The 53,278-nt window shown below is 59.8% G+C and carries 62 protein-coding genes and 1 pseudogene (2 of these 63 cut by a window edge); 42 read left to right on the top strand and 21 right to left on the bottom strand.

Annotated elements, in window-relative coordinates; genetic code table 11:
- Positions 1-1,002: the 5' portion of a magnesium transporter CorA family protein gene (locus HHJ17_RS14875; RefSeq protein ID WP_296496990.1), read on the bottom strand. The gene continues 120 nt to the left of window position 1, outside the view; the window shows 1,002 of its 1,122 coding nt (coding positions 1-1,002); the start codon lies at positions 1,000-1,002; its stop codon lies off the left edge, out of view.
- Between the two features lie 70 nt (positions 1,003-1,072).
- Entirely contained in the window at positions 1,073-2,086 is a 1,014-nt protein-coding gene (hemB, locus tag HHJ17_RS14880) for a porphobilinogen synthase (RefSeq protein ID WP_296496991.1), read from the bottom strand.
- Positions 2,087-2,296: 210 nt separating this feature from the next.
- On the opposite strand from hemB, the gene HHJ17_RS14885 reads away from it, so the two are divergent.
- The 20 genes from HHJ17_RS14885 to HHJ17_RS14980 all read left to right on the top strand — a co-directional run bounded on the left by HHJ17_RS14885 (position 2,297) and on the right by HHJ17_RS14980 (position 16,302).
- Positions 2,297-2,725, top strand: a complete 429-nt coding sequence (locus HHJ17_RS14885; RefSeq protein ID WP_296496994.1) for a CopD family protein — start codon at positions 2,297-2,299, stop codon at positions 2,723-2,725.
- A gap of 13 nt (positions 2,726-2,738) precedes the next feature.
- Positions 2,739-3,833, top strand: coding sequence for a VanZ family protein (locus HHJ17_RS14890; RefSeq protein ID WP_296496996.1), 1,095 nt, complete (start codon positions 2,739-2,741; stop codon positions 3,831-3,833).
- A 10-nt stretch (positions 3,834-3,843) separates the two neighbouring features.
- The gene (locus HHJ17_RS14895; protein WP_296496997.1) at positions 3,844-4,227 is read left to right on the top strand and encodes a (2Fe-2S) ferredoxin domain-containing protein; all 384 of its coding nucleotides are present in this window, start codon (positions 3,844-3,846) and stop codon (positions 4,225-4,227) included.
- Positions 4,228-4,335: 108 nt separating this feature from the next.
- The gene (locus HHJ17_RS14900; protein WP_296496998.1) at positions 4,336-5,520 is read left to right on the top strand and encodes a D-alanyl-D-alanine carboxypeptidase family protein; all 1,185 of its coding nucleotides are present in this window, start codon (positions 4,336-4,338) and stop codon (positions 5,518-5,520) included.
- Between the two features lie 175 nt (positions 5,521-5,695).
- Positions 5,696-6,073, top strand: a complete 378-nt coding sequence (rpsL, locus tag HHJ17_RS14905) for a 30S ribosomal protein S12 (RefSeq protein ID WP_011466063.1) — start codon at positions 5,696-5,698, stop codon at positions 6,071-6,073.
- A gap of 151 nt (positions 6,074-6,224) precedes the next feature.
- Positions 6,225-6,698, top strand: a complete 474-nt coding sequence (gene rpsG / locus HHJ17_RS14910) for a 30S ribosomal protein S7 (RefSeq protein WP_114968651.1) — start codon at positions 6,225-6,227, stop codon at positions 6,696-6,698.
- Between the two features lie 162 nt (positions 6,699-6,860).
- Entirely contained in the window at positions 6,861-8,963 is a 2,103-nt protein-coding gene (gene fusA / locus HHJ17_RS14915) for an elongation factor G (RefSeq protein ID WP_296496999.1), read from the top strand.
- Positions 8,964-9,073: 110 nt separating this feature from the next.
- On the top strand, positions 9,074-10,264 hold the full coding sequence (gene tuf / locus HHJ17_RS14920) for an elongation factor Tu (RefSeq protein WP_296497000.1): 1,191 nt from the start codon (positions 9,074-9,076) through the stop codon (positions 10,262-10,264).
- Positions 10,265-10,273: 9 nt separating this feature from the next.
- The gene (gene rpsJ / locus HHJ17_RS14925) at positions 10,274-10,588 is read left to right on the top strand and encodes a 30S ribosomal protein S10 (protein WP_028250951.1); all 315 of its coding nucleotides are present in this window, start codon (positions 10,274-10,276) and stop codon (positions 10,586-10,588) included.
- Positions 10,589-10,786: 198 nt separating this feature from the next.
- Entirely contained in the window at positions 10,787-11,473 is a 687-nt protein-coding gene (gene rplC, locus HHJ17_RS14930) for a 50S ribosomal protein L3 (protein WP_296497001.1), read from the top strand.
- Positions 11,473-12,093 carry a 50S ribosomal protein L4 gene (gene rplD, locus HHJ17_RS14935; RefSeq protein ID WP_296497002.1) on the top strand — a complete coding sequence of 207 codons (621 nt, stop codon included), beginning with the start codon at positions 11,473-11,475 and terminating at the stop codon, positions 12,091-12,093. Before rplC ends, rplD begins: the two co-directional genes overlap by 1 nt.
- Positions 12,090-12,416, top strand: coding sequence for a 50S ribosomal protein L23 (gene rplW / locus HHJ17_RS14940; protein ID WP_114968165.1), 327 nt, complete (start codon positions 12,090-12,092; stop codon positions 12,414-12,416). The genes rplD and rplW overlap by 4 nt, the downstream gene beginning before the upstream one ends.
- A 2-nt stretch (positions 12,417-12,418) precedes the next feature.
- Positions 12,419-13,243, top strand: coding sequence for a 50S ribosomal protein L2 (rplB, locus tag HHJ17_RS14945; protein ID WP_296497004.1), 825 nt, complete (start codon positions 12,419-12,421; stop codon positions 13,241-13,243).
- A gap of 11 nt (positions 13,244-13,254) precedes the next feature.
- On the top strand, positions 13,255-13,533 hold the full coding sequence (gene rpsS / locus HHJ17_RS14950; RefSeq protein WP_296497005.1) for a 30S ribosomal protein S19: 279 nt from the start codon (positions 13,255-13,257) through the stop codon (positions 13,531-13,533).
- A 10-nt stretch (positions 13,534-13,543) separates the two neighbouring features.
- A complete protein-coding gene (rplV, locus tag HHJ17_RS14955; protein WP_114968162.1) occupies positions 13,544-13,873 on the top strand; it encodes a 50S ribosomal protein L22 in 330 nt (109 codons plus the stop codon).
- 16 nt (positions 13,874-13,889) lie between these two features.
- Positions 13,890-14,777 (top strand): 30S ribosomal protein S3, encoded by an 888-nt coding sequence (rpsC, locus tag HHJ17_RS14960; protein ID WP_296497007.1) that lies wholly within the window; start codon positions 13,890-13,892, stop codon positions 14,775-14,777.
- 2 nt (positions 14,778-14,779) lie between these two features.
- The gene (gene rplP / locus HHJ17_RS14965) at positions 14,780-15,196 is read left to right on the top strand and encodes a 50S ribosomal protein L16 (protein WP_296497009.1); all 417 of its coding nucleotides are present in this window, start codon (positions 14,780-14,782) and stop codon (positions 15,194-15,196) included.
- A gap of 15 nt (positions 15,197-15,211) precedes the next feature.
- Complete coding sequence (rpmC, locus tag HHJ17_RS14970) at positions 15,212-15,418, top strand: 50S ribosomal protein L29 (protein ID WP_296497011.1); 207 nt, start codon at positions 15,212-15,214, stop codon at positions 15,416-15,418.
- A 10-nt stretch (positions 15,419-15,428) separates the two neighbouring features.
- The gene (rpsQ, locus tag HHJ17_RS14975; RefSeq protein WP_296497012.1) at positions 15,429-15,698 is read left to right on the top strand and encodes a 30S ribosomal protein S17; all 270 of its coding nucleotides are present in this window, start codon (positions 15,429-15,431) and stop codon (positions 15,696-15,698) included.
- Positions 15,699-15,795: 97 nt separating this feature from the next.
- A complete protein-coding gene (locus HHJ17_RS14980) occupies positions 15,796-16,302 on the top strand; it encodes a peroxiredoxin (RefSeq protein ID WP_296497013.1) in 507 nt (168 codons plus the stop codon).
- A gap of 144 nt (positions 16,303-16,446) precedes the next feature.
- Here the strand turns inward: HHJ17_RS14980 and HHJ17_RS14985 are convergent, their stop codons facing one another.
- A complete protein-coding gene (locus HHJ17_RS14985) occupies positions 16,447-17,115 on the bottom strand; it encodes a cytochrome b/b6 domain-containing protein (protein ID WP_366557547.1) in 669 nt (222 codons plus the stop codon).
- Between the two features lie 189 nt (positions 17,116-17,304).
- On the opposite strand from HHJ17_RS14985, the gene HHJ17_RS14990 reads away from it, so the two are divergent.
- Positions 17,305-17,757 carry a cytochrome c gene (locus HHJ17_RS14990; protein ID WP_296497014.1) on the top strand — a complete coding sequence of 151 codons (453 nt, stop codon included), beginning with the start codon at positions 17,305-17,307 and terminating at the stop codon, positions 17,755-17,757.
- A 26-nt stretch (positions 17,758-17,783) separates the two neighbouring features.
- On the opposite strand, the gene HHJ17_RS14995 is transcribed toward HHJ17_RS14990, so the two are convergent.
- Positions 17,784-18,281, bottom strand: coding sequence for a TlpA disulfide reductase family protein (locus HHJ17_RS14995; protein ID WP_296497015.1), 498 nt, complete (start codon positions 18,279-18,281; stop codon positions 17,784-17,786).
- A 15-nt stretch (positions 18,282-18,296) separates the two neighbouring features.
- Between HHJ17_RS14995 and HHJ17_RS15000 the strand changes: the two genes are divergently transcribed.
- The 6 genes from HHJ17_RS15000 (at position 18,297) to ptsP (ending at position 23,337) form a co-directional block, all read left to right on the top strand.
- Complete coding sequence (locus tag HHJ17_RS15000) at positions 18,297-19,001, top strand: DUF4197 domain-containing protein (RefSeq protein WP_296506329.1); 705 nt, start codon at positions 18,297-18,299, stop codon at positions 18,999-19,001.
- Positions 19,002-19,061: 60 nt separating this feature from the next.
- The gene (locus HHJ17_RS15005) at positions 19,062-19,583 is read left to right on the top strand and encodes a hypothetical protein (RefSeq protein ID WP_296497018.1); all 522 of its coding nucleotides are present in this window, start codon (positions 19,062-19,064) and stop codon (positions 19,581-19,583) included.
- Positions 19,580-20,815, top strand: a complete 1,236-nt coding sequence (locus tag HHJ17_RS15010) for an MFS transporter (RefSeq protein ID WP_296506333.1) — start codon at positions 19,580-19,582, stop codon at positions 20,813-20,815. Before HHJ17_RS15005 ends, HHJ17_RS15010 begins: the two co-directional genes overlap by 4 nt.
- Positions 20,816-20,880: 65 nt before the next feature.
- Positions 20,881-21,327, top strand: coding sequence for a PTS fructose transporter subunit IIA (locus HHJ17_RS15015; protein ID WP_296506335.1), 447 nt, complete (start codon positions 20,881-20,883; stop codon positions 21,325-21,327).
- A complete protein-coding gene (locus HHJ17_RS15020; protein ID WP_296506336.1) occupies positions 21,296-21,565 on the top strand; it encodes an HPr family phosphocarrier protein in 270 nt (89 codons plus the stop codon). Before HHJ17_RS15015 ends, HHJ17_RS15020 begins: the two co-directional genes overlap by 32 nt.
- Positions 21,562-23,337 (top strand): phosphoenolpyruvate--protein phosphotransferase, encoded by a 1,776-nt coding sequence (gene ptsP / locus HHJ17_RS15025; protein WP_296506338.1) that lies wholly within the window; start codon positions 21,562-21,564, stop codon positions 23,335-23,337. The genes HHJ17_RS15020 and ptsP overlap by 4 nt, the downstream gene beginning before the upstream one ends.
- Here ptsP and HHJ17_RS15030 read toward each other — a convergent pair.
- From HHJ17_RS15030 to HHJ17_RS15045, 4 genes are all read right to left on the bottom strand, one after another.
- Positions 23,334-24,065, bottom strand: coding sequence for an LrgB family protein (locus tag HHJ17_RS15030; RefSeq protein WP_296497026.1), 732 nt, complete (start codon positions 24,063-24,065; stop codon positions 23,334-23,336). The two genes, ptsP and HHJ17_RS15030, sit on opposite strands and share 4 nt — an antisense overlap.
- Complete coding sequence (locus HHJ17_RS15035) at positions 24,058-24,405, bottom strand: CidA/LrgA family protein (protein WP_296497027.1); 348 nt, start codon at positions 24,403-24,405, stop codon at positions 24,058-24,060. The genes HHJ17_RS15030 and HHJ17_RS15035 overlap by 8 nt, the downstream gene beginning before the upstream one ends.
- Positions 24,406-24,418: 13 nt before the next feature.
- On the bottom strand, positions 24,419-25,921 hold the full coding sequence (locus HHJ17_RS15040) for an FAD-linked oxidase C-terminal domain-containing protein (RefSeq protein WP_296506340.1): 1,503 nt from the start codon (positions 25,919-25,921) through the stop codon (positions 24,419-24,421).
- Positions 25,922-26,087: 166 nt separating this feature from the next.
- Positions 26,088-26,960, bottom strand: a complete 873-nt coding sequence (locus HHJ17_RS15045; protein WP_296497030.1) for a LysR substrate-binding domain-containing protein — start codon at positions 26,958-26,960, stop codon at positions 26,088-26,090.
- Positions 26,961-27,047: 87 nt separating this feature from the next.
- Between HHJ17_RS15045 and asd the strand changes: the two genes are divergently transcribed.
- Positions 27,048-27,896 (top strand): archaetidylserine decarboxylase, encoded by an 849-nt coding sequence (gene asd, locus HHJ17_RS15050; RefSeq protein WP_296497031.1) that lies wholly within the window; start codon positions 27,048-27,050, stop codon positions 27,894-27,896.
- Positions 27,897-27,923: 27 nt separating this feature from the next.
- Positions 27,924-28,709 (top strand): enoyl-CoA hydratase-related protein, encoded by a 786-nt coding sequence (locus HHJ17_RS15055; RefSeq protein WP_296497032.1) that lies wholly within the window; start codon positions 27,924-27,926, stop codon positions 28,707-28,709.
- Here the strand turns inward: HHJ17_RS15055 and purU are convergent.
- From purU to HHJ17_RS15075, 4 genes are all read right to left on the bottom strand, one after another.
- Positions 28,702-29,550 (bottom strand): formyltetrahydrofolate deformylase, encoded by an 849-nt coding sequence (gene purU / locus HHJ17_RS15060; RefSeq protein WP_296497033.1) that lies wholly within the window; start codon positions 29,548-29,550, stop codon positions 28,702-28,704. The two genes, HHJ17_RS15055 and purU, sit on opposite strands and share 8 nt — an antisense overlap.
- 280 nt (positions 29,551-29,830) lie before the next feature.
- On the bottom strand, positions 29,831-30,511 hold the full coding sequence (locus HHJ17_RS15065; protein ID WP_296497034.1) for a ChaN family lipoprotein: 681 nt from the start codon (positions 30,509-30,511) through the stop codon (positions 29,831-29,833).
- A 54-nt stretch (positions 30,512-30,565) separates the two neighbouring features.
- Complete coding sequence (locus HHJ17_RS15070; protein ID WP_296497035.1) at positions 30,566-30,865, bottom strand: DUF3567 domain-containing protein; 300 nt, start codon at positions 30,863-30,865, stop codon at positions 30,566-30,568.
- Positions 30,866-30,964: 99 nt separating this feature from the next.
- The gene (locus HHJ17_RS15075) at positions 30,965-32,026 is read right to left on the bottom strand and encodes a DUF3108 domain-containing protein (RefSeq protein WP_296497036.1); all 1,062 of its coding nucleotides are present in this window, start codon (positions 32,024-32,026) and stop codon (positions 30,965-30,967) included.
- Between the two features lie 83 nt (positions 32,027-32,109).
- On the opposite strand from HHJ17_RS15075, the gene HHJ17_RS15080 reads away from it, so the two are divergent.
- Positions 32,110-33,144 carry a fumarylacetoacetate hydrolase family protein gene (locus HHJ17_RS15080; protein ID WP_296506342.1) on the top strand — a complete coding sequence of 345 codons (1,035 nt, stop codon included), beginning with the start codon at positions 32,110-32,112 and terminating at the stop codon, positions 33,142-33,144.
- A gap of 86 nt (positions 33,145-33,230) precedes the next feature.
- Here the strand turns inward: HHJ17_RS15080 and HHJ17_RS15085 are convergent, their stop codons facing one another.
- Positions 33,231-33,584 carry a TraR/DksA family transcriptional regulator gene (locus HHJ17_RS15085; RefSeq protein WP_296506344.1) on the bottom strand — a complete coding sequence of 118 codons (354 nt, stop codon included), beginning with the start codon at positions 33,582-33,584 and terminating at the stop codon, positions 33,231-33,233.
- Positions 33,585-33,748: 164 nt separating this feature from the next.
- Here HHJ17_RS15085 and HHJ17_RS15090 point away from each other — a divergent pair, with 164 nt between their 5' ends.
- From HHJ17_RS15090 to HHJ17_RS15135, 10 genes are all read left to right on the top strand, one after another.
- Positions 33,749-34,111, top strand: coding sequence for a DUF2946 family protein (locus HHJ17_RS15090; protein WP_296506346.1), 363 nt, complete (start codon positions 33,749-33,751; stop codon positions 34,109-34,111).
- A 267-nt stretch (positions 34,112-34,378) separates the two neighbouring features.
- The gene (locus HHJ17_RS15095; RefSeq protein WP_296497040.1) at positions 34,379-34,885 is read left to right on the top strand and encodes a copper chaperone PCu(A)C; all 507 of its coding nucleotides are present in this window, start codon (positions 34,379-34,381) and stop codon (positions 34,883-34,885) included.
- 53 nt (positions 34,886-34,938) lie between these two features.
- Positions 34,939-35,400 carry a DUF2946 family protein gene (locus HHJ17_RS15100; RefSeq protein ID WP_296497041.1) on the top strand — a complete coding sequence of 154 codons (462 nt, stop codon included), beginning with the start codon at positions 34,939-34,941 and terminating at the stop codon, positions 35,398-35,400.
- A gap of 143 nt (positions 35,401-35,543) precedes the next feature.
- Positions 35,544-37,721: a TonB-dependent receptor gene (locus HHJ17_RS15105; RefSeq protein WP_296497042.1), complete on the top strand. Its 2,178-nt coding sequence runs from the start codon at positions 35,544-35,546 to the stop codon at positions 37,719-37,721.
- 13 nt (positions 37,722-37,734) lie between these two features.
- A complete protein-coding gene (locus HHJ17_RS15110) occupies positions 37,735-39,267 on the top strand; it encodes a PepSY domain-containing protein (RefSeq protein ID WP_296506348.1) in 1,533 nt (510 codons plus the stop codon).
- 13 nt (positions 39,268-39,280) lie between these two features.
- Positions 39,281-39,949 carry an energy transducer TonB gene (locus HHJ17_RS15115; protein ID WP_296497045.1) on the top strand — a complete coding sequence of 223 codons (669 nt, stop codon included), beginning with the start codon at positions 39,281-39,283 and terminating at the stop codon, positions 39,947-39,949.
- Positions 39,950-39,955: 6 nt separating this feature from the next.
- A complete protein-coding gene (locus HHJ17_RS15120; protein WP_296497047.1) occupies positions 39,956-40,687 on the top strand; it encodes a MotA/TolQ/ExbB proton channel family protein in 732 nt (243 codons plus the stop codon).
- Between the two features lie 5 nt (positions 40,688-40,692).
- Positions 40,693-41,100, top strand: coding sequence for a biopolymer transporter ExbD (locus HHJ17_RS15125; RefSeq protein WP_296497049.1), 408 nt, complete (start codon positions 40,693-40,695; stop codon positions 41,098-41,100).
- Positions 41,101-41,189: 89 nt separating this feature from the next.
- Entirely contained in the window at positions 41,190-41,957 is a 768-nt protein-coding gene (locus HHJ17_RS15130; protein WP_296497050.1) for a PhaM family polyhydroxyalkanoate granule multifunctional regulatory protein, read from the top strand.
- A gap of 22 nt (positions 41,958-41,979) precedes the next feature.
- Positions 41,980-43,257 (top strand): FIST N-terminal domain-containing protein, encoded by a 1,278-nt coding sequence (locus HHJ17_RS15135; RefSeq protein ID WP_296497053.1) that lies wholly within the window; start codon positions 41,980-41,982, stop codon positions 43,255-43,257.
- A gap of 76 nt (positions 43,258-43,333) precedes the next feature.
- Here HHJ17_RS15135 and tgt read toward each other — a convergent pair whose 3' ends face one another.
- The 6 genes and pseudogenes from tgt to HHJ17_RS15165 form a co-directional block, all read right to left on the bottom strand.
- Entirely contained in the window at positions 43,334-44,533 is a 1,200-nt protein-coding gene (gene tgt, locus HHJ17_RS15140; RefSeq protein WP_296497054.1) for a tRNA guanosine(34) transglycosylase Tgt, read from the bottom strand.
- A gap of 34 nt (positions 44,534-44,567) precedes the next feature.
- Positions 44,568-45,830, bottom strand: coding sequence for an HD domain-containing phosphohydrolase (locus HHJ17_RS15145; protein ID WP_296497055.1), 1,263 nt, complete (start codon positions 45,828-45,830; stop codon positions 44,568-44,570).
- Positions 45,831-45,862: 32 nt separating this feature from the next.
- Entirely contained in the window at positions 45,863-46,945 is a 1,083-nt protein-coding gene (gene queA / locus HHJ17_RS15150) for a tRNA preQ1(34) S-adenosylmethionine ribosyltransferase-isomerase QueA (RefSeq protein WP_296497057.1), read from the bottom strand.
- 122 nt (positions 46,946-47,067) lie between these two features.
- Positions 47,068-47,507: pseudogene (locus HHJ17_RS15155) on the bottom strand (6-carboxytetrahydropterin synthase); the annotation flags it as partial.
- A 95-nt stretch (positions 47,508-47,602) separates the two neighbouring features.
- Positions 47,603-47,842: a DUF2442 domain-containing protein gene (locus tag HHJ17_RS15160; RefSeq protein WP_296498045.1), complete on the bottom strand. Its 240-nt coding sequence runs from the start codon at positions 47,840-47,842 to the stop codon at positions 47,603-47,605.
- 201 nt (positions 47,843-48,043) lie between these two features.
- Entirely contained in the window at positions 48,044-49,723 is a 1,680-nt protein-coding gene (locus tag HHJ17_RS15165) for a diguanylate cyclase (protein ID WP_296498042.1), read from the bottom strand.
- A gap of 389 nt (positions 49,724-50,112) precedes the next feature.
- Here HHJ17_RS15165 and HHJ17_RS15170 point away from each other — a divergent pair, with 389 nt between their 5' ends.
- Entirely contained in the window at positions 50,113-50,538 is a 426-nt protein-coding gene (locus HHJ17_RS15170) for a hypothetical protein (protein WP_296498038.1), read from the top strand.
- Between the two features lie 210 nt (positions 50,539-50,748).
- Here HHJ17_RS15170 and HHJ17_RS18800 read toward each other — a convergent pair whose 3' ends face one another.
- Positions 50,749-50,904 carry a HepT-like ribonuclease domain-containing protein gene (locus HHJ17_RS18800; protein WP_366557548.1) on the bottom strand — a complete coding sequence of 52 codons (156 nt, stop codon included), beginning with the start codon at positions 50,902-50,904 and terminating at the stop codon, positions 50,749-50,751.
- Positions 50,905-50,977: 73 nt separating this feature from the next.
- Positions 50,978-51,391, bottom strand: a complete 414-nt coding sequence (locus HHJ17_RS15175) for a nucleotidyltransferase domain-containing protein (protein WP_296498035.1) — start codon at positions 51,389-51,391, stop codon at positions 50,978-50,980.
- Positions 51,392-51,394: 3 nt separating this feature from the next.
- On the opposite strand from HHJ17_RS15175, the gene recG reads away from it, so the two are divergent.
- On the top strand, positions 51,395-53,278 hold the 5' portion of the coding sequence (gene recG / locus HHJ17_RS15180) for an ATP-dependent DNA helicase RecG (RefSeq protein WP_296498032.1). The gene runs 366 nt beyond the window's last position; 1,884 of the gene's 2,250 nt are visible here — the first part of the coding sequence; its start codon is at positions 51,395-51,397; its stop codon lies beyond the right edge, outside the window.

Genomic DNA, 53,278 nt, shown 5'->3' on the forward strand with positions numbered 1-53,278 from the left:
GAATTCAAAGTTCATGCCGAAGATGCCGGCGATCAGGTTCAGCGGCAGAAAGATGGCGGTCAGCACCGTCAGCGTTCGCATGATCTCGTTGGTGCGGTGGCTTTGGGCGTTGAAGTGCATCTGGACCGCGGTTTCGGCGCTTTGCTCCAGCCGCCGCACATGGTGCACCACCCGCTCAATGTGCTCCAGCACATCGCGGCTGCGTATGTGCAGCAGCTCGCGCTCGCGCTGACCACCGGGGGTCTCGGCATCGGGCCAGGTCTTCAGGGCTTCGGTCCAGTCCTGGATCGCCGAGCGCTGGTCTTCGCAGATTTCGTCCAGATGGTGCAGCGCCAGCCGGGCATCCAGCAGGGCGGCCCAATTGTTGAAGCGGGTCTTGGGGTTGACCAATTCAGCCTGCCAGTGGTCGAGCTGGTGGGTGAGCTCGCGCCGCAGTTCCAGGTAGCCGTCCACCATGTGATTGACGATGCGCAGCATCAGGTCGGCCGGGCTGCTGGGCAGGCGCGCGCCGGCCGCATGGGATTCGGCCGACGCCGCGTTCAATAACTTGGCGGCATAGGCATCGCGCACCGCGCAGTCGGTCGGGTGCACCGTGAGCAGGATGTGGTCAAACACGGCAAAGCCGACCGGACTGGTATCGATGCGCCGCAGAATCGGCGGGCCGCCGCGCGCCGGCAAACGGTGCAGCGGCAGGCCGGGTTGCGCCAGGTCGGTCTCGCTGTTGCCGGCGGCCAGACGGCGGAACACCAGAATGTCGTACTGCGAGGTGTAGTCGTAATGCGAGGGCAACTGGTTGCTCAGCAGGTCGGAAATATGCAAATCAACCAGTTGCATGCCGCACAGGGCTTGCAGCGTCGCCTGGATTTGCCCCTGCATCACCTCAAACTCGCGGCGCCCGCAGGCGATCCACAGGTAGCCGTTTGCTGGCCGTCGCAGATCGGCCAGCGGGGTCAGGGCATCGGTCTCAATGACACTGGTGCCGGTGATGGAGAAAATTCGCATGGACAGGCCCTTGATGCCAGTTATATAAGAAATAGCACGCTAGCCCCCGTCGGTGTTGCGCAGACAGCTATTATTTTCGTAGCAATCGGGCCGCATCCAGCGCAAAGTAGGTGAGCACACCATCGGCCCCGGCGCGTTTGAAGGCGAGCAGGCTTTCCATCATGACGGCATCGTGGTCGAGCCAGCCGTTGAGGGCGGCGGCCTTGAGCATGGCGTATTCGCCGCTGACCTGGTAGGCAAAGGTCGGGACCTTGAACTCGTCCTTGACGCGGCGCACCACGTCCAGGTACGGCATGCCGGGCTTGACCATCACCATGTCGGCGCCTTCGGCAATGTCCAGCGCCACTTCGCGCAGCGCCTCGTCGGAGTTGCCGGGGTCCATCTGGTACTGGTTTTTATTGCTTTTGCCCAAGTTGGCGGCGGAGCCGACCGCATCTCGGAACGGGCCATAAAACGCGCTGGCGTATTTGGCGCTGTAGGCCATGATGCGGGTGTGGATGAAGTGATTCGCCTCCAGCGCCTGGCGAATGGCGCCGATGCGGCCGTCCATCATGTCGCTGGGGGCCACGATGTCGACGCCCGCGCCGGCCTGGGTCAAGGCCTGCTTGACCAGCATTTCAATCGTGGCTTCATTCATGATGTAGCCGTTCTCAGTCGGGTTCGGGTCGGGCAGACCGTCCTGGCCGTGGCTGGTGTAAGGGTCCAGCGCCACATCGGTCATGAGACCCAGGCCGGGGAATTCTCTTTTTAACGCCTGCACCACGCGCGGCACCAGGCCTTCCGGGTTCAGGGCTTCGCGTCCGTCATACGTTTTCAGCGCCGGATCGATCACCGGGAACAAGGCCATGACGGGAATGCCGAGCTTGACGCACTCTTCGGCGACCGGCAACAGCAGGTCCAGGCTCAAACGTTCCACGCCTGGCATGGAGCCAATCGCCTGACGCTGTTGTTTTCCGTCAACAACAAAAACCGGGTAGATCAGGTCGTACGGGGTCAGCGCGTTTTCACGGACCAGATTGCGGGTGAACGTGTCACGCCGTAAGCGGCGCGGGCGACCAATGGGGAAAGGGGCATGCGTTGTCATGGCGAAAAGTGTACTAGGTGAATGATTTTTACAACTTGTCATAAATAGTTCATACAAATGCTTGTAGGCGCGCGCCTATTTTGATAAATTACCGGTGGGCAGTTCGCTGCCTCCCGCTTTTCCTCCCTGAGCGGGGCCTTGATGTGTGACAGCAAATAGGCTTACCACCCCAGCCCTCGTGCTGGGGTTTTTTTTGGCCTAAACTGCCTCATGCTCTGGATTAAATCGCTTCACATTGTTTTCGTCGCCAGCTGGTTTGCTGGTTTGTTCTACCTGCCGCGGATCTTTGTCAACTTGGCCATGGTGCCGCAGGAGTCGGTGGCCGAGCGGGAGCGGTTGTTGTTGATGGCGCGCAAATTGCTGCGTTTCACCACCGTTATTGCGGTTCCGGCGCTGGCCTTGGGCGTCTGGCTTTGGGCTGGCTATGGCATTGGCTGGGGCCCCGGTAATGGCTGGATGCATGCCAAACTGGCCGTGGTGCTGCTGGTGCTGGGCTACCACCACAGTTGTGGTGTCGTGCTGCGCAAGTTTGTGGCTCATCGCAATACCCGCAGTCATGTCTGGTACCGCTGGTTCAACGAGGCCCCGGTACTGATGTTGCTGGTGGCGGTGATCTTGGTGGTGGTCAAGCCGTTCTAACGGATTGGCGCAAATGCATAAGACTTCGGCATGGCCCCTGGCGTTGATCTACGTCGGGCTTATCTTCTATGCCAGTCTGTATCCTTTTTCTGATTGGCGTGACCAGGGCATCGTGCCGTGGGCCTTTTTAACCAGTCCGTTACCCAAATACTGGACTGGTTTTGATGTGGCGATCAATGTCCTGGGCTACATGCCACTCGGGTTTTTGCTGGTTCTCAGTGCGCTGCGGTCTGGCAGAGCGCCATACGCCGTCGTCCTGGCGACGTTGCTGGCGGGCTTGCTGTCGCTGTCGATGGAGTCGCTGCAGGGCTATTTGCCTGACCGGGTGCCGTCCAATGTGGACCTGAGTCTCAATACGCTGGGGGCCTGGCTGGGGGGCTTGATGGCCTGGTCGATGGAGAAACTGGGTGTCATTGACCGCTGGAGCCGCTTCCGGGCGCGCTGGTTTGTGGCCGATGCTCGGGGTGGCCTGGTGTTGCTGGCCCTGTGGCCGCTGGCCTTGTTGTTCCCGGCAAGCGTGCCGTTTGGGCTTGGCCAGGTGATGGAGCGGCTGGAGGCGGCGGTGGCCGAGGCCTTGCAAGACACCCCCTTTTTGGACTGGCTGCCGGTGCGGGACATTGAGTTGCAGCCGTTGGTGCCTGGCATTGAGCTGGTCTGTGTTGCGCTGGGCCTGTTGATTCCCTGTCTGCTTGGCTTTTGCATCATCCGCTCGGTGGCACGGCGGGCGCTGTTTGGCGGGCTGGTGTTCGCACTTGGGGTGGGTGTCACCGCGCTGTCGGCGGCTTTAAGTTACGGGCCGGAGCATGCCTGGGCCTGGTTTACCTTGCCGGTCGAGGTCGGCCTGGTTGCGGCGCTGGTGTTGGTGGTGTTGCTGTTGTGGGCGCCGCGGCGTGCGAGCGCATCGCTGATGTTGCTGGCGCTGGGCATCTACCTCAGTCTGCTGAACCAGGCACCGGCCAGTCCTTATCTAGCGCAAACATTGGCCACCTGGGAGCAGGGCCGTTTTATCCGCTTTCATGGCTTGGCGCAGTGGCTCGGCTGGTTGTGGCCTTATGCCGCGTTGGTCTATGTGCTGACGCAGGTCTGGGGTCGGGACCCAAAAAACTAGAATCACGGTTATGACTGAAACAAATTGTGATGCCCAGGCCGGCGGCAGTCTTGCCGCCCAGCCGGCAGATTCTTATTACGAGCGGCATATCTTCTTCTGTCTCAATGAGCGCAAAAATGGCGAAGATTGCTGCGTTCACCATGGGGCGCAGGCAGGGTTCGACCGCTGCAAACTCCAGGTCAAGGCCGCCGGTTTGGCCGGTCCCGGCCAGGTTCGGGTCAACAAGGCCGGTTGCCTGGACCGCTGTGCCGCCGGCCCGGTGGCGGTGGTCTACCCGGAGGCGGTCTGGTACACCTTTGTGGACAACGATGACATCGACGAAATCGTGGAATCGCACCTTAAAAACGGCAAAGTGGTTGAGCGCCTGCTCATCCCCGCAACCTTAGGTCGTTAAGTATTTTTGGCCTCTAGCCCCCGTCCAATGGATGCTAGTAGCTATTTTATTTATAGCAATTAAATCAACAACTGTCGGTCACCTGGCCGATGGACGAACTCCCCTTTTATGAAAACCCTTCTTCTTGCCATCGCCGCTGCTGTCAGTTTCTCGGTCGCCGCACAAACACCACAGCCCCCCGAAATTGCAGCGCGCTCTTACCTGTTGTTGGACGTCACGGCGAACCAACTGCTGGCGCAAAAAGACATTGACGTTCCGGTGGAGCCGGCATCGCTGACCAAACTGATGTCGGCCTATTTGGTGTTTGATGCCTTGCGCAGCAAAAAACTGAATCTCAAGCAGACACTGCCCGTCAGTGAACGCGCCTGGAAAATGCCGGGATCGCGCATGTTCATCGATCCCAAAATGATGGTGCCGGTGGAAGACCTGATCAAAGGCATGATCGTGCAAAGCGGCAACGATGCCACGATGGCGCTGGCGGAAGGCGTGGGCGGCTCGTCCGAGCGCTTTGTGCAACTCATGAATGAGCAGGCCAAGGCCCTTGGCATGAAATCCACCGGCTACAAAAATCCGGAGGGACTGACCGAGGCCGGTCATATCACCACCGCACGCGATCTCAGCATTCTGGCCACCCGCCTGATGCAGGATTTCCCGGATTACGTGGCTTATTACGCCATCAAAAAATACCATTACCAGGGCACACCGGCGACCAATGACAGCAACCGTAACCTGCTGTTGTTCCGCGATCCGTCGGTGGACGGTTTGAAAACCGGACATACCGATGCGGCCGGTTATTGCCTTATTGCCACGGCCAAGCGTGACTTCTCCAATCTGGGGACGCCAGGTGCCGCCGCTGGTTCGCCGGGTGCGACGGGAAGCCGACGCCTGCTGTCCATTGTGTTGGGTGCCACCAGCGAGAATGCCCGCGCCAACGAGTCCCAGAAGTTGCTGAACTGGGGCTACACCGCCTATGAAGGCGTCAAGCTGTTCGATGCCAACCAGGCGGTGGTATCGCCTGCGGTCTGGAAGGGCAAAAGTTCAACCGTCAAATTGGGTCGCCAGCAGGCGATTGTGGTTGCCGTCCCGACCGGTAGCGCAGGTAAGCTGAAAACACAAGTGGTGCGTGCTGATCCCCTGGTGGCGCCATTTGCCAAAGGCCAACAATTGGCAATGCTGAAGGTCAGCAGCGGCGAGCAGGTGCTCGTTGATGTGCCCTTGGTCGCGCTGGAAGCCGTCGAGCAAGCCGGCATCGTTGGTCGTGCCTGGGATGCCATGCGTTTGTGGATCAAGTAAGGAAGAGTTTGTTGAAGGGGGTCGGGGTGCAGACACGTGGCCGGAGGGCAGAACTCGGAAAACGTGATTGCGTGTTAACCGACGACCTGCTATAGTTGAAAGCTTTTCGGAATTTCCGAAGAGATTCACGTTTTCGAAGTTTTTTAAGTTACCAAACGTTTAGGGACGTTTTTCAATGCCAACCATCAATCAATTAGTACGTCAGGGGCGCGAGGTCGAAACGATCAAGTCAAAAAGCCCCGCGATGCAAAACTCTCCGCAGCGTCGCGGTGTGTGCACCCGTGTGTACACCACCACGCCTAAGAAACCTAACTCGGCTCTGCGTAAAGTCGCCAAAGTGCGCCTGACCAACGGGTTCGAAGTTATTTCCTACATCGGCGGCGAAGGCCACAACCTGCAGGAACACAGCGTTGTGCTGGTTCGCGGCGGTCGTGTCAAGGATCTGCCTGGTGTGCGTTACCACATTGTGCGTGGTTCGCTCGATTTGCAAGGTGTGAAAGACCGCAAGCAGTCGCGCTCCAAGTACGGTGCCAAGAAGCCAAAGGCGAAATAAGCTAACGCTTGTTCGATAGATAAGGTGTTGTTTCCCGCGTGGCGCGGTGAATCAACGTAGTGACCCGTTGTTGGGTCGAGTAAGTGAAAACCAAAATGGTTTTTGCGGTGTCAAATTTTGATGCCAACTGAAGCAATTAAGAGGTGAAAAAATGCCACGTCGTCGCGAAGTCCCTAAACGTGAAATCCTGCCGGATCCTAAGTTCGGCAATGTCGAGCTGTCTAAATTCATGAACGTGATCATGGAAGGCGGCAAAAAAGCGGTCGCTGAGCGCATCATTTATGGCGCGCTGGAGCAGATCGAAAAGAAGAACCCAGGTAAAGACCCGGTTGAAGCCTTCACCATGGCGATCAATAACGTCAAGCCGATGGTTGAAGTGAAGTCCCGCCGTGTTGGTGGTGCTAACTACCAGGTGCCTGTTGAAGTGCGCCCGGTCCGTCGTTTGGCCCTGTCCATGCGTTGGATTAAAGAAGCTGCGCGCAAGCGCGGTGAAAAATCCATGGCATTGCGCTTGGCTAACGAGTTGATGGAAGCTACTGAAGGCCGTGGCGGCGCCATGAAAAAGCGTGACGAAGTTCACCGCATGGCAGAAGCCAACAAGGCCTTCTCCCACTTCCGTTTCTAAGACGGCTACTGCGCGGCTTTCATTCGCCGTCGCAGTCCTCTGGCTTGCTTCACGCATCGCCTTCGAGACTGCCCACAGAGTGAAAGCCGCACGCTACGTCGCAAGGGCTACAAGTCTTTGCGGGTAGTGGTTTGAAATATACAGATCAACCAAGGATCCACCATGGCTCGCCATACCCCCATTGAGCGCTACCGCAATATCGGTATTTCGGCTCACATTGACGCCGGTAAAACCACTACCACCGAGCGCGTGCTTTTTTATACTGGCGTGAGCCACAAAATTGGTGAAGTCCATGACGGCGCGGCCACCATGGACTGGATGGAGCAGGAGCAGGAGCGTGGCATCACGATCACCTCCGCTGCAACGACCTGTTTCTGGACGGGGATGGACAAGTCCCTGCCTGAGCACCGTATCAACATCATTGACACCCCCGGCCACGTGGATTTCACGATTGAAGTCGAGCGCTCGATGCGCGTGCTGGATGGTGCGTGCATGGTGTACTGTGCGGTGGGTGGTGTGCAGCCCCAGTCCGAGACTGTTTGGCGCCAGGCCAACAAATACAAGGTGCCACGTCTGGCCTTTGTGAACAAGATGGATCGTACCGGCGCCAACTTTTTCAAGGTCGTGGATCAGATGAAGTTGCGCCTGAAGGCCAGCCCTGTTCCCATGGTGATTCCAATCGGCGCAGAAGAAAACTTCACTGGCGTGGTTGACCTGATCAAAATGCGGGCGATCGTTTGGGACGAGGCTTCACAAGGCATGAAGTTTGAGTACCGCGAAATTCCTGCTGACTTGGTGGAAAGCGCCAAGGAATGGCGTGAAAAAATGGTCGAGGCCGCTGCCGAGGCGTCCGAAGAGTTGATGAACAAGTACCTTGAAGAAGGTGACTTGACTGAAGCCGAGATCAAGTTTGGTATCCGCACGCGCACGATCGCCAGCGAGATCCAGCCTATGTTTTGCGGCTCTGCGTTCAAGAACAAAGGCGTGCAGCGCATGCTGGATGCCGTGATTGAGTTCATGCCGTCGCCGGTGGATATTCCGCCGGTCAAGGGCATGGACGAAGATGAAAATCCAGTGGTGCGTAAGGCAGACGATAAGGAGAAGTTCTCGGCCCTGGCATTCAAGTTGATGACCGATCCGTTTGTCGGCCAGTTGACCTTTGTGCGCGTCTATTCCGGCGTGCTGCAAAAAGGCGATACCGTCTATAACCCGATTCGCGGCAAGAAAGAACGCATCGGTCGCATTGTGCAAATGCACGCCAACAACCGCGAAGAAGTCAGCGAAATCGTCGCCGGTGACATCGCTGCCTGTATCGGTTTGAAAGATGTGACCACGGGTGAAACCCTGTGCGATCCAACGGCCATCGTGATGTTGGAGCGCATGGTGTTCCCGGAGCCGGTGATTACCCAGGCCGTGGAACCCAAGACCAAGGTCGATCAGGAAAAAATGGGTATTGCTTTGCAGCGTTTGGCGCAAGAAGATCCATCTTTCCGCGTCAAGACCGACGAAGAGTCGGGCCAGACCCTGATCGCAGGTATGGGCGAGTTGCATCTGGAAATTATTGTTGACCGCATGAAGCGTGAGTTTGGCGTGGAAGCCAACGTCGGCAAGCCGCAAGTGTCCTACCGCGAAACCATTCGCAAGACGGTGGAAGACGCTGAAGGCAAGTTTGTGCGCCAGTCCGGCGGCAAGGGCCAGTACGGTCACGTGGTATTGAAGATCGAACCCAATGAACCTGGCAAGGGCATTGAGTTTGTGGATGCGATCAAGGGTGGCACGGTGCCCCGCGAATACATCCCGGCGGTTGAAAAAGGCATCAACGAGGCCGTCACGCAAGGCGTGTTGGCTGGCTACCCAGTCGTTGACGTTAAGGTCACGCTGCATTTCGGCTCGTACCATGATGTTGACTCGAACGAACTGGCATTCAAGATGGCCGCCATCTTCGGTTTCAAAGAAGGTTGCCGCAAGGCTGGCCCGGTCATTCTTGAACCCATGATGGCAGTTGAGGTGGAAACGCCAGAAGACTACGCCGGTAACGTGATGGGCGATTTGGCCTCACGCCGCGGCATGGTGCAGGGCATGGAAGACATGGTTGGCGGCGGCAAGGCCATCAAGGCTGAAGTTCCATTGTCAGAAATGTTCGGATACTCGACGACTTTGCGCTCCATGTCGCAAGGCCGCGCCACTTACACGATGGAATTCAAGCATTACTCGGAAGCTCCGCGTAACGTGTCCGAAGCCATCATGGCAGCGCGCGCCAAATAATTTCAAGTTGTCTGCGACGGTGTGCCGCCCTGTTCCCGTGCGGGGCGAATCAGCAACATCGTGCAAACATTAAACCTGTACACGGGAACTAGCTCTTTGGAGAATTGATAATGGGAAAAGAAAAATTCACACGTACCAAACCGCACGTCAACGTCGGCACGATTGGCCACGTCGATCACGGTAAAACTACGCTGACCGCCGCCATCACCACGGTGCTGGCCGCCAAATTTGGCGGTACCGCCAAAGGCTATGACCAGATCGATGCCGCACCTGAAGAAAAGGCCCGCGGTATCACCATCAATACCGCGCACGTTGAATACGAAACGGCTAACCGCCATTACGCTCACGTTGACTGCCCAGGACACGCTGATTACGTTAAAAACATGATCACTGGCGCGGCCCAAATGGACGGCGCTATTCTGGTCTGTTCCGCTGCTGACGGCCCCATGCCTCAGACCCGCGAGCACATCCTGCTGGCGCGCCAGGTCGGCGTGCCTTACATCATCGTGTTCCTGAACAAGTGCGACATGGTCGACGATGCTGAATTGCTCGAACTCGTTGAAATGGAAGTTCGCGAGTTGCTCGACAAGTATGATTTCCCTGGTGATGACACCCCTATCATCCACGGCAGCGCCAAGCTCGCCATGGAAGGTGACAAGGGTCCGCTGGGCGAAGAAGCCATCATGAAGCTGGCTGATGCACTCGACACCTACATTCCCCTGCCAGAGCGCGCCATCGACGGTGCCTTCCTGATGCCAGTGGAAGACGTGTTCTCGATCTCGGGTCGTGGCACCGTGGTGACCGGTCGTATCGAACGCGGTATTGTTAAAGTCGGCGAAGAAATCGAAATTGTCGGTATCAATGACACGCAGAAAACCATTTGCACCGGTGTTGAAATGTTCCGCAAATTGCTCGACCAAGGTCAAGCAGGCGACAACGTCGGCATCTTGTTGCGCGGTACCAAGCGCGAAGACGTGCAGCGCGGCCAAGTGCTGTGCAAGCCCGGTTCGATCAAGCCACACACCCATTTCACGGGCGAGATCTATGTCTTGTCCAAAGATGAAGGTGGCCGTCACACCCCGTTCTTCAACAACTACCGTCCCCAGTTCTACTTCCGTACCACGGACGTGACCGGTGCGATCGAGTTGCCAGAAGGCAAGGAAATGGTCATGCCAGGCGATAACGTGTCGATCACCGTCAAGTTGATCAACCCGATTGCCATGGAAGAAGGTCTGCGTTTTGCTATCCGTGAAGGTGGCAAGACGGTCGGTGCCGGTGTGGTTGCCAAGATCATTGCTTAAGGAATTACCATGGCTACCAAACAAAAAATTCGCATTCGCCTGAAAGCTTTTGACTACAAACTCATCGACCAGTCGGCCGCTGAAATTGTGGATACAGCTAAACGCACTGGCGCTATTGTCAAGGGCCCGGTGCCTTTGCCAACGCGTATGAAGCGTTTCGACATTCTGCGTTCGCCACACGTCAACAAGACCAGCCGCGATCAGTTTGAAATTCGTACACACCAACGCCTGATGGACATTGTTGACCCAACGGACAAAACCGTTGATGCGTTGATGAAGCTTGATCTGCCCGCTGGTGTGGATGTTGAAATCAAGCTGCAGTAAATCATGGGGAGGTTCGGTATAACCGGACCCCCTTGAGGATCCAGGTATTGAATGAACTTGCACGCAAAAGGTGTTCGGGATATACTTGAAGGCTCTGTCGAGAATGCTATGCATCTTCGACAGAGTTTTATTAACAGTCTTTCACGCAAAACGTTGTAGCCAATTGCAGTTGCAACGGTGAGAGTTACGGAGAAAATAATGAGTCTGAGCAACTCCCTAGGGTTGCTGGGCCGCAAGGTGGGCATGATGCGCCTATTCACCGATGAGGGGGATTCAATCCCTGTCACGGTGGTGGACGTGTCTAACAACCGTGTGACCCAGGTCAAAACCCAAGAGAATGACGGCTACGTGGCCTTGCAGGTGACCTTTGGTTCCCGCAAAGCTTCGCGCGTCACCAAGCCTGCCGCTGGTCACCTTGCTAAAGCAGGTGTTGAAGCTGGTGAAGTTATACAAGAATTCCGTCTGACTGCCGATGTGGCTGCCCAGTACAAAGCAGGTGCAACAGTGCCTGTGGCGGCTGTGTTTGCTGTTGGCCAAAAGGTTGATGTGCAGGGCACGACCATTGGTAAGGGCTTTGCAGGAACAATCAAGCGTCACCACATGAAGTCGCAACGGGCGTCGCACGGTAATAGCCGTTCGCACAACGTTCCTGGCTCCATTGGTATGGCGCAAGATCCTGGTCGTGTGTTTCCTGGTAAGCGCATGACGGGTCACTTGGGTGTTGACACGGTCACTACCCAGAATCTGGATGTGATCCGCATTGACGAAGCTCGTCAATTGTTGATGATCAAGGGGGCTATTCCTGGTTCGGCTGGCGGTTTTGTGACCGTTCGTCCTGCCATTAAAGTCAAAGCCAAAAATGCTGAAACGAAAGGAGCGAACTGATGCAGCTCGAACTCCTGAATGATCAAGGTCTGGCAACTTCTAAAGTTGAAGCGCCGGAAACAGTGTTTGGTCGCGCATACAACGAAGATCTGGTTCACCAGATTGTGGTTGCTTTCCAGGCCAATGCCCGTCAAGGCACTCGCGCCCAGAAAGACCGTGAACAGGTCAAGCACTCGACCAAGAAGCCTTTTAAACAAAAGGGTACGGGTCGCGCTCGTGCTGGTATGACTTCCTCGCCATTGTGGCGCGGGGGCGGTCGGATTTTCCCGAACATGCCTGACGAAAATTTCACGCAAAAAATCAACAAGAAGATGTACCGTGCCGGCATGGCGTCCATCTTGTCGCAGTTGGCGCGTGAAGGCCGTTTGGCTGTGGTTGACTCCATGAAGGTGGACTCGCCTAAAACCAAGCCTTTGGCTGCCAAGTTCAAGGCCATGAATCTGGAATCCGTTTTGGTGATTGCCGACGAAGTCGACGAAAACCTGTACCTTGCATCCCGGAATCTGGTGAATATTTTGGTTGTTGAGCCGCGTTACGCTGATCCAGTGTCCCTGGTTCACTATCGCAAAGTGCTTGTCACCAAGGCCGCGATGGAAAAACTCCAGGAGATGTTCGCATGAGCCATGGTCCAAATCTGACTACATTTGACGAAGGTCGTCTGATGCAAGTGCTCGTCGCGCCAATCGTGTCTGAAAAGGCAACGATGGTCGCTGAAAAGAGCAATGCGGTGACCTTCAAAGTGCTGCAAGACGCTACCAAATATGAAATCAAGGCCGCTGTGGAATTGATGTTCAAGGTTGAGGTTAAGGGCGTCTCTGTGGTGAACACCAAAGGCAAAACCAAGCGTTTTGGCAAGTCTGTAGGCCGTCGCGATAATATTCGCAAGGCTTATGTGACGCTGAAGCCTGGTCAAGAGCTGAACCTCGGTGGGGAGGCTGCGTAATCATGGCTGTTATTAAAATGAAACCAACTTCACCAGGCCGTCGTGGCGTGGTGAAGATTTCGCGTGACCACCTGTACAAGGGTGAACCTTTTGCGCCGTTGCTAGAACCTCAGTTCCAGCATGCCGGCCGCAATAATAATGGTCACATCACAACCCGTCACAAAGGCGGCGGTCACAAGCACCACTATCGCGTGGTTGACTTCCGTCGCACGAAGGACGGCATACCTGCCAAGGTTGAGCGTATTGAATACGATCCAAACCGCTCGGCTCACATCGCACTGGTGTGTTATGCCGACGGTGAGCGTCGCTACATCATTGCTCCCCGTGGTCTTGAGGTTGGTGCCTCCATCATGAGTGGTGCAGAAGCGCCAATTCGTGTTGGTAACACTTTGCCTATCCGCAATATTCCGGTGGGTTCCATCGTGCATTGCATCGAATTGCAAATTGGCAAAGGCGCACAAATCGTACGTTCAGCCGGTACTTCTGCAACTTTGCTAGCGCGTGAAGGCATCTACGCTCAAGTGCGTATGCGTTCGGGTGAGGTTCGTAAGATCCACATCGAATGTCGTGCAACGCTTGGCCAGGTCGCTAACGAAGAGCACAGCCTGCGTCGTCTCGGCAAAGCCGGTGCGAAGCGCTGGAAGGGTATTCGTCCGACCGTTCGCGGTGTTGTCATGAACCCGGTGGATCACCCACATGGTGGTGGTGAAGGCAAGACCGGCGAAGGCCGTCATCCAGTCGATCCTTGGGGTAATCTGACCAAGGGTTACCGTACCCGTAACAACAAGCGCACGCAGGTCATGATCGTGTCGCGTCGCAAGAAGTAAGGGGCAGGTAAATGACTCGTTCTCTCAAAAAAGGTCCGTTTGTCGACCATCATTTGGTCGCAAAAGCTGAAAAAGCTGTTGCAACCAAAGACAAAAAGCCGATTAAGACTTGGTCGCGTCGCTCAATGGTTTTGCCCGATTTCATCGGTCTGACCATCGCGGTGCACAACGGCAAACAGCACGTGCCAGTCTATATCACCGATCAAATGGTTGGCCATAAGTTGGGGGAGTTTGCTCTCACCCGTACTTTCAAGGGTCACCCTGCAGACAAAAAAGTCTCAAAGAAATAAGGAGGTGACCATGGAAACACGTGCAACCCTTCGTGGCGTTCGTTTGTCGGTCGATAAAGGCCGTTTGGTCGCGGATTTAATTCGCGGCAAGAAAGTGGATCAAGCCTTGAACATCTTGATGTTCACGCAGAAAAAAGCTGCCGTGATCATCAAGAAGGTTCTGGAGTCTGCCATTGCCAACGCTGAGCATAACGACGGTGCCGACATCGACGAATTGAAGATCACTTCAATCTTCGTCGAGCAAGGTGCCTCGCTCAAGCGCTTCACGGCCCGCGCAAAAGGTCGCGGCAACCAAATCAGAAAACCCACGTGCCATGTGTACGTGACGGTTGGTAACTGAAAGAGGCCAGGAAGATATGGGACAAAAAATCCACCCAACCGGCTTTCGCTTGTCGATTAGCCGCAATTGGGCATCACGCTGGTACGCCAATGACCGTGACTTTGCGGGTATGTTGGCTGAAGACATCAAGGTGCGCGAGTACCTGAAAGCCAAGCTTAAAAACGCGTCTGTGTCGCGTGTGCTGATCGAGCGTCCAGCCAAGAATGCACGTATCACAATTTTCTCGGCGCGTCCGGGTGTTGTGATCGGCAAAAAAGGCGAAGACATCGAGAACTTGAAGCGCGAATTGACACGTCAATTGGGCGTGCCGGTTGCAGTGAACATTGAAGAAGTGCGCAAGCCTGAAATTGATGCCAAACTGATTGCCGACAGCATTACGCAGCAGTTGGAAAAGCGGATCATGTTCCGTCGTGCCATGAAGCGTGCCATGCAAAATGCGATGCGTCTGGGTGCCTTGGGCATCAAGATCATGTCGTCAGGTCGTTTGAACGGTATTGAAATTGCGCGTTGTGAATGGTATCGCGAAGGTCGCGTGCCACTTCATACACTGCGTGCCGATATCGATTACGGTACTTCTGAAGCTAAAACAACCTACGGCATCATTGGTGTCAAGGTTTGGGTCTACAAGGGTGACACGTTGGGTCGTAATGATCTGCCGGCCGCTGTTGAGCCCCGTGCTGATGAAGAGCGTCGTCCACGTGGCCCACGTCGTGATGCCCGCCCTGGTTCTGACCGTCCCGCACCTCGCGGCGCGCGTCGTCCTCCAATGGGTGGCAACACTGCGCCTGCCGATGGCAGCGACAAACCTGCTGAGGCTACTGGGGCCGATGCACAAAAACCCGCCGTTCAGCGCGTCCGCAAGGTAGCCGCGCCAGCTGCAGCAGCTGACGGTAAAGGAGAATAATTATGTTGCAACCCGCTCGTCGCAAATATCGCAAAGAGCAAAAGGGCCGTAACACCGGTATTGCGACTCGAGGTAGCTCGGTCGCGTTTGGTGATTTTGGTCTGAAATGTATTGACCGTGGCCGTTTGACCGCTCGTCAGATTGAAGCCGCACGTCGTGCGATTTCCCGTCACGTTAAGCGTGGTGGTCGTATCTGGATTCGTGTGTTTCCTGATAAGCCGATTTCCCAAAAGCCTGCTGAAGTGCGTATGGGTAACGGTAAAGGCAATCCCGAGTATTACGTGGCTGAGATTCAGCCAGGTAAGATCGTTTTTGAAATCGTCGGCGTGACTGAAGAGTTGGCTCGTGAAGCGTTTCGTTTGGCAGCCGCCAAGCTGCCTTTGCGGACCGCTTTTGTGGCTCGCATGATTGGCCAGTAATCAGGAGAACATGATATGAACACTACTGAACTACGCCAAAAAGACGTTGCCGGTCTGCAAGCTGAAGTTAAAGAGTTGCAAAAAGCTCACTTCGGTCTGCGTATGCAAAAAGCAACGCAACAACTCAACAACACCGCTACGCTGCGCTCTACGCGCCGTGATATTGCTCGCGCCAAGACTATTCTTGTCGAGAAGCAAAGCGCTGAAAAATCCGCCAAATAAGGAGCTATAAATGACGGAAGCTAAAACATCCCTCAAGCGTACTCTGACTGGCAAGGTTGTCAGTGATAAGCGTTCGAAAACTGTGACGGTGTTGATTGAGCGTCGTGTCAAGCACGAGCTCTACGGCAAAATCGTTGGTAAGTCCAGCAAGTACCACGCCCATGACGAAAAGGGCGAGTACAAGATGGGTGATGTCATCGAAATTACCGAAAGCCGTCCTATCTCTAAAACCAAGAACTGGGTAGCGACCCGCTTGGTTCAAAAGGCAGCTGCGGTTTAAGTCTTTGCAGTCTTCCGACTGCAGGTCTCGCAAAAACGGCTCACAATGTGAGCCGTTTTCAATGCTGGATTCGAATCAACTATTTCAGGAGCATTTAATGATTAAAGTCGGTGACACACTGCCCGCGGTAACCTTGATGGAATTTTCGGAAGTGGAGGGCGGTGGTTGCAGTATCGGCCCCAATCCAGTAGAGGTAGCCACGGCCAGCGCGGGGAAGACCATTGCGTTGTTTGCGCTACCGGGTGCCTTCACGCCGACTTGCTCCGCCCAGCATGTGCCAGGCTATGTTGAAAAGTTTGCCGAGTTGAAAGCTGCTGGAATTGATGAAATCTGGTGTATCAGCGTGAACGATGCATTTGTCATGGGCGCCTGGGCGCGTGAGCAAAAAACTGCGGGCAAAGTGCGCATGCTGGCAGATGGTGATGCTGCTTTTACCAAAGCAACCGGCCTGACGCTTGACCTGACCGGGAAGGGACTCGGTTTGCGAAGCAACCGTTATTCCATGTTGGTGAAAGACGGCAAAGTGGTGACGCTCAATATTGAAGCGCCAGGAAAGTTTGACGTGAGTGGCGCGACCACCATGCTGGCGCAAGCCAAAGCCTGAGTTATGGCTTGAAGCAACAACGTCGTTGCCTCGCATTAGCGGCGACGTTGTTAGATTGAACTGGCTGAGCTGCTCCGAGATTTTTCGCGGGGCTTTGATGGTGAGGGCGGCTTCATACCGCCCAAGATTCCGACACAGCAGAACTTACCCTGCTTGTTTAACGAGCCAAGCCACTAACGTCACGCAGCCCAGCAAAATGAGGATGGCCAGCGTGCGTGAACTTGCGTCGTCGCGTGAACTGGGTGTGACGATCAGCGTTTCTTTGTCGCCGCCAATCATGGGGCGAACCAGATTCTCGCCCTTCTTGAACTGGTAGAACAGAATGGCACCGACGTGCAGCACGACCAAACCGATGAGGATCAGTTTGCCAATATCCTTGTGATAAAAAGTGGCGAGGTTGACCGTGGCGTTGGACACAAACTTGCTGAGGGGCCCGGTTGCTGCGATCTCGTCGTCGCTGATCAGGCCGCTGCCAACTTGCAGGAGAAGAAAGCCCATCAGTGCAAACACCGATACCGCGCCTAACGGATTGTGTCCAATCGATGGCCTGCTCGGGCCCTGACCCTTGATGTAACGAAGGATGGCGGCAGGAGAATAAAGGAAGGACGCAAAGCGAGACCAGCGGCCGCCAACCACGCCCCAAATAAGGCGAAACAGCAGCAGACTCAGCACGGCATAACCGAATCGGAAATGCCAAACCATCGCCTCGCCGCCGAACTGAGCGCTTGTGACCAAAGCCACGACACAAACAAGCAGTGACCAATGGAAAAATCGCGTGGGCAGGTCCCAGACCCTGACTTTGGTGGACATCATTCAAACTCTCCATATTGGCAAAGAATCAGTCGTAAATTGACGGCTGACAGGGAAGTGCATATTGTGCGTTGCGCCGCCGTAGCGAACCGGCGCTCAGTAGTTTCCCTAGTGGCGTTGTTGGGTTAGGACAGTCAAATCGCTCCTACACTCATTGCCAGAGTTCGTAAAAATATCAACGCAGAAAACCAAATGAAAAAAATCGCATCTTTTGTTCTCGCTGCGTGTGCCGTGGCATTTGCGGTACCCGCAGCCGCCCAGTTTGCCAAACCGGAAGATGCGGTCAAGTACCGCAAAAATGCCTTGTTTGTCATGCAGCAAAATTTTGGCCGTATAGCGGCCATGGCCGCTGGCAAAGCCTCGTTTGACGCCAAAGTTGCGGCGGACAGCGCGGCCATCGCCGAGTTTGTTGGCAAGCTCCCGTGGGCTGCTTTTGGCGAGGGGACCGACAAAGGTGACACGCGCGCCAAGCCCGAGATCTGGAAGGAGCCCGCCAAATTCAAGGAGTACGCCGACAAGATGCAAGCCGAAATGTCAAAGCTCGCCGCCGCTGCAAAAACCGGCAGTCTGGACAGCATCAAGACAGCGGTCAGCGCAACAGGGGGCACTTGCAAAACCTGCCATGACGCTTACCGGAAAGAGTGAGTTACTGTGAAAAGGGGCTGATGGTTTCAAGCTTCAGCCAGCAGCTTTTCAATCAAGCGATGGAGTTCCGCTAGGTCGGGTTCGCCGATGTAGCGCTTGACGATCTCACCGCGTTTGTTGACGAGGTAAGAGGTGGGCGTCAGTAACACATCACCCCAGGCCTTGGCAACTTCGCCAGTGTTGTCAATGGCCACACTGAAGGGTAGTTTACGGGTTTGCGCAAAGTTGACGACATAGCTGGGCGGGTCATAACTCATGGCCACGGCGATCGTGTCATAACCTTGCGACTTGTATTTGTCGTAGGTGGCGATCAACTTGGGCATCTCCGCGACACAGGTGACACAACTGGTGGCCCAGAAGTTCACCAAGGTCACTTTTCCCTTGAGGTGCGTCGTATCCTTTTTGGAGCCGTCGAGCATCACAAAAGAGGAGAGGGGTGCCGCAGACAGACCTGAGTTCAGGTAAATGCCCAAACTGATTGCCAAAACAACCGCGGCTGCGGCAAGATACAAACTTCGTTTCATTTAACAGGTGTGTCCATGGATCGTCGACAGTTTAATTCCATTCCGGTGCCGATGCTGGCGGCGGTCATCATGCTGGCGCAACAACGTGCGTATGCCCTGTCAATTGATGATCTGAGCAATGCGGAGGCCTCCCAAGGCCTCAAAATCGCTTTGGAGAAAGGCGCCATCGCCGCGGTGAGCTTGTTAGGCAAAACAGATGGATTCCTGGGCAATGAAAAAGTTCGCATTCCTTTGCCGGGTTATCTGGAGGATGCGTCCAAATTACTCCGGCTCCTGGGGCAAGGGGACCGCATTGACGAACTGGTCACGAGCATGAACCGTGCGGCCGAAGCCGCAGTGCCGATGGCCAAGGACTTGCTGGTCGGCGCGGTCCGGACCATGAACGTGACCGACGCCAAGAAAATTCTGACGGGGGGCGACACCTCAATCTCCGCCTTTTTCGCCGATAAAACCCGTGCCCCGCTCAGTGTCAAATTTTTGCCCGCCGTGACCAAAGCGACCGCTAAAGTGGGATTGACCGAAAAGTACAACCAGGTGGCGGGCAAGGCCGCGGGTTTGGGACTGGTCAAACAGGAAGATGCGAATATCCAGCAGTATGTGACCGGCAAATCATTGGATGGCCTCTATTTGATGATTGGCGAAGAAGAAAAGAAGATTCGGCAGGACCCGGTGGCAACGGGCAGCGCCGTATTGAAAAAGGTGTTTGGCGCGCTGAACTAGCCCGTGGTCGCTCGTTTGCGGCAGCCCGCCGTGCGGCGTGTCCCCACGGATAATCGACGCATGCGTTATTTCAAATTTGTCGCGGCCTGGTGCGGTTTGTCGCTTCTTCTCGGCTGCAGTCCGACCTTCAATTGGCGCGACGTCCACCCCGATCAAGCGCCGCTGACGGCCCTGTTTCCCTGCAAACCCGAGCAGAGCGCGCGCCGGGTTGCGCTGGCGGCGAAAGACGTGACGATGACGATGTTGACGTGCGATGCCGGCCATGCCACGTTCACACTGGCCATGGCTGAGACCAACGACGCCAGCAGCACCGGCGCAGTGCTCCGCCAGTGGAAGTCGGCAACCCTGGGGAATATGCAGGCGGTAACGTCCAGCGAGCGCCTCTTTGCGCTCAAAGGGAGCAGCGGGTTGGCGCCACCGGTGCAGGTGCGCGCGTCAGGAACGCGCCCGGACGGAACCGCCCTGACGCTGCAAGCGGTCTGGTTTGCCGCAGGCTCACAAGTGTTCCAGGCGGCGGTGGTCGCGAATGCGGCCAACCCGGCGGTGGCGGACACTTATTTTGCCGGGCTCCGCCTCCAATGACGACGTTGCCGAAACGCGCCGCCATTGTGGTTTTTCTGGCGTTTGCCTTTGCCTACTTCTTTTCGACCCTGATCCGGGCCATTACCGCCACCCTGTCGCCGACGCTGACGCGCGAGTTTGCGCTCAATGCCAGTAATTTGGGCTTGCTGGCGGGCGGCTACTTTCTGGGGTTCGCGGCGACCCAGTTGCCCTTGGGCAAGTGGCTGGACCGGCATGGGCCGAAAAAAGTCATTCTCAGTTTTCTGACGGTGGCGGTGCTGGGCTGTGTCGCTTTTTCTTTGGCCACCAGTTTTACCGGCCTGCTGCTGGCGCGAATTTTGTGTGGCGTCGGCGTCAGCGCCTGTCTGATGGCGCCGTTGACGGGCTACCGTCGCTGGTTTCCCGCCACCACCCAGATGCGGGCGAATTCGTGGATGCTGATGACCGGCTCCTTGGGCATGGTGGCGTCCACCCTGCCGGTGCAATGGTTGATGCCCATCGTCGGCTGGCGCGTGTTGTTTTGGGCATTGGCGGCGCTGGTGCTGCTCGCGATGGTGCTGATTGCCTGGCAGGTGCCGCCATGGAAAGCGGCGTTGCCACCGGGGTCTGACGCAGGGCAAGCCAAGGCCAGCTATGCCGAGGTCTGGCGCCATCCTTATTTCCGCAAGATGGCGCCGATCGGCTTTTTTTGTTACGGCGGCCTGGTCGCGATGCAGACGCTCTGGGCGGCCCCCTGGATGATCAAGGTGGCGGGCTACAGCCCGCTGCAAGCCGCCAGTGGTTTGTTCTGGATCAATGTGGCGATGCTGGGCACGTTTTGGGCCTGGGGTCTGGCCAACCCGTGGCTGGCCCGGCGCGGTTTCCATGCGGATCGACTGATTGCCCGTGGCTTGCCCGCCAGCTTTGTGTTGCTTGCTATTGTAATAATAGCTGGTCCCGCACTGTCGACGGGGGCTGGCGCCTTGTGGGCCTTGTATTGCATGAGTTGCACCTTTGTCTCGCTGGCGCAGCCGGCGGTGGGCATGGCCTTTGCACCCGCGCTCGCCGGGCGGGCGCTCTCGGCGTACAACCTGGTGATATTTGCCGGGGTCTTTGTCGTGCAGTGGGGCATTGGCCTGGCGGTAGAAGGATTCAGGGCGCTGGGACTGTCCGAGATACAGGCCTTCCAGACGGCAATGAGCGTGTTTTTACTGTGTTCCGTTGCGGCCTATCTCTATTTCCTCTCGGCAAAAAGCCATAATCAGTCCCTCTGACGTGATCACGACCGCGCTGGTCTGCGTTGCCGGCGGTGCTGTCTGTCCCACAAGTTTAGAAATATATGAATATCGGCATTCTTATCATCGCTCACGCGCCCCTGGCCAGTGCCCTGCGCCAGTGCGTTTTGCATGTGTTTGCCGACGCCGAGGCGGGAGTGGCTGCCTTTGATGTGCAGCCCAACGTGCCGCCCGAAGAAACGCTGGCCGGTGCCGCGCAGGCGCTGGCACTGCTGGACTCCCCGCAGACGCTGGTGTTGACCGACGTGTTTGGGGCGACGCCCTGCAATGCGGCCCAAAAACTGGTTGACGGTTTGAATTCAAAATTAATAGCCGGGGTAAATCTGCCCATGCTCTTGCGCACGGTCACGTACCGCCATGAATCGCTCGATTCGCTGGTGGCGCGGGCCTTGGCCGGCGGCACCCAGGGTGTCCTGTCGGTGGCCGTGACGGCGCCCCAGAATCAGGTGAAAAAGAAAAATGATCAAAGCAACGACGACCATCAGCAATAAATTAGGCCTGCATGCGCGCGCCTCGGCCAAATTAACCAAGATGGCGGGCAGCTACCCGTGCGAGGTCTGGATGGTCAAAGGCGAGCGCCGCGTCAATGCCAAGAGCATCATGGGTGTCATGATGCTGGCGGCCGGGATCGGCAGCACGGTAGAAGTGGAGACCAGCGGCGAGCGCGAACAGGAAGCCCTGGCGGCGTTGCTGGCCCTGATTGCCGATAAATTCGGAGAAGGTGAGTGACTTTCGCCATTCACGGCCTGGCGGTCGCCCGCGGCATTGCCATCGGGCGTGCGGTGCTGGTGGCCTCCAGCCGGGTGGACGTCGCGCACTATTTCATCGAGCCTTCCCAAGTGGAGTCCGAGATCGACCGGATTCGCATCGGGCGCAATGCGGTGGTGGACGAGATTCTTCGCCTGCAAGCCAGCTTGATGAACAAGGGCCCCAGAGAAGCGCCGCATGAGTTGACCGCCTTGCTGGACGTGCACCTGATGCTGTTGCAGGATGTCGAACTGATTGCCGGCGTCAAGCACTGGATCACCCATCGCCTGTATAACGCGGAGTGGGCGCTCACAACGCAGCTGGAAGTGATTGCGCGCCAATTCGACGAAATGGAAGACGAGTACCTGCGCGGACGCAAGGCCGACCTGGAACAAATCACGGAGAAAGTGCTGCGCGCCATGAACGGTGTCGCCTCGGCCGTGGTGCCTGCCCCCGCTCGCACCGTCCGCAAAAAGTCGCAGCAGGACCTGTTGCTGGATGACACGGTGGATGTGCCGCTGATTCTGATCGCGCACGATCTGTCGCCGTCCGACATGCTGCAGTTCAAGCAGAGCGTGTTTGCCGGTTTCATCACCGATGTGGGCGGCAAGACTTCCCACACCGCCATCGTGGCCCGCAGCCTGGACATTCCGGCGGTGGTCGGCGCGCGCCTGAGCAGCCAGCTGGTGCGGCAGGACGACTGGGTCATCATCGACGGCGATGCCGGCGTGGTGGTGGTGGATCCGTCTCCCATCATTCTGGCGGAGTATGGTTTCAAGCAGCGCCAGGGCGAACTCGAACGTGGCCGCCTGTCCCGCTTGCTCAACACCCCGGCGGTTACCCTGGACGGCCAAAAAATTGAATTGCTGGCCAACATCGAGATGCCGGAAGACGCGCCGGGCGCGGTCAAGGCCGGCGCGGTCGGTGTCGGCTTGTTCCGCAGCGAGTTTCTGTTCATGGGGCGCCAGGGCAAGCTGCCCAATGAAGAAGAACAGTACCAGGCCTACAAACGGGCCATCGAAGGCATGCAGGGTCTGCCGGTGACGATTCGCACGGTCGATGTTGGGGCTGACAAACCGCTGGACAAGGCGTTGATGGACGGCGCCCACCTGAACCCGGCGCTGGGCCTGCGTGCCATTCGCTGGAGCCTGGCTGATCCGGCCATGTTTCTGACGCAGTTGCGGGCGATTCTGCGCGCCGCCGCCCATGGTCAGGCGAATTTACTGATCCCGATGCTGGTGCATGCCAGCGAAATTCGCCACACCATGGCCCTGATTGACCGGGCCCGCGTGGAGCTGGACAACCGGGGCGTGGCTTATGGTCCGCTCAAGATCGGCGCCATGATCGAGATCCCGGCGGCGGCCCTCACGCTCAAGGTGTTCCTCAAATATTTTGATTTCCTGTCGATTGGCACCAATGATCTGATCCAGTACACGCTGGCGATCGACCGCGCCGATGAATCGGTGGCGCATTTGTACGACCCCTTGCATCCGGCGGTGCTGCGGCTGGTGGCGGGCACCATTGCCGAAGGCAGGGCGCAGGGCAAACCGGTGAGTGTTTGCGGTGAGATGGCGGGTGACGTCAGCCTGACCCGTTTGTTGCTGGGCATGGGGCTGCGCAGTTTTTCAATGCACCCGGCACAAATTCTGGCCGTGAAGCAAGAGGTGCTGCGCGCCGATACCAGCAAGCTGGCTGGCTGGGCCGAGCAGGTGATGTCCGACGACGAACCGGCGCTGCGAATGGCCCGGCACTAGCCGCCCAACAGCCGGAACGCCAGCGGGATCAGCAGCGAGGCCAGCACCACCTGCAGGCCCAGTGCCAGCCCGGCATAAGCGCCGGCATCGGCGTTAACCTGCAGCGCCCGCGCCGCACCAATGCCGTGGGCGGCAGTGCCCAGCGCAAAACCGCGGGCCACCCAGCCCGGGGCGTTGCTGGGGATCTTCAGCGCATCAAACAGGTATTTGCCGCTCAGGGCGCCGACCAGGCCGGTGATCACGGCAAACACCGCCGCCAGCGCGGGTATGCCGCCAATCTTGTCGGCAATGCCCATCGCCACCGGGGCGGTGACCGATTTGGGCGCCAGCGACAGCACCACGTCGGTGGGCAAGCCAAAGGCCCAGCCCAACACCAGCGCCGAGCCACTGGCCGCCACGCCGCCCGCCAGTGCCGCCAGCAGCAAGACACGCCAGCGCTTGAGCAACTCAGCGCGGCGCTCCCACAGCGGCCAAGCCAGCGCGACCACCGCCGGGCCGAGCAGGAAGTGAATGAATTGCGCGCCGGCAAAGTAAGTGGGGTAACTCACGCCGGTAGCCAGCAGCACGCTGGCCAGGGTCACCACCGTCCACAGCACCGGATTGGCCCACGGCGCCTGCTGCAGCCGCGCATAAGCGGCCTGCGCCAGCACATAAACCACCAGCGTGGCGGTCAGGCCAAACAGCGGCGTGGCGGAGAGATAGACCCAGAGTTGAACGAAATCAGGCATCGGTTTTTCTCCGGCCCCAGTGCAAGGCCAACGCGGTGACCGCCAGCCCGATCCAGGTCGACAGCACGATCACCACCAGCATGCGCACGCCGTACTGGCCGATCACCCCCAGATGTGTCATGACCCCGACGCCGACCGGCACAAACAGCAAGGAGAGGTGTGACAGCAAAAAATTGGCGCACACCGCCACTGGCTCGCGCACCAGCGGCAGGCGCAGTGCCAGCAGCAGCAACAGCATCCCGATCACCGGGCCGGGAAACGGCAACGACAAGCCCCGGGAGAGCAGTTCGCCGATTGATTGCAGCGCCAGCAGCCAGGCCAAGCCACGCAGTCCATTCATGAGGGTCGGGGGCCTAGAAGCGGGGTAAATCCGGGTGTTTGATCTGTCCGCCGCGCACCAGCATCTTGCCGTAATCGGCGCAACGGTTCAGCGTCGGAATCACCTTGCCGGGGTTGAGTAGGCCTTTGGCGTCAAAGGCGCGCTTGATGGCAAACATCTGCTCGTTTTCTGCGGCCGAAAACTGCACGCACATGGAGTTGAGCTTTTCCACGCCGACGCCGTGCTCGCCGGTGATGGTGCCCCCCATGGCGACGCTGGTTTCCAGAATTTCGGCGCCAAACAGCTCGCAGCGGTGCAGCTGGTCCGGGTCGTTGGCATCAAACAAAATCAGCGGGTGCAGGTTGCCGTCGCCGGCGTGGAACACGTTGGCGCAGCGCAGCTGGTATTTCTTTTCCATCTGCTGGATTGCCAGCAGGATGTCGGCCAGGCGCTTGCGCGGAATGGTGGAATCCATGCACATGTAGTCGGGGCTGATACGGCCGCTGGCCGGAAAGGCGTTTTTGCGGCCACTCCAGAATTTCAGCCGTTCGGCTTCGTCTTTGCTGACGGCAATGGCGGTGGCGCCGTGTGTGCGCAGCACCGCGCTCATGCGGCCGATTTCTTCTTCCACCTCTTCGATCGTGCCGTCGCTTTCGCACAGCAAAATCGCCTCGGCGTTCAGGTCGTAGCCGGCATGGACGTAGTCTTCTACCGCCGCGGTCATGGGTTTGTCCATCATTTCCAGCCCGGCCGGGATGATGCCGGCGGCAATCACCGCCGCCACCGCGTCGCCCGCTTTGCGGAGATCGTCAAAGCTGGCCATGATGCAGCGCGCCAATTGCGGTTGGGGGATCAGTTTGACGGTGACCTCGGTGGTAACCGCCAGCATGCCTTCCGAGCCAATGACAATGCTCAGCAAGTCAAAGCCGGCGGCGTCCAGCGCCTCCGAGCCGAATTCAACCGCCTCGCCCTCCATCGTGAAGCCCTTGACCTTGAGCACGTTGTGCAGGGTGAGTCCGTATTTCAGGCAGTGCACGCCGCCCGAGTTTTCCGCCACGTTGCCGCCGATGGTGCAGGCGATCTGGCTTGACGGATCCGGCGCGTAATACAGGCCATGCGCCGCCGCGGCTTCGCTGATGGCCAAGTTGCGCACGCCGCACTGCACGACCGCGGTGCGGCTGAGCCGGTCAATTTTCAGGATCTTGTTGAATTTGGCCAGCGACAGCGTGACCCCCAGCCGATGCGGCATGGCACCGCCCGACAAGCCGGTGCCAGCACCGCGCGCCACCACCGGCACGTCCAGCGCGTGGCAGGTGCGCAGCACGGCTTGCACCTGCTCCTGGGTTTCGGGCAGGGCGACCACCAGCGGGCGCTGGCGGTAGGCCGTCAGCCCATCGCACTCAAACGGCGTCGTGTCTTCCTTGTGCCAGAGCAGGGCGTGTGCCGGTAAAACGGCCTCTAGCTCCCGTACTATCTGCGCCTGGCGCTCTGATCTTTGTAGCAACTCTTGCTGCTCAGGAGAGATGGGTGCATTCATGCTGGATTCCACGCGTCAATTAAATAATGGCTTCAACTGTAGAGGGAAGCCGGGTCGGCCGGTGTGAGGAATTTTGCAAACAGGCGTGAAAACAAGGGTGCTACTAATTTAATAGCTGCTTGCGCAAGCAACACGGGGGCTAGCGGCTGATTTGATGTAAAAAAGATCAGGCCACGCTTTTTTTCAGCCATTCGGCAAACGCTGCGCACTCCCAGCGGTCCATCATGCCGGTGCGCCAGCACAGGTAGTGCGCGTGCGGGCTGGGCACATTCATGTCATACAGGCGCACCAGCGAGCCATGCTCCAGCCAGGGAGCGCCCAGCTTCAGGCGCACCAGCGCCACCCCCATGCCGGCGGCGGCCCCGTCGCACAGCAGACCGACATCGTTGAACTGCGAGCCTTCCAGCGGTTCGGGCCAGTCCAGGTGGTTGGCGGCAAACCAGGTGCGCCAGGGCTCCAGCGGGCTGCGCAAGAGGCTCTCGCCTTCCAGGTCTTCCGGCAGCACAAAAGGTCCGTGTTCGCGCACATAGGACGGCGAGGCCAGCGGCGTCACTTCGTCCTTGAACAGGCACACATGCTCGACGTCGGCGTAGCGGCCGGTGCCAAAACGAATCGTCAGGTCGGCGTCTTCCGCCACCACGTCGAGCAAGGGAATGGACACCTGCAAGGTCACGTCGATCTCCGGATAGGCTTCGGTGAACTGGCGCAGCCGCGGGATCAGGATGGAGCGGGCAAAGGTCGGGGTGACGGCCAGCCGCAGTTTGCGTTTGCCGGGCACTGCCGCCGAAATCGGGAATTTTTGCAGCGTGGCCAGCCCTTCGCGCACATGCGCCAGGTACTCGCTGCCTTCGGTGGTGAGTGAAAAGTCAGCGCGCCCGAACAGCTTGGTGCCAATGATTTGTTCCAGTTGCTTGACGCGGTGGCTCACGGCGCTGGGGGTCACGCACAGTTCTTCGGCGGTCTGCGTCACGCTGCGTAGACGGGCCAACGCCTCAAACGTCAACAGGCATTGGATGGGTGGGATGCGGGCAGCGGTCATGCGGGCATTGTCCCACCGCGCGGATCATGCGGGCGCCCCAGAGGCGCTGGGTACAATTCCGGCCATTCTCACCACCGGTAGCCATCCATGTCAGACCGTCTAGCCGTGCTGCCGCAATATCTTCTCCCCAAGCAGGCCCTGACGGCCCTGGCCGGGCTGATCGCCTCTGCCCGCGGCGGCAGTCTGACCACGCGCCTGATCAAGTGGTTTGTCGGGCGCTACGGCGTCAACATGAGCGAGGCCGCCAACCCCGACCTGGCCAGCTACCCCACGTTCAATGATTTTTTCACCCGTGCCCTGAAAGAGGGCGCCCGGCCCCTGGCCCGTGCCGACCTGATTTGCCCGGTCGATGGCGCCATCAGCCAGTTTGGCGCGATGGAACGGGATCAGATTTACCAGGCCAAAGGACACCACTACTCCAGCACCGCTTTGGTGGGGGGCGATGCCGCGCTGGCGGCCCAGTTTGACGACGGCAGTTTTGCCACCCTGTATCTGAGTCCCAAGGACTATCACCGCATTCACATGCCGTGCGACGGCCGGCTGCTGCGCATGATTCATGTGCCGGGGGCGCTGTTTTCGGTCAATCCGACCACCGCCCGTGGCGTGCCGGGGCTGTTCGCCCGCAATGAACGGGTGGTCTGTGTCTTTGAGTCCGCGCGCGGCCCGTTTGTGCTGGTGCTGGTGGGCGCCACCATCGTCGGCAGCATGGCCACCGTCTGGCATGGCGTGGTGAACGCCAAGTGCAGCGGTCAGGTGCGCGAATGGCGCTATGACGACCAATCGGTCGTGCTGCAACAAGGTCAGGAAATGGGCCGCTTTTTGCTGGGCTCCACCGTGGTGATGCTGTTCCCGAAAGGCCCGCTGCAGTTCAATCCAGCCTGGGCCCCCGCCGGCGCCATTCGGCTGGGTGAGGTCATGGCCAGCCAGTCGGCCTAGACCGCACTGGGCTGCCACAATGGGCCCATGAACTACGAACACTTGCTGGTTTCCACCAGTGGCCCGATCACCACCATCACCTTGAATCGGCCCGAGAAGCGCAACGCGCTGGCCATGCCGGTCATGCGGGAGTTGACGCAGGCCTTGCGCGAGGTGGCCCAGAGCGAGGCGCTGGGCGTGATTCTGGCGGCCAACGGCCCGGTCTTCAGTGCCGGCCATAACTTTGGCGACATGGCCGGTGCCACGCTGGAACAGGCGCGCGAATTGTTTGCGGTCTGTACCGAGATGATGGACGCCATCCAGGCGATGCCGCAGCCGGTGATTGCCAAGGTGCATGCGCTGGCGACCGCGGCCGGTTGCCAGCTGGTGGCAACCTGCGATCTGGCCATTGCCGCCGACACGGCGGGCTTTGCCATTCCGGGCGGCAAGGCCGGCCTGTTTTGTCACACGCCGCTGGTCGCGGTTGCGCGCAGTGTCGGGCGGAAGCGGGCGTTGGAGATGGCCCTCACTGGCGATGCGATTGATGCCGCCACCGCCGCCGACTGGGGTTTGATCAACAAGGCGGTGCCGGCCGATCAGCTCGATGCGGCGGTGCTGGACTTGATCACCCGCGCCACCCGGGGCAGCGCGCTGTCCAAGGCGTTGGGCAAGCAGGGCTTTTACCAGCAGGTCGGTTTGCCGCAGGCGCAGGCGTACCAGCTGGCGGTCGAGTTGATGGCCACCGCGGCCATGACGCCGGATGCGCAGGAAGGGATTCAGGCCTTTCTGCAAAAACGCCACGCGCAATTCACGCAGCGACCGTCGATTACTTGAAGATCACCGTTTTGTGGCCATTGATCAGCACGCGGTGCTCGCTGTGCCACTTGACGGCGCGGGCCAGCACCTGGCTCTCGGTATCGCGGCCGAGCGTCGTCAGGTCTTCCACTGTCTTGCTGTGGTCGACGCGCGCCACATCCTGTTCAATGATCGGGCCTTCGTCCAGATCGGCGGTCACGTAGTGGGCGGTGGCACCAATCAGTTTCACGCCCCGGTCATGCGCCTGGTAGTAAGGTTTGGCCCCCTTGAAGCTGGGCAGGAACGAGTGGTGGATATTGATGGCGCGCCCTGACAGCTTGCGGCACAGGTCATCGCTTAGCACCTGCATGTAGCGGGCCAGCACCACCAGTTCCGCTTCTTCGGCCTGAATGATTTCGTACTGTTTGGCTTCCACTTGGGCCTTGGTGGCGCTGGTCACCGGAAAGTGATGAAACGGCACGTTGTAGCTGGCCGCGAGTTGGTAGAACTCGCGGTGGTTAGAAATAATGGCGCGAATGTCCAGCCCCAAAAAGCCGCTTTTCCAGCGAAACAGCAGGTCGTTCAGACAGTGGCCTTCCTTGCTGACCATGATCACCGCGCGCATCGGCAGTGCCCGGGCGTGCAGGCGCCACGTCAGGTCGAAGGGCTGCGCAAACTCATCGAGCTGGGTCTTGAGTTCTTCATGCGTCAGTTGGGCGCAGGCAAATTGCACCCGCATGAAAAACAGACCGGTGTCGCGGTCGTTGTACTGGGCGGCTTCTTCAATGTTGCCGCCGCGCGCCAGCAAAAATCCGGATACCGCGTGCACCAGCCCCAAGCGGTCCGGGCATGACAGGGTCAATATATAAGTAGGGTTCATGGTGTCTGAATTGTCGCAGGGCCACGACGGCTCTGACGGGGGAAGCATCAAGTGACAGGGAAATCTTCGGCTGCAGGCCATGAGCCGTCAGGAGGCATTGGACTCAAGGCATTTGTTCCGGCGTCGGCGCGGCGGCTGGCTGGCGCTGGCTCGCGATGAAATTGGCGCAATAGTCCACGAGCGGGGCAGGCCGGGCGGTCCAGACCTGATCTTCTTGCGCTATAGCTTCTGTAGCGGGTGACGCTGGTTCTGCGCTGAAAATCACGGTTTTTACCTTGAACTACGGGGCCAGGTGCTGGGGGATGCCCAGAGCGCGCTCCACATGGCCGCTGCCGGCCAGCAGCACCACGGTTTTGCCCGGCCGGGCGGCTTTGATCAGGGTTTCGGCCATGGCAGCATCGCGGGCAATCTGGATGCGCGTCATCGGTGAAATCTGGCTTTCCGGCAGCAACTCACAGTGGCCCCGGCGGATGTTTTGCTGCTGGGCTTTGAGTGCCGGACCCGTCAGCAGCCGGTCAAATTCGGCATTGCGCATCGCGTCGCGCAGGCGTGCGCTGGGCAGGTTGGCGCCCAGCACCGGCACCCCGGCGCGCACCGCCGCCATGATGGCCGGACGGTAGGTCGCCCACGGCCAGACTTTGTTGTCCCACTGCAGGGCGGCGCGCACCTGGTTTTCATCCGCCGCGCGGTCGAGTGGTTCGGTCGATTGGCCGGCACTGGCCATCTCCAGTGCCAAGGCGGCCAACAGGTGCTGGTGAGCAAGGGATTCCACCACCAAGCGCTGAATACGCTGGTGATCCGGCGCATCGTGCTGCTCGCCCAGCAGGATCGCGTCAGCCGGCAATAACTGGTTGAGCTGTCGGGTTTGAAACGGGTCGAGTGGGCGCTTGTCCGGTGCCGGGGCGGCACAGCCTTGCAAGCCAAGAATGAGGGCAACGAGCCCAAAATGACGGAAGCGCATCAGTCCACTTTTGTCACGTCATAAGCGGAGTGATCGCGGCTGAACCTTGCCGTGTCAGTGCACCACGACCGGGTTTTGGGCCAGCTCGGCGTATTGCTCCAGCGTGTCTTCCACCTCTTCCTGGGTCGGGGTGTTTTGCTGCCAGGCGGAGATGTGTTGTTGAAACAGTTCCGCCCAAGAGCCGTCCAGATACACCTCTTTGTTGGCGCGTTTGTCCACAATCTCGAAGCCATGGCGCGCCAGCGTCGGCACAATGCGCACCGGCTCGGCACCCGCGCGATCCACCTCGGGCGCCACTGCGTTGGCCAGCATGTGGGTCACCGAGTAGGTGTCAGAGTCGTAAAGCGTGTGCATGATTGATTATCCCTTAATCGTCCTTTGGCTGCAGGTGGCAGCGCTCCGGGCAATTTCAAGGGCCAGGCCCTCTGTGCGGCGCACTTTAGGCGCGGGGCGCTAGCCCGGCTGCTCGGTGGCCAGCCATTGCTGGTCGACAAAGTCGCCATTGGGCTCGGTGATCCGGATGCGGGCCGGCAGATAACCCAGTGCTGGTGCCAGCCACAGCTCGACTTTCTGGTCGAACTCCTGTCGCGGGTTGCGCACCAGTTTCAGCGTGAGCTGTTCGCCGCCCGGCAGCGTGAGTTTCTCTTCCTCCCCGACGGTAAAAAGCCAGGTGTCGGCATCGCGTGGGCCGATGGTCTGAATGGCCAGGGTGGTGGCGGGCGGGAAATGTCCCGGGTCGCCGGCAATCATGGCGGCCAGCTGCACCAGCACACTCAAGCGATCCTGCGCCCCGGCCAGCAGGGGCACATCCGGCGTGTTGGCGCTGAAGGTGACTTTGCCCTGCTCACGGTTAAAGTGGGCGGCGACTTCGCTGCGGAACTTGTCGGAAAAGCGGATCGGGGCCAGACCCGCCGGGGTGATCTGGCCGCGACTGTTTTGCACGCGGGCTTGTCCGAAAGCGCTGATCTCCAGCCGGGCGTCGTAACTTTCTCCATCCTGTCGCCACAGCAGTTCGGCCTTGGCGCTGAAAGGGAACTTGTTGGTCCGCACCTCATAGTGGAAGCGCACCGAGCCGGGCACCGTGAACGTGCTGACTGTGTAAAGCTGATCGCGTGGCGGGCGCGGTACGGCGGGCAGTTGATCGGCATCAGACGGCGGTGGGTCTTGGGGGGTGGCGTCATCGGGACGCGTTGGTGGGGCTTGCTCCTCCACGGCGACGGGCGCTTGGGGTGCCATCTCGCGATCGCTCAGGGGCGGGGCTGCCGATACCTGTTTTTTCGTTCTGGCCGGCGCCGCCGCTTTGCGCTTGGGCGAAGCCAATGGTTTAGCGGCTGGTTCCAGGGCGGCCAACGGAGTCGGCGTAATAACGCGCGTATTGAAGGCGCGAAGCGGTTCGGGTTGGCTCAGTCCCAGGCTCATGCCGGGGGCCTGCAACAACGCGAGGTGCGTCAGCAGCACGGCGGCCGTCAAGGCGAGCAACACCTTGAGCTGATGGCGGGGGCTGATTTTTTTCATGCTGACTAGAATTTCGAACGTTCTGATGAGTTAAATTGATTCAGCCATCCGTAATACCAACCTGCGATTTCCCCGCATCCCCTATGAAACTTGCTACCTATAAAGACGGCTCGCGTGACGGCCAACTGGTCGTTGTCTCACGCGACCTGACGACCGCCCATTATGCGACCGGCATTGCGAACAAGTTGCAGCAGGTGCTGGACGACTGGAACTTCATCTCGCCCCAGTTGCAGGACCTGTACGACGCGTTGAACCGCTCCAGTGGCGGCCCTTCCAGCGCGAGCAAAGCACGGCACGCCTTCCCGTTTGACCCCCGGCAATGCATGGCGCCTTTGCCGCGCGCCTACCAATGGGCCGATGGTTCGGCGTTTGTTCAGCACGAGGAGTTGCTGCGCAAAGCCGGCGATGCGCCCGTGCCGGCCAGTTTTTATAAAGAACCGCTCATCTACCAGGGTGCGAGCGATGATTTCTCAGGTCCGTGCGACGAGGTGGTGTGTGCCAGCGAAGCTTTTGGTATCGACTTCGAAGCCGAGCTGGCGGTTATCACCGGTGACGTGCGCCTCAGCGCCACCCCGGAGCAGGCGCTGGACGGTATTCGGCTGGTGATGCTGGCCAACGACGTCAGTCTGCGCCACCTGATGAGCGCTGAACAGGCCAAGGGGTTCGGATTTGTGCAGAGCAAACCGGCCACGGCCTTCAGCCCGGTGGCGGTGACGCTGGATGAGTTGGGTGACGCCTGGAGCAAGGGTCGTGTGCACCTCACGCTGCAAAGCACCTGGAATGGCCGCAAGGTCGGCATGTGCGAAGCCGGCCCGGAGATGACTTTTCACTTTGGTCAGCTGATTGCCCACCTGTGCAAGACCCGCCATGTGCGCGCCGGCGCCATCGTCGGCTCGGGCGCGGTCAGCAACAAGGATCGCAGCCATGGCTACAGCTGTATTGCAGAAAAACGCGCGGTCGAGACGATGCAGGATGGCAAGCCGCTGACCGACTTCATGAAATACGGCGACACCATCCGGATTGAAATGAAAGGCCGTGACGGCCAGAGCTTATTCGGCGCCATCGAGCAGGAAATCGTGCCGCTGGCAGCGCCGGCCACGCAGCGCGGCACCGTCTAAGACCCAAACTCCCGCCGCCCGTAACCTGGCGAAAGTCTGCAGGTCGCGCAGCTTAGCATCACGCTTCGGCTGGCCGGCTCGGATCGTTACTCGGTTTTTTCCTGGCAGGCGATGCAGCGGAGGGCTTCCGGCGCCGCATGCAACCGGGCGGCGGGAATTTGGACGCCGCAGTCGATGCATTGGCCATACGTACCGGCCTCAATGCGACTGAGCGCCGCTTCCACCAGCCGGAGTTCCGCGCTTTCACGCTCGTCCATCGCAAACTCCAGATCGCGTGCGCTGCTGACTTGGGCGGTGGAGTCTTCCGGCCGGCCGAAATGCTCGGCCGACGCCTCGGCGCGACCGACCGTGCCACCGCGCAGGGTATTAAGTTGCTCCAGCAAGTTGGCGCGCTGAGCGAGCAGTTGTTCCTTGAAGGGCGCTGTGATTTTGGTGGTCATGATGAAAGTCTCTGTGTATTTGAGTGCTTCATCATGCGCCGGTAAATGGATTCCGTCTTTGACGAAAGTCAAGTTTTTGAGGCGACTGACCGCCGCGCTGGACGGCGGCCAAAAGCAGGGCCCCACGTTTGGGTCCTGGCGCGTCCTCGGTCATAATCCCGGCCATGCAGATTTTGCGCAACGCCCACCTCATCGCCCGCTTCGTGCTGGTGTGGTTTGCGTTGTCCATCGGGGTCGCGATTGCCTCGCCCCTCGTCAAGCCGCAAGCCATGGAGCTGATCTGCACCGGCACGGCGGGCGTGATGAAAATGCTGGTCCAGACCGATGACGGGCCCCAGGACGTTGCCAGCTACACGATGGATTGCCCGCTGTGCGCCACCAGCAGTGCGCCGCCCCCGCCCGTGCTGCGCTTGGGCGCCGAACCTGCGCAACCCTTGGCCCATGTGCTGCAAAGCATTCCCGCCGCCCATATTGCCGCACTCACCGCTGCGCCGTTGCCGGCGCGCGGCCCGCCCGCTTTCTCCTGAACTATTGAATTCATAGTGCCTCACGCCTGTTCCCTATGGGCTGAAAGCTGATTTGATTGATGTTTTTGGAGATTTTCCCATGCGGAAAAATCGTCTTGCTTTGGCGCTGGCCCTGGCCGTTACGGCTGGCTCTCGGAGTCCCAATCCATGTCGGAACCAACTGTGTGCCAACACTTGTCGCTCGTTGCCAAATTGGCAATCAATCTCGCGGCACACGATGCACGCCCGTACTCATTTTTTTGTTAGTTGATTTTTTAGGAGCACTCCATGAAACTGAAAGCACTCGCCTTTGTCGCCGCGCTCGCCTGCGGCACCGTCTACGCCCAATCCGTCGAGGTCAAAGACGCCTGGGCCCGTACCAGCGTGCCGGGCCAAAAGGCCACCGGCGCCTTCATGAAGATCACCGCCAAAGACGGTGCCAAACTGGTGGCCGCTTCCTCCCCTGCCGCTGGCATGGCCGAAGTTCACGAAATGAAAATGGACGGCGACATCATGAAAATGCGCGCCGTGACCGGTGGCCTCGACTTGCCTGCCGGCAAGACGGTCGAGCTCAAGCCCGGTGGTTTTCACATCATGTTGATGGACCTGAAAGCCGCTTTGCCCAAGGACAGCACCGTGCCGCTGACGCTGGTGTTCAAGGATGCCAAAGGCGTGGAGAGCAAAGTGGAACTGAAAGTGCCGGTGGCCGTGGTGGCCCCGGGTGCAAAAACCGCTGACATGCCAGCCATGGATCACGGCAAGATGCCGATGAATCACAGCATGCAAAAGCCTTGAGCGAACCCGCCTCAATTTTGCCCCTTGCGTTCCCACTGCACTGCCTCTAGTCGATGCCACTGATGCTGCACTTTGCCCTGCTGCGCCGCCGTCTGGCGGTGTGGCTGGTCGTGCTGGTCGCCTTGTTCGGGGCGCTGGCGCCCACGCTGTCGCACGCGCTGGCGCTGGCCCGGGGCGGCACCTCGGCATGGACCGAGGTTTGCACCAGCACCGGAACCCGCTGGGTGATGATGGGGTCGACGGCGCCCAATGCCGCGCCCCAGATCGCTGATGCCCATGCCAGCACCAGCCCTGTTTCGACGACTTCGCCTGACGGGCAGGAAGCCGCCTTCTTCCTCGATCACTGCCCGTTTTGCCTGCTCTCCACAGACCGTGCGGCACCTCCGCCAAACGCTTTGCTTCACCTCTTCGTCGTGCTCGGCGAGCCCGAGGCGCCCACGCTCCGGCAGGCTTTTTTCTTCGTTACCCACTTTGCGCTCACGCCACCGCTGCGCGGGCCGCCTGCTTCTCTCTGAGCTATTGAATTAATAGCGCCTTGCGCCCGATCCATAAGGGCTAGCGGCTTATTTATCTGTATTTTCTGTGAATGGCGTCCATGCACCAGCGCCCGCTGCCGCATGGCCATTTCAGTCCCGTTTTTGCGCATCAAGACCCCTCCATGAAAAATTTTCAAAAAACGCTGCTTGCCACCCTGGCCAGCAGTCTCTTTGCCCCTCTGTCATGGGCGCAATCGCCCGCCGAGAAGGTCCTCCAGCCGGTGACCATCAGTGCCAGCCGGGACGAGGCCAGTGAGAAATTGCCACTCGATGAAACCAATGTCACCGGTTCGCGGCTCGGCCTGACACCGCGCGAGACACCGGCTTCGGTGGCCATCGTGAACCGCGACACCATCGAGAAACGCGGCGCGGCGAACACCCAGGAAATCCTCGCCAGCGTGCCCGGCGTCACGGCGGCGTCACCACCCGGATCGGCGGGTTCGGTGTTTTATCGCGGCTTCGGTTCGTCCAGCCTGACGCAACTCTTCAACGGCATCACGCCGCAATACGACGCCATTTCGGCGCGCCCGGTGGACAGCTGGATCTACGAACGCGTGGAAGTGATTGGCGGGCCGTCGACTTATCTGTTCGGCGCCGGGGCCGTGGGCGGCTCGATCAACTATGTCACCAAGCTGGCGAATCGGGACGGCAATGCGCTGGAAGCGCGCGCCCGCTACGGCTCGTTTGACACGTCGGACCTGGCGCTGGGGGTGAATCGCCGTTGGGGGGCCAACGAGGGCGTGCAAAACTTCGTGCGCCTGGACATCAACAGCAGTCATACCAATGGGTACGTGGACGGTCAGGTGCGCGATGCGCAGAATGTGGCCGCCTCCTTGCTCACCGATGTGAACGCCCAGTTGTCGCACACGCTGGCGCTGGAGTACCAGCACGAGACGGTGGACCGCCCCTACTGGGGCACACCGCTGCTCAATCCCACCAGCGGCGAAGGGCGCATTGACCCGCAAACGCGGTTCAAGAACTACAACTCGGCCGACGGCCTCTATGAGCAGACCGTGCAATGGCAGCGCTCGCTGCTGGCGTACCGGCTCTCGCCGCAAACCACGATCAAGAACACGCTGTACCACTACGACGCGTTGCGCGACTACCGCAATGTGGAGACCTACAAATTCAACGCGGCCAATACCGCGGTGATTCGCTCCAATGCCTTGCTGCAACGGCATGACCAGCAGCTCACCGGCGACCGCATCGAGTGGTCGCACAAGGGCACCTTGGCGGGCATGAAGTCCGACTGGTCGGCCGGCGTCGACTACAGCCGCAATACCCAGACCCGTTTTCCGCGTTCTTTGTCGGCCACCGTCAGCACCGTCAATCCGACGCAGTTCACGACAGAAAACTTCTTCAATGTGCCGGGCATGGTGCCCGGCTTCACCCCGGACCGCACCAACCAGGTCAATACGCTGGCGCTGTTTATGGAAAACCGCACCCGGCTGACGGCGCCGCTGTCGCTGGTCACGGGGCTGCGCCACGACAAAATTGAGTTGGAGGGCATCAATCACTTGGCCGTGACCGCCACGAACCCGGCGTATTTCAAGAATACTTACGAGCCCACCACCGGTCGGCTGGGTCTGGTGTATGAGCTGACGCCGCATGCCAACGTCTATGTGCAGTACAGCACGGCGGCCGATCCGCCGGCCGGAATTTTGACGACCGCCTCTTTTGCGCAAGTCCAAAGTTTTGACTTGACGACCGGTAACCAGCTGGAGGTCGGCAGCAAATTTGACTACCTCGATGGGCGTGGTTCGGCGACGCTGGCGGCCTACACCATCACGCGCAAGAACCTGGCGATGGCCGATCAGAACAACCCCGGCAGCACGATTCCTGTGGGGCAGCAATCGGCCAGTGGCGTGGAGATGGCCACGTCGTTGAAAGTCACGTCCAGTTTCCTGGTGCAGGGCAATCTGGCGTACACCGCCGCCCAATATGACGACTTCATCGAGAGCGTGGGCGGCACGGCAGTGAACCGGGCCGGCAAGGTACCCGGCAATATCCCGGACTGGGTCGCCAACCTCTGGCTCAACTGGAAACTCAGCCCTGATGTGCAGATGGGGGTTGACATGCGTTATGTGTCGCAACGCTACGGCAATACCGCCAACACCATCTGGGACCCCGCCTACACCCTGTTCGGGGCCAGCCTGAGCTACCAGATCAACCGGCACGCCCAGCTCACGGTGCGGGCCAAAAACCTGACGGACCAGGTGTATGCCGCCTCGGTGGGATCGACCAGCTTTTATCTGGGCGCGCCACGTTCGCTGGACGTGACGTTGCACACCTTGTTTTAAGCGGCGAATGTTCATGAAACGCACGCTGTATTTGATTCATCGCTGGCTGGGAATCGTCCTGTGCCTGTTCATGGCCATGTGGTTTTTCTCCGGCGTCGTCATGATGTACGTGGGCCATCCCAAGCTCACGCCGTCCGAGCGGCTGGCCAGCCTGCCCGCGCTTGATGCGGCGCGCTGTTGCGCGGCACTGCCCGCGCTCCTCGCCGCCACCGGGCGCACCGAGAGCCCCACGGCAGTGCGCCTGACGTCGGTTGCCGGGGTGCCGCGTGTGTTGCTGTCTTACGGGCGCTCCGAGGTGGTCGCCGTGGACGGACTCAGCGCACGACGGATTGAGTTCGTCAGCGCCGCAGATGCCTTGGCGGCGGCGCAGGCCTATCTGCCGGGTAGCCAAGCCAGCGATCAGGCGCTGGTGCTGGAAGACGCCTGGACCCATTCCAAAGCGATGGAGCCGCATCGGCCCCTGCACCGCCTCCACATGGACGACGCCCAGTCCACCGTGTTGTACGTGTCAAGCCAAACCGGGGAGGTGGTGCGCGACGCCACCGGCACCGAGCGGGGCTGGGGCTGGGGCTGGGTCGGCGCCTGGATTCACTGGCTCTACCCGTTTCGGGGCGGCCTGCTGGATGGCATCTGGAGCGAGATCGTGATTTACACGTCCCTCGCGGCCACCGTGCTGGCCTTGCTGGGCATGGTGGTGGGCGTGTGGCGCTGGCGCTTTGCCGGGCGATTCAGCAGTGGCTCGCGCTCACCCTACCGCGAGTCGTGGATGCGTTGGCATCATCTGTTGGGGCTGGTGTTCGGTGCCATCACGGTCACCTTTATTTTCAGCGGCCTCATGTCCATGAATCCGTTCAAGGTGCTGGACTCCGGCGCCCCCAAGCTGGCGCAACGCATGTCAGCCAGTGAGCGCTGGCACGCCCGGCACTTTGGCCTGTCCGCGCAGCAGGCTTTGAGCCGCTTTGCGGCCGGTGGTTTTGTGGCGCGGGAGCTGGAGTGGCGCATGGTCGGTGGCGCGGGCTATTTTCTGGCGCTGAACGGGCAGGGCGGCAGCCGCCTGTTGGCCGCAGGGATCACGTCAGGCGATGCAGCGCCGTTTGAAGCCTTCAGCATGGCGCAGATGCAGACTTTGGGCAGCGCCTTATTCCCCAAAAACAAAGTCGTGGAAGCCACCGTGCTCAATGAATACGACACCTATTACTACAGCCGCGAGCCGCACACCATGGGCGGCGGCGTCAAGCACCTGCCGGTGTTGCGGCTCAAGTTTGATGACCCACAGTCCAGTTGGCTCCAGCTGGACCCCCGCACCGGCGCGGTCCTCAATCAGCTGGACGCGTACGGTCGGGTGCGACGCTGGCTGTTTGCGTTTCTGCACAGTTGGGATTGGTTGCCCTTGTTGGAGCGGCGTCCGCTGTGGGATATCTGGATGATCGGTTTGAGTCTGGGGGGCTTCATCATCAGCGTGACGGGTTCGGTACTGGGATGGCGTCGGCTGCAGCGTAAAAAGCGCGAATCGATGACCCGCGCCCAGCGGGTTGCCGCCACCTGAGCGCCGGCCTCTGATGTCCCCAACTTCTCGTCATCACCTCCTCATCGCGGGCTGCGTCGTGCTGTTCCACCTGGGCGCCTTGTGGGCGCTGCAAACCGGCTTGCTCCAGCGCGCGGTGGCCGTCATCGTGCCGGTGCAGCTGCTGAGTGAGTTCATCGCGCCGCCCCGGCCCAACGTAGCGTCGCCGCCCCCGCCATCGCCCCCGATGCGCAAGCCGGTCGCGCCAGCGGTGCGCCATCCAACCGCCGCGCTACCGCCGCCGCCCATGCCATTGGCGATAGCCGACCCGACGCCCGCGCCTCAAACGCCGGTGGGGGTGGTGCAGCCACCCGTGGCACTGGCGCCGATGCGGACCCCGGTGGCGGCCACGCCCGGCCCGCCGGCGCCACCACCACCGCAAGTTGAGCTGCCGTCCAGCGACGCCGACTACCTGCAAAACCCAACGCCTGCCTATCCCGCTCACAGTCGGCGTCTCGGTGAGCAGGGCAAGGTCATCGTGCGGGTCTTGATCGGTGTCGATGGCGTGGCCCGCAAGGCGGAAATCCGCCAGTCCAGCGGTTTTGAGCGGCTGGACCAATCTGCCCTGGCCACCGTGCAGCGCTGGCGTTACGTCCCAGGTAAACGCGCTGGCGTGGTGGAAGCCATGTGGTTCAGCATCCCTGTTAATTTTGTTTTGGAGTAACTGTTCATGAATTCTCAATCCGGACTTTTAACGCTGTGGACGCAGGGCGACCTGGTCACCCGCGCTGTGGCCTTGCTGCTGCTGGCCATGTCCCTCGCCTCCTGGATGGTCATCCTCATCAAAGCCCTCGGCTTGCGCCAGATGGCCAGGGAGGCCCAGGCGACTGAGCGCTTCTGGCAGGCGCCCGATTTTTCCGATGGGCTGAAGCAGCTCGGCGGCGATGAAACCAACCCGTTCCGCCAACTGGCGATCAAGGGCCAGGCGGCGGATGCACATCTGCAGCCCCGCAGTAGCCAGCCGCACCTGAACGATTCGCTCGACCGCAACGACTGGGTGACGCGCTGCCTGCGCAGTTCAATGGACGAGTCCACGACCCGGCTGCAGTCGGGGCTGGCGGTGCTGGCCTCGGTTGGCTCCACCGCGCCGTTTGTCGGTCTGTTCGGCACCGTCTGGGGCATTTACCATGCGCTGCTGGCGATTGGGGCCGCGGGTCAATCCACCATCGACAAGGTCGCCGGGCCCATTGGCGAGTCGCTCATCATGACGGCGCTCGGGCTGGCAGTGGCGATTCCGGCGGTGCTGGGTTACAACGCGCTGGTGCGCGGCAACAAGGGTGTGCTGGGCAAACTCAACCGCTTTGCCTACGACCTGCATGCGCTGTTTGTGACCGGCGCGCGGGTCGGGTCGACCCAGGCTTTCAGCAATGGCAGCAAGGTGCTGTCGATGCGCAAGGCCTGAACATCATGGCCTTCGGAACCCAAGACGACAACGATGAAGTCATGAACGAAATCAACATGACGCCGCTGGTCGACGTCATGCTGGTGCTGCTCATCATCTTCATCATCACCGTGCCGGTGATGAAACACGCGGTCAATATCGACCTGCCACGCGCCAGCAACACGGTGCAGGACGCCAAGCCCGAAACCATCCGCCTGAGCGTGGATGCCGCGGGCCAGTACTACTGGAACGAAGCCCCGCTGAATGAGTCCGATCTGGTGCCGCAGCTCAGCGCCGCAGCAGTCCGGGAGCCGCAGCCCGAATTGCATATTCGCGGTGACAAGGCGGTGCGTTACGAGCGCGTGGCGCGGGTCATGGCGGCGGCGCAGCAGGCGGGCTTGAAAAAAATCGGTTTTATTACCGAACCGAAATGAGCGAACCGACTGGCCGGGGTCATCGCCAGTCGGGTCACATTCGGGTAAGCTGTCAGCAGTAATATTTTGGCAACCCCTTTGGAGACAATATGAGTGATTCACAAGACGCTGGTTTCGGTAAATTCGTCCCCGGTTTTGACTTTCTCCAGAATCTGGCCAAGGGGGCGTCCCAGACGGTGCCGCAGATGCCCAATCTGGCCAACTGGATTGCGCCCACGCTGAATGTGGAAGAGCTGGAAAAACGCATTTCGGAACTCAAGACCGTGCATTTTTGGCTGGAGCAAAACTCCAAGGCCTTGGGCGCCACGGTGCAGGCGCTGGAGGTGCAAAAAATGACCCTGGCCACGCTCAAGGGAATGAATTTCAACATCGGTGATGTGGCGAATTCGCTCAAGATGAAGGCGACCGATTCCATGTTTTCGACGCCACCACGCGCCCCTGAAAAAGCGTCGCCGCCCAGCAAGACCATCGCTGAGCTGGCCGCCGAGGTCGAAGCGGCGGCTGCCGCCCAAAAGGCCCGTGATGCGGTGCCCCCGCCTGCGGCTGCCGTCCCGCCAGTTGCTGCGGCAGTTCCTGGCATGGTCGACCCGATGCAATTGTGGGGCGCCTTGTCGCAACAGTTTCAGCAAATTGCCGCCAGCGCGATGAAAGAAGTCAACGCCAGCGCCGCCATTGACGCGACCAAAAACATGGCCGCTGATTTTGTGAAAGAAGCGGTTTCGGCGACGAAAAAAGCCGCCGCCAGCGTGGTTCAATCCAGCGAGCCCGCCAAAACGCCGGCCAAAGCGGCCAGCAAGCCCGTCGCCAAAACAGCGGCCAAAAAGGTGGCTAAAAAAACGACGGACCGAAGCAGCTGATGCGGCCGCGGTCCACTTGACGATGAAACTGTTTCCTTACGGCCATGCCACCCACCCGCAGTGGCAGATGGCCGCCGGCTTGGTGCTGGCGCAACTGCGGGCCCAGATGGCGCTGCACGGCTATGCCAGCGCGCCGACGCTGGCGCTGCTCTACATCACTGACCACTATGCGGAGCAGGCGCAGGACATCCTGGACCACCTGAGTGCCGAATTGCCGGAAATCACCGATTGGTCCGGCACGGTGGGCGTGGGCATTGCGTCCAACAACGTTGAGTATTTTGATGAACCCGCGCTGGCGTTGATGTTGTGCGAATTGCCGACCGACCAGTACCGGGTGTTTTCCGGCGTAGCGCCCCTTGGCCTCGGGTTTGAGGCCCACACCGCCCTGATTCACGCGGACGCGACGACGCCCGACCTGGCCGAGCTGATCGCGGAGATGGCCTTGCGCACGGCCTCGGGTTATCTGTTTGGCGGCTTGGCGTCCGGCCGCTCGAAAACGGTGCAATTTGCCGTTGCCGGCAACGGCAATATCAGCGGCCACGGTGCCGCCAGCGGCGTCTTCAGTGGCGGCTTGAGCGGCGTTGCTTTTGGCGAGGGCGTGAACCTGGTGTCACGGGTCACGCAGGGCTGTTTGCCACTGGCCCGGGCGCATCAGATTACGGCGGCCAAGACCAATGTGGTGACGCAACTGGACGGCGCGCCCGCGCTGGATGTGATGTTGCGTGAGCTTAAGGTGTCACTCGATCAGCCTGAACAGGCACTGCTGGCGGTGCGCGCCACCCTGGTCGGCTTGATGCAGCCGGCGGACAGTGCGGGCCAGGGCGCTGATGCGGTGGCGGTGAGTCGAACGGGTAACTTCGGGCCCGATGTCATCGTGCGCCACATCATTGGACTGGACCCGGCCCGCAAGGGAGTGGCGGTGGACGACCAGTTGCAGGTGGGCATGCAGCTGGCATTTTGTCAGCGCAATGTGCAAGCCGCCAAAGCCGATTTGATCCGGGTCTGTGCTGAAATTCGGGAAGAGCTGGAGCCGCAAGAGTTGCCGGTGGAAGCGGCAACCGCCTTGGCGGCGTCCGAGGCCGAGTCAACGCCGCATCCGGCGCGTGGCATTGCCGGCGCCATCTACGTCAGCTGTTCCGGGCGCGGCGGGCCGCATTTCGGCGGCCCCAGTGCCGAGATGCAAATCGTGCGCCGGGCGTTGGGCGATGTGCCGCTGGTGGGCTTCTTTGCGGCGGGCGAGATTGCCCGCAACCATTTGTACGGTTATACCGGGGTGCTCACGGTCTTTACAGGCGAATAAGCCGCTAGCCCCCGTCCAGTATGGGTGGACAGCTATTAATTTAATAGCGAATTGCGATCTGGCGGCGGCGCAGTGCTTAAACCCCGCGGGCCCGGTCGGCTTTGAATTGCGCCACAAACGCGCCAAACTGGCCGACGTCCAGCGCGGCGCGCACCTCCGACATCAGGTTCAGGTAGTAATGCAGGTTGTGGATGCTGGCCAGCATTGGGCCCAGCATTTCGCCGCAGCGGTCCAGGTGGTGCAGGTAAGCGCGGCTAAAACCGCCGCGCCCGCCTTGCGCCCACGCCACGCCGCTGCCCGCCGCCGGGGCGCCCGCGCAGGCGTAGCAGGTGCAACTGGCGTCCAGCGGTTGCTCGTCCAGCTTGTGGCGGGCGTTGCGGATTTTGAGGTCGCCAAAACGGGTGAACAAGGTGCCGTTGCGGGCATTGCGCGTCGGCATGACGCAGTCAAACATATCGACGCCTTCGGCCACACCTTGCACCAGATCTTCGGGCGTGCCCACGCCCATCAGGTAGCGTGGCTTGTGCGCTGGCAGCTGGTGCGGTGTGTGCGCCATGATGCGCAACATTTCGTCTTTCGGCTCGCCCACGCTGACGCCGCCGACGGCGTAACCGGGGAAATCCATCGCCACCAGCTGCTCCAGCGACTCTTGCCGCAGGTGCTCGAACATGCCGCCCTGCACGATGCCAAACAGCGCGTTCGGGTTCTCCAGTTTGGTGAACTCCGCCTGGCAGCGCTTGGCCCAGCGCAGGCTGAGTTCCATGGAATAACGCGCTTCCGCCTCGGTGGTGAGCTGGCCCTTGGTCTTGGGTTCGACCGAAATATAGGGCGTGCATTCGTCAAACTGCATGACGATGTCGCTGTTGAGCACGGTCTGGATCTGCATCGAGATTTCGGGTGTCAAAAACAGCTTGTCGCCGTTGACGGGGCTGGAGAATTTGACGCCTTCTTCGGCAATCTTGCGCATCTCGCCCAGGCTCCAGACCTGAAAGCCGCCGGAGTCGGTCAGGATCGGCTTGTCCCACTTCTCGAACTGGTGCAGGCCGCCAAACTGCGCCATCACGTCCAGCCCGGGGCGCATCCACAAATGGAAGGTGTTACCCAGGATGATTTGCGCGCCCATGTCTTCCAGACTGGTGGGCGTCACGCCTTTGACGGTGCCATAGGTGCCGACCGGCATGAAGATGGGGGTTTCCACCACGCCATGGTTGAGCGTGAGGCGGCCGCGGCGGGCGTGGCTGGCGGGATCGGTTTGGAGTAGGTCGAATTTGAGCATGGGCGTTATTGTCTTTGATGTCCGCACGGATCGGTCACCGATCAAAGTGCTGGCGGACGCGGTCTTCCAGCAACTGCTGGGCATCGTGTTCATTGGTGTTGGCGAGCCGATCAAAGATCTGGCGCGCCATCGGGCGAAAGAGGGCCATGACGGCGGGGTCGAAATGGCTGCCGGTGTCTTGTTCCAGAATCGCCATGGCGGCCTCAAAGCCCATCGGCTCTTTGTACGGCCGTTTCGAGCAAAGGGCGTCAAAGACATCGGCCACGGCAAAAATACGCGCCGACAGCGGGATCGCCTCGCCGGCGAGCTGGCGCGGGTAGCCCGAGCCGTCCCATTTTTCATGGTGGGCGGCGACCACCGCATTGGCGCCATCAAGCCAGCCCATGCCGGTGACGATTTCCTCGCCCTGGTCAACGTGGGTGCGCATGGTGAGCCACTCCGCCGCGTCGAGCTTGCCGGGTTTGAGCAGAATGGCGTCGGGGATGCCGATCTTGCCGACATCGTGCAAAAAGCTGCCGGCAATCAGGGCCTGCATCGCACTGCCTGCCACGCCCATTTTCTCGGCAATGCTGGCGCTGATCCAGGCCACCCGGTAGTTGTGGGCGCCGGTATCGGAGTCGCGTTTGGCGATGGCGCGGCCCAGCGCTTCCATCATGGAAATATGCGAGTCCAGCACTTCGCGCGCTTTGCGTTCGTTGTCGGCCGACAGATGCACCACCACCGGGTAGAGCGCCGCACCGCAGAGCAAAGACGCCAGCCCGATCATGAAAGCCATCGTCAGGGAGCTGGCGAAAATCTGTTCGCGTTGCCAGGTCGGCACCACGCGCACGCCTTCGAAATAGCCGGTGATCGGCAGGCTCATGTCGGTGGCCGAATCGCGCAGCGGAACGAACACCCGCAACACCCAGAGATCGCTGGACAGCTTCAGGCTTTCATAGGAGGCGGCCACGTAATGGGGCGTGCCATGCTTGGGCAACGACGACTCCACCGCGTGCCCTTCCTGGGTCAGCGATTCCGCGAGTTTTTGACCCTGGCGGTCGTAAATTTCGGCGATGTCAAACAAGCCACCCGAAATGGTTTTCGCCGCCTCGGTGGCGTGCTCAACGGCATCCGGGCCGGACAGATTAATCGCGTTGTAGTGGTGCAGCAAGCGGCCGGATTCTTCGCTGGCCAGCGACACAATGCTTTCTTCCGCGCTTTCGCGTGCCACAAACCAGGCCACCGGGCTGGCCAGCGAAGCCAGCAACAGGCTGACCGCCGCGATCCGGAGGGCGGTGCGTTTTTGGAACAGATTCATGGCGTCATGGTCTCTTGCGGCCGTGGGGGACTTCAGCGTTGGCGCGTCAGCACCATCGCATCGCCGTAGCTGAAAAACCGGTACTGCGCGGCAATCGCGTGGCGGTACAGCGCCATGATGTGTTCATAGCCGGCAAAGGCGCTCACCAGCATCATCAGGCTCGATTTGGGCAGGTGAAAGTTGGTCACCAGCAGGTCAATGAGTTTGAACTCAAACCCTGGCGTGATGAAGATGCGCGTGTCGCCCGAAGCCTGGCCGGTCTGCGCCCAGGACTCCAGCGTGCGCACGGTGGTGGTGCCCACCGCCACCACGCGACCGCCGCGCGCGCGGCACGCGGCAATGGCCTGCTGCGTGGCGACGGGCACGTCGTACCACTCGCTGTGCATCTGGTGCTCGGCCAGGTTTTCGGTCTTGACCGGCTGAAAGGTGCCGGCGCCGACATGCAGCGTGACGTGGGCGCGCTGCACGCCCAAGGCGTCCAGAGCGGCCAGCAGGGGCTCGTCAAAATGTAGCGCGGCGGTCGGCGCGGCCACGGCGCCCGGGTTTTTGGCAAACACGGTCTGGTAACGCGCTGCGTCTTCGATCGAGTCGGCGTGGGTGATGTAGGGCGGCAGCGGCACATGGCCGTGAAGTGCCATCAAGGTATGCGGGTCGTCGCCGGCGTCGTTGGACAGCACAAAGCGGAACATGGCGCCATCGGCATCGGGCCAGCGCCCCAGCAGCGTGGCACGCAGGTTGTCGTGGGTGCCGGGTGCGCCGTTCAAGGCCACCGTGGTGCCGATTTCAGGCTTTTTGCTCACGCGCAGGTGCGCCGCCACCTGGTTGCCGCCGAGCACCCGCTCAATCAGCAGTTCCAGTTTGCCACCGGTCGGTTTTTCGCCAAACAGGCGGGCGTTGATGACCTTGGTGTCGTTAAAGACCACCAGATCGCCCGTTTTCAAGAGCGAGGGCAGGTCACGGAAGATGCGGTCGGTCGGGTTGGCGCTGGTGCCATCGAGGAGCCGGGAGCTACTGCGCTCAGGGGCGGGGTATTGGGCAATCAGCGCTTCGGGCAAGACAAAGTCGAAGTCGCTGAGGGTGAACGTGCGCGTGGCGCCAGGCAAAGAGGTGGGCATAGTGCTTGAGGGTTGGACAAACCCATACCAAGATTAGAGTGTAAGGCTGTGATTGTCGCAGCCCAAAACCGGTCTGCTAGCGCCGGACTCCTGGAAAAGAGTTGTCCATGTTGGTGGCAGCTGGCGTCCACCTCCGCCCAGCAGTTGGGCGTTTCATACAAGGTTATTTTGCTTAAGGACAAGCCGGTGCCGTATCGATCCCGATAGATGTTTTTCAGAATATCGAAGGCGGCGCTGGCCAGATTCTCGACCGTGGGTATGCAGTCCAGCACGACGGTCTTGTGATCCGGCAGGCTGTCCAGGAATTGCCGAATCACGGTATCGTTGCGGTAGACCAGAAACGCATGGTCCCAGAGATCGACCAGATGGGTTTTGGCTAGTGCCTTGATGTCGGGAAAATCCATGATCATGCCGTTATCCGATTGCCCCTCTTTTTCAATCGCCGCGCCGACCAGCGTGATGAGCAGGGTAAGCGGTGTCCGTGCAGGTTGCTGCACTGGGTTTTGTGGTCCGGAATGCGGTGGCCGGCATCGAATTCCAGCTTGCGGGTAATCGTTAATATGGGACGAATTTCAATCAGGGAATTTGTAACAGTTTATGGGTCTGCAGGTTGAGCTTCCACTGTAGATTGCAGTGGACGGCGCGGCATCCAAGCTCTCAGTTTGCCAGAGCAACCGAGCGGTTATAGAACGTCTCAGGGGCAATGTCCAAATCGCCCGGCCAGCACACCGTGTCCAATGCAACAAATGCCTGCTTGAACAAAGCGACATCTTGCAAGCGGACAAACACACCGCGTTTCAAATAGGGGCGAGCCTCGAACAGGCGATGGTCGTCGGTGTCGAACCAGAGCGCCAGAGAAAAATCATCCCTGGGGATAACGCGAATGACGGATTCCATGGTGAGATCCTAACGCAAGGGGCAATGGCAAACGGTGTCTGACCAGCGACACAAAAGATGTTAATGCGCTATTAAGTTAATAGCAAATTACGATTATTAAACGGGTTCTATAGCCTGATTTGGTATAAATAAAGGCATCAATGCCACACGCCTAAGAGTGCCATGAAAACACCGCCTTCGGCCCCAGTGCACATCCTGGGCTCAATCGTTAGGCAGCGCCAGTTCCATACGGTCGCGTCCCAGCGACTTGGCGCGGTAGAGCGCGTCGTCGGCCGCTCTCATGAGCTCCTCAAATGAGCTCGCGTTGGTGTTAAGACTGCTGATGCCCAGACTGACGGTGAAACTCACGGATTGGGGCGTCATCGGGGCGGGCGTCAGGCGCACCCCCCCCAAAATTCTGCGGGCCAGCGCGCCCGCACCCTCCAGGTCGGTCTGGGGTAGCAATACACAGAATTCTTCGCCACCCATCCGACCAAAAACATCGGCCGCACGCAAAAATTCGCCCACGGTTTGCACGAAGCTTTGCAAGACGCTATCGCCACCCGCGTGGCCATGATTGTCATTGATGCGCTTGAAGTGATCGAGATCCAGCGCCAGCAGAGACAAAGGCGATTTGTAGCGTACAGCGCGTAAAAATTCCCGTTCGGCGATCTCGACGAAATGGCGGCGTGTTGCCACGCCAGTGAGGAAGTCGGTATTTGCAAGTGTCTTGAGAGCCAACTCGGTTTTCTTGCGCGCGGAGATGTCCATCGTGGTGCCCACCATGCGCATCGGCCGACCGGCGCCGTCGCGTTGCACGACCTTGCCACGCGACGCGATCCAGATCCAATGGCCGTTCTTGTGGCGTATACGGTATTCGCTTTCGTACATGGCCGTCACTTTGTCGAAGTGGGCTTGCTTTGCGGTCGCCCGTGCTAGCGCGTCGTCGGGGTGGACCCTGTTGTCCCAGTTGGTCATGGTGAACTTGATCTCGCCCTGGCTGTAGCCCAACATGCCATAACAGCGTTCGTTGCAGAGAATCTCATTGTGCTCAGTGAACGGGTTCAGGTCCCACCAGCCCAGCTCACTGCCGGTGAGGGCCAGTTCTGTTTGATCTGAACGCCGGTGCCGGTCGCCATACTGTTGCTGCGCGTGACTCACTCTGTCGTCGGCGGACTGCTCTGGCAACAGGCGGGTGAACAGGCGGTCCTGTTCCTGTTTGACTATGTGGTAACACTCACAGGTCCGTTGCGCTAGCTGCGCCCGGTCAATCACCGTGATCCGGCCACGCTGGCGAGCGATGATGCCATCGGTCTCCAGTCTGACCGTCGCCTCGGAGACGCCCTGGCGGCGCACTCCCAGCAGGGTGGCCACCAATTCGTGGGTGGTGTTGATCCGGTTTGAGGGCAGTCGGTCAATGGTAAAGAGCAGCCAGCGGCACAGCTGTTGTTCCAGTCGATGATGGCGGCTGCACACCACGAGTTGTGCCATATGCGCCATCAACAATTGGGCGTAACGCAGGCATTGGGTCATGAGCCCCGAGCCGCGAAAGAATTCGTGCCTGAGGGCTTCCGTGCGGATACGCCAGGCACCGCCGGAGGTTTGAACCATAGCCAGCATATTCGAGGCGTCGCTGCCAAGAATCTGAACGATGCCTACCATGCCATCGCAACCCGTCATGGCGACCTTGGCCGACTCGCCGTGGGCGGTGTGGTAGATCAATGCAACAATGCTGTTGGTCGGAAAGTAGGCGAACACCTGTTTTTGGCCTGGTTCATGAAGCACCTTGCCCAAGGTTAGCTTAATGGGCTCCAGATCGGGCAGCAGGCGTTTCAAGGCGTTGTCTGACAGCCGGGCCAGGAGGTGGTTCTCTCTGGGGCTCCCAATGTCAATTTGCGTCATCCCTGTCCTTTTGTATGTGAGGCACAAGAGACAAACAATTGACGCGTGTCAGTGCTGTCTCCGGGTCACTCTAATTAAGTGGACGTAAATTTATAGTTATCGGCGGCGGAAGTATGTCCGCTAACGGACGGATTCAAGTCGCGCATTTCGTCCTCCTCACGTGAATCAGGGATACCCCGCTTGAAACTCAGCGCGCCACAAGCGGGGTTCCTCCGGCTCAAGCGCAACATCCGCCTGATCAGCGCGGCGTTGACGTGGTCATGCCCAATGACAGTAAACGCAAGGTCGATTTCACCGAAGGGCATGTTCTGAATGAATGTAATCAACTTTTAAAAAAAAAGTAATTCTGTATCTATTTTTGCAAGGAATATGAATCTAATTTGTGATGCATGTCAAACGCATCACAGCTTATTGAAACAAAAGGGTTCGCCGACCGGCTGCGGCTCGCGCTCAAAGGCGTGGGCATCCGGCCGTCACCCACACTTGTGGCCAACGAGTTCAATCTGCGCTATTGGGGCAAGAGCATCACGCCCCACACGGCACGCAACTGGCTGTTAGGCAAGTCCATCCCCATGCAGGACAAGCTGCGCGTGCTGGCCGAGTGGCTGCATGTCAGCGCGGACGAGTTACGCTACGGCACCTTGGCGCCCACCTTCAAGACGGAGGATGCCGGGACCGATATGTCCGTGTTGACCATGCAGGACCGCGACATGCTGGCGCGCTACATGACGCTGTCACTGGAAAACCGCAAGACGGTGTGTGATGTGGTAGTGGCGCTGGCCGTGGCGGCAACGGTCAAGGCGCGAAATTCATAAGAAATTGGCCTGTAGGCCCGGCGGAATAATCGTATTCTGCTGTATTTTAAGGAGCAAGTTGAGCGGCGTGGCGCAAAGATGGCGATTAGACATCCTTGCACTTAAAGCACACTGGGATTGGATTTCAGTCCGCCACGCACGGCCAATAAGCTGGATAAACCGGCCTGCAACCCCTCCAGGTCATCGGTGACGGTGAAGTAGACAATTTCATCATCCACTGTCATAGCCGTGGATGATGCGGTTGCGCAAGTCAATTGCCAGCTTCAAATTTATTACCGATCCAATCAGGGCGGGCTCCAGTTTCGCCAACCGTGCGCAGGCTTCCCCAAGAATTTCAAGTTGGCGCTCCACTGCCGAGCGACGCATCTTGTCAACGGTCTATTCGGCCAACGCGATGCCCGCAACAAATTCTTTGGCCGAGTCGATAGCCCCCAGCGCATCAACCAGCAGCTTTGGTATTTTGTCTGTCATAAATCAGGGTGCGACTGTTATTGACAGCTTGTAAAAAGTACGGATTACGGATGTAACACGGGTTCACCAGATCGACATGGCGACCTAGCAGCTGCTCAAGTGCATCCGCCAACTCGGTCCAGCGCTTGGCGCGCGAACCTGGAATTTGAGTGTCCAACTCCACCAAAAAGTCAAAGTCGCTGGAGTCGGGATTGAACTCCGCGCCGGTCGCCGAGCCAAACAGTTCCAGATGCGCAGCGCCATACTTTTCGCATAAAGCGGAGATGTCAGGTAGCTGGGAAACCAATGAGGTGTGCATTGCGGATTCATCAAACAAATTTTCATGGTTGTGTCCCTTGCCATTTGGGACGCAGAGGCGCTCAACTGTCTGAGCCACAATCATGCCATGACCGCCGCACCGCCCCCCTCAACCAAGCCCAAACCGTTGTCGGGCCCGCAAAAAGCCTTGCGTAAGCTGGGACTGGTGCGTCCCATCGATCTGGCGCTGCACTTGCCGCTGCGCTACGAGGACGAAACCCGCATCACCAAACTGCGCGATGTGCGCGAGGGCGAGGTGGCGCAGATCGAGGGTGTGGTGACCGTGTGCGAGGTGAAGATCACTGGTCACCGCCAGCTGCTGGTAACCGTGGACGATGGCACGGACACCTGCATGTTGCGTTTCTTCAGCTTTTATCCTTCGCACCAAAAGGCGCTGGCGGTGGGCAACCGGATTCGGGCGCGCGGCGAAATCAGGGGTGGGTTTGCCGGTTTGCAAATGATGCACCCGGCGTTCAAGGCCGCGGACGGCGAGCTGGCGGTGGCCCTGACGCCGGTCTATCCCACGGTGGCCGGGTTGCCGCAGGCCTACCTGCGTCGGGCGGTGCAGGGCGGGCTGGCCCGCGCCGAACTGTCGGACACCCTGCTGCCAGAAACTTTAGATGAAATTGGCCTGCAGCCCTTGTGGAATATGCGGGAGGTGCTATCGTTTTTGCATAATCCGACGCCGGATGTGGCGCTGGCGACGCTGGAAGACCACAGCCACCCGGCCTGGCAGCGGCTCAAGGCGGAGGAGTTGCTGGCGCAGCAGTTGTCGCAACTGCAGTCCAAGCGCGAGCGCGACAAGTTGCGGGCGCCGGTACTGGCGACGCGCCATGCCGGGCGGCCTCACGCTGGTCCTGGCCCTCTTGGGCCAGGACACCAGTCCGACCAGTGCTTGCCGCTGCACGAACAATTGCTCGCGGCGTTGCCGTTTCAGCTGACGGCGGCGCAGCGTCGCGTCGGCGAAGAAATCATGCACGATCTGGCCCGGCCCGTGCCGATGCACCGCCTGCTGCAAGGCGATGTTGGTTCCGGCAAAACGGTGGTGGCGGCGCTGGCAGCCGCCATTTGCATTGATGCCGGCTGGCAATGCGCCCTGATGGCGCCGACCGAGATTCTGGCGACGCAGCACTTTGGCAAGCTGGTGAGCTGGCTGGAGCCGCTGGGCATCAAAACTGCCTGGCTCACCGGCAGCCAGAAAATCAAAGAGCGGCGCGAGATGCTGGCGCTGATTGCCAGTGGCGAGGCCGGGCTGGTGATTGGCACGCACGCCATCATTCAGGAGAAAGTGCTGTTCAAGAACCTGGCGCTGGCCATCATCGACGAGCAGCACCGCTTTGGCGTGGCGCAGCGGCTGGCGCTGCGCAGCAAGTTGACGCCGCAAACGGAGCGACCCGAGGCCTTGGCCACACCGCGCGATGAATTGCCAGAAGCGCGGGTGGCCGGTTCCGGCTTTGCACCGGCCCAACCGACAGCTGGTCCAGCCGAAACGTTGTCCCCGCTGGAACCGCATCTGCTGATGATGACCGCCACCCCGATTCCGCGCACGCTGGCCATGAGCTACTACGCCGATCTGGACGTCTCCACCATTGACGAATTGCCGCCGGGGCGCACGCCCATCATCACCAAGGTGGTGAATGAGGCGCGCCGGGACGAGGTGATCGCCCGCATCCGGGTCCAGTTGGCGGAGGGGCGGCAGATTTACTGGGTCTGCCCGCTGATTGAAGAGAGCGAAGCGCTGGACCTGAGCAACGCCACCGAAACGCACGCCCAGTTAAGCGCGGCGCTGCCCGGTGTCATGGTCGGGCTGCTGCACTCGCGCATGCCGGTGGCGGAGAAGAAGGCGGTGATGGCCTTGTTCAGCAGCGGCCAGATGGGCCTGCTGGTCAGCACCACGGTGATTGAAGTCGGAGTCGATGTGCCCAATGCCTCGCTGATGGTGATTGAGCACGCCGAACGTTTTGGCCTCAGT

The sequence above is a fragment of the Rhodoferax sp. genome, assembly GCF_012927445.1.
GTDB lineage: Bacteria > Pseudomonadota > Gammaproteobacteria > Burkholderiales > Burkholderiaceae_C > Rhodoferax.

Excerpts from the sequence above, each read along its gene's own strand:
- hemB (WP_296496991.1), bottom strand. The coding sequence starts at position 2,086 with ATGACAACGCATGCCCCTTTCCCCATTGGTCGCCCGCGCCGCTTACGG.
- HHJ17_RS14885 (WP_296496994.1), top strand. The coding sequence starts at position 2,297 with ATGCTCTGGATTAAATCGCTTCACATTGTTTTCGTCGCCAGCTGGTTT.
- HHJ17_RS14890 (WP_296496996.1), top strand. The coding sequence starts at position 2,739 with ATGCATAAGACTTCGGCATGGCCCCTGGCGTTGATCTACGTCGGGCTT.
- HHJ17_RS14895 (WP_296496997.1), top strand. The coding sequence starts at position 3,844 with ATGACTGAAACAAATTGTGATGCCCAGGCCGGCGGCAGTCTTGCCGCC.
- HHJ17_RS14900 (WP_296496998.1), top strand. The coding sequence starts at position 4,336 with ATGAAAACCCTTCTTCTTGCCATCGCCGCTGCTGTCAGTTTCTCGGTC.
- rpsL (WP_011466063.1), top strand. The coding sequence starts at position 5,696 with ATGCCAACCATCAATCAATTAGTACGTCAGGGGCGCGAGGTCGAAACG.
- rpsG (WP_114968651.1), top strand. The coding sequence starts at position 6,225 with ATGCCACGTCGTCGCGAAGTCCCTAAACGTGAAATCCTGCCGGATCCT.
- fusA (WP_296496999.1), top strand. The coding sequence starts at position 6,861 with ATGGCTCGCCATACCCCCATTGAGCGCTACCGCAATATCGGTATTTCG.
- tuf (WP_296497000.1), top strand. The coding sequence starts at position 9,074 with ATGGGAAAAGAAAAATTCACACGTACCAAACCGCACGTCAACGTCGGC.
- rpsJ (WP_028250951.1), top strand. The coding sequence starts at position 10,274 with ATGGCTACCAAACAAAAAATTCGCATTCGCCTGAAAGCTTTTGACTAC.
- rplC (WP_296497001.1), top strand. The coding sequence starts at position 10,787 with ATGAGTCTGAGCAACTCCCTAGGGTTGCTGGGCCGCAAGGTGGGCATG.
- rplD (WP_296497002.1), top strand. The coding sequence starts at position 11,473 with ATGCAGCTCGAACTCCTGAATGATCAAGGTCTGGCAACTTCTAAAGTT.
- rplW (WP_114968165.1), top strand. The coding sequence starts at position 12,090 with ATGAGCCATGGTCCAAATCTGACTACATTTGACGAAGGTCGTCTGATG.
- rplB (WP_296497004.1), top strand. The coding sequence starts at position 12,419 with ATGGCTGTTATTAAAATGAAACCAACTTCACCAGGCCGTCGTGGCGTG.
- rpsS (WP_296497005.1), top strand. The coding sequence starts at position 13,255 with ATGACTCGTTCTCTCAAAAAAGGTCCGTTTGTCGACCATCATTTGGTC.
- rplV (WP_114968162.1), top strand. The coding sequence starts at position 13,544 with ATGGAAACACGTGCAACCCTTCGTGGCGTTCGTTTGTCGGTCGATAAA.
- rpsC (WP_296497007.1), top strand. The coding sequence starts at position 13,890 with ATGGGACAAAAAATCCACCCAACCGGCTTTCGCTTGTCGATTAGCCGC.
- rplP (WP_296497009.1), top strand. The coding sequence starts at position 14,780 with ATGTTGCAACCCGCTCGTCGCAAATATCGCAAAGAGCAAAAGGGCCGT.
- rpmC (WP_296497011.1), top strand. The coding sequence starts at position 15,212 with ATGAACACTACTGAACTACGCCAAAAAGACGTTGCCGGTCTGCAAGCT.
- rpsQ (WP_296497012.1), top strand. The coding sequence starts at position 15,429 with ATGACGGAAGCTAAAACATCCCTCAAGCGTACTCTGACTGGCAAGGTT.
- HHJ17_RS14980 (WP_296497013.1), top strand. The coding sequence starts at position 15,796 with ATGATTAAAGTCGGTGACACACTGCCCGCGGTAACCTTGATGGAATTT.
- HHJ17_RS14985 (WP_366557547.1), bottom strand. The coding sequence starts at position 17,115 with ATGATGTCCACCAAAGTCAGGGTCTGGGACCTGCCCACGCGATTTTTC.
- HHJ17_RS14990 (WP_296497014.1), top strand. The coding sequence starts at position 17,305 with ATGAAAAAAATCGCATCTTTTGTTCTCGCTGCGTGTGCCGTGGCATTT.
- HHJ17_RS14995 (WP_296497015.1), bottom strand. The coding sequence starts at position 18,281 with ATGAAACGAAGTTTGTATCTTGCCGCAGCCGCGGTTGTTTTGGCAATC.
- HHJ17_RS15000 (WP_296506329.1), top strand. The coding sequence starts at position 18,297 with ATGGATCGTCGACAGTTTAATTCCATTCCGGTGCCGATGCTGGCGGCG.
- HHJ17_RS15005 (WP_296497018.1), top strand. The coding sequence starts at position 19,062 with ATGCGTTATTTCAAATTTGTCGCGGCCTGGTGCGGTTTGTCGCTTCTT.
- HHJ17_RS15010 (WP_296506333.1), top strand. The coding sequence starts at position 19,580 with ATGACGACGTTGCCGAAACGCGCCGCCATTGTGGTTTTTCTGGCGTTT.
- HHJ17_RS15015 (WP_296506335.1), top strand. The coding sequence starts at position 20,881 with ATGAATATCGGCATTCTTATCATCGCTCACGCGCCCCTGGCCAGTGCC.
- HHJ17_RS15020 (WP_296506336.1), top strand. The coding sequence starts at position 21,296 with ATGATCAAAGCAACGACGACCATCAGCAATAAATTAGGCCTGCATGCG.
- HHJ17_RS15030 (WP_296497026.1), bottom strand. The coding sequence starts at position 24,065 with ATGCCTGATTTCGTTCAACTCTGGGTCTATCTCTCCGCCACGCCGCTG.
- HHJ17_RS15035 (WP_296497027.1), bottom strand. The coding sequence starts at position 24,405 with ATGAATGGACTGCGTGGCTTGGCCTGGCTGCTGGCGCTGCAATCAATC.
- HHJ17_RS15040 (WP_296506340.1), bottom strand. The coding sequence starts at position 25,921 with ATGAATGCACCCATCTCTCCTGAGCAGCAAGAGTTGCTACAAAGATCA.
- HHJ17_RS15045 (WP_296497030.1), bottom strand. The coding sequence starts at position 26,960 with ATGACCGCTGCCCGCATCCCACCCATCCAATGCCTGTTGACGTTTGAG.
- asd (WP_296497031.1), top strand. The coding sequence starts at position 27,048 with ATGTCAGACCGTCTAGCCGTGCTGCCGCAATATCTTCTCCCCAAGCAG.
- HHJ17_RS15055 (WP_296497032.1), top strand. The coding sequence starts at position 27,924 with ATGAACTACGAACACTTGCTGGTTTCCACCAGTGGCCCGATCACCACC.
- purU (WP_296497033.1), bottom strand. The coding sequence starts at position 29,550 with ATGAACCCTACTTATATATTGACCCTGTCATGCCCGGACCGCTTGGGG.
- HHJ17_RS15065 (WP_296497034.1), bottom strand. The coding sequence starts at position 30,511 with ATGCGCTTCCGTCATTTTGGGCTCGTTGCCCTCATTCTTGGCTTGCAA.
- HHJ17_RS15070 (WP_296497035.1), bottom strand. The coding sequence starts at position 30,865 with ATGCACACGCTTTACGACTCTGACACCTACTCGGTGACCCACATGCTG.
- HHJ17_RS15075 (WP_296497036.1), bottom strand. The coding sequence starts at position 32,026 with ATGAAAAAAATCAGCCCCCGCCATCAGCTCAAGGTGTTGCTCGCCTTG.
- HHJ17_RS15080 (WP_296506342.1), top strand. The coding sequence starts at position 32,110 with ATGAAACTTGCTACCTATAAAGACGGCTCGCGTGACGGCCAACTGGTC.
- HHJ17_RS15085 (WP_296506344.1), bottom strand. The coding sequence starts at position 33,584 with ATGACCACCAAAATCACAGCGCCCTTCAAGGAACAACTGCTCGCTCAG.
- HHJ17_RS15090 (WP_296506346.1), top strand. The coding sequence starts at position 33,749 with ATGCAGATTTTGCGCAACGCCCACCTCATCGCCCGCTTCGTGCTGGTG.
- HHJ17_RS15095 (WP_296497040.1), top strand. The coding sequence starts at position 34,379 with ATGAAACTGAAAGCACTCGCCTTTGTCGCCGCGCTCGCCTGCGGCACC.
- HHJ17_RS15100 (WP_296497041.1), top strand. The coding sequence starts at position 34,939 with ATGCCACTGATGCTGCACTTTGCCCTGCTGCGCCGCCGTCTGGCGGTG.
- HHJ17_RS15105 (WP_296497042.1), top strand. The coding sequence starts at position 35,544 with ATGAAAAATTTTCAAAAAACGCTGCTTGCCACCCTGGCCAGCAGTCTC.
- HHJ17_RS15110 (WP_296506348.1), top strand. The coding sequence starts at position 37,735 with ATGAAACGCACGCTGTATTTGATTCATCGCTGGCTGGGAATCGTCCTG.
- HHJ17_RS15115 (WP_296497045.1), top strand. The coding sequence starts at position 39,281 with ATGTCCCCAACTTCTCGTCATCACCTCCTCATCGCGGGCTGCGTCGTG.
- HHJ17_RS15120 (WP_296497047.1), top strand. The coding sequence starts at position 39,956 with ATGAATTCTCAATCCGGACTTTTAACGCTGTGGACGCAGGGCGACCTG.
- HHJ17_RS15125 (WP_296497049.1), top strand. The coding sequence starts at position 40,693 with ATGGCCTTCGGAACCCAAGACGACAACGATGAAGTCATGAACGAAATC.
- HHJ17_RS15130 (WP_296497050.1), top strand. The coding sequence starts at position 41,190 with ATGAGTGATTCACAAGACGCTGGTTTCGGTAAATTCGTCCCCGGTTTT.
- HHJ17_RS15135 (WP_296497053.1), top strand. The coding sequence starts at position 41,980 with ATGAAACTGTTTCCTTACGGCCATGCCACCCACCCGCAGTGGCAGATG.
- tgt (WP_296497054.1), bottom strand. The coding sequence starts at position 44,533 with ATGCTCAAATTCGACCTACTCCAAACCGATCCCGCCAGCCACGCCCGC.
- HHJ17_RS15145 (WP_296497055.1), bottom strand. The coding sequence starts at position 45,830 with ATGAATCTGTTCCAAAAACGCACCGCCCTCCGGATCGCGGCGGTCAGC.
- queA (WP_296497057.1), bottom strand. The coding sequence starts at position 46,945 with ATGCCCACCTCTTTGCCTGGCGCCACGCGCACGTTCACCCTCAGCGAC.
- HHJ17_RS15160 (WP_296498045.1), bottom strand. The coding sequence starts at position 47,842 with ATGGAATCCGTCATTCGCGTTATCCCCAGGGATGATTTTTCTCTGGCG.
- HHJ17_RS15165 (WP_296498042.1), bottom strand. The coding sequence starts at position 49,723 with ATGACGCAAATTGACATTGGGAGCCCCAGAGAGAACCACCTCCTGGCC.
- HHJ17_RS15170 (WP_296498038.1), top strand. The coding sequence starts at position 50,113 with ATGTCAAACGCATCACAGCTTATTGAAACAAAAGGGTTCGCCGACCGG.
- HHJ17_RS18800 (WP_366557548.1), bottom strand. The coding sequence starts at position 50,904 with ATGCGTCGCTCGGCAGTGGAGCGCCAACTTGAAATTCTTGGGGAAGCC.
- HHJ17_RS15175 (WP_296498035.1), bottom strand. The coding sequence starts at position 51,391 with ATGATTGTGGCTCAGACAGTTGAGCGCCTCTGCGTCCCAAATGGCAAG.